Origin of the sequence: Blautia sp. DFI.1.216 (genome assembly GCF_020594215.1) — a bacterium.
Classification (GTDB): domain Bacteria; phylum Bacillota; class Clostridia; order Lachnospirales; family Lachnospiraceae; genus Blautia_A; species Blautia_A wexlerae.
This window is the reverse complement of the sequence record NZ_JAJDML010000030.1, coordinates 1-47,577: the sequence shown is the minus strand read 5'-3', so window position 1 is coordinate 47,577 and position 47,577 is coordinate 1. Positions and strand designations below refer to the sequence as shown.

The window sequence follows — 47,577 nt, the reverse complement described above, 5'->3', positions numbered from 1 at the left end:
AATTCCGGCACCATTCGTAGAACTAGCAGTTACAGAACTACTATTAATGGTAATATCACTGACACTGTCAGCGCCGTAACCGCCGCCACCAATTCCGGCACCATTCGTAGAACTAGCAGTTACAGAACTACTATTAATGGTAATACCACTGACACTGCTAGCGCCGTAACCGCCGCCACCAATTCCGGCACCATCCGTAGAACTAGCAGTTACAGAACTACTATTAATGATAATATCACTGACACTGCCAGCGCGTTGCTTGCTGCCACCAATTCCAGCACCATACTTAGAACTAGCAATTACAGAACAACTATCAATAATAATATTACTGCAAGAGACGGAGCCGTAAAAGCCGCCACCAATTCCGGCGCTATCCCCATCGATACTACGAGCATTTAAGATTCCTGCAGTAGCATCTGAATTATTGGTTTTTATTATAAGCCGAGCTTTGTTATCTTTCTGTAAACCGGCATAATAGTTATTCTTTGTTATAAGACTATTTGTGCCTGTTAAATGGATAGTGACTGTAGCTTCAACATTAAGATTTATTCGCAGTGCCGGACCAGCAGATGTATTGATATTTACTTTATTAAGATAAATGTTGATGCTGTCTTTCGCTGAAATTTTCTTTCCATCAACCACAATTCTATTTCCTGTTTCCCGGCTACATGTGAATTTGTAATCTCCTGCCGAACTTATAGTATAAACTCCGTTCATAACCTTATCGTTATCAGCTAAATCAATTTCTCCAGCTTGTTCATTTTCCGCAGCAGCCATTGCCTCATCGGGGGCATCATTAAATTCAGGAACCTCGTCTGAACTGAATACAGACAGTTCCTCATCTGTCTCTCCTGCCGCTTCCAGCTCCTCATTGGTAAAAATCTCCGGAGTTTCTTCCTCAGACACTACATCCTGATTTCCGGAAGTAAATTCTTCCGCAAATATGGTCTGAAGGGGCATATTTGTAGAACACAGTGCAAGTGCCAGCATCCCGGCTAATAATTTTTTCCTCATACTTTTCACCTTTTCCTTTCTTTATACATGATTTTCTGCATCCTGACTCTTTTGTCCTTTTTTTCTGAATTTGATACATAATGCGGTAATCACGACTGCCACCGTAAAGGAAATGACAGCCACCAACACATAACCGCCTGCGTCCTCATGAAGCAGGATTGTGCCGTACATTCCCGTAACGTTTATTGGCTTGTTTTGCATTATCCCCATTGCTCCCACAAGAGACAGGAATAACAGGGTACACAGAACAGACAGCCGGCAGACTGTGCGCCGCTCCTGGCGGCGGTGATATTCATACATTCGCTTTTTTACCAATTCGATACGCTCTTCTGTATCGTACATGCCTTCCAACCTCCTTCCACAAAAACAGTCTTAAAAGTCTTTCACTTATATAGGTACAAAAAAAGCGAAAAACTCTCACCTGAAAATCAAATTATTTCAAAAAAATTTGAGAGCTGCCGAAACAGCTCCCAAAAGAGGAAAAAACAGGTTATATTATTGTATCGAACTGCGGGAGATCAGTTTTCCCGCTGTCAGGATCAGTACAGGCAGCAGATAAGCAATATACTGTGCTGCACTGCCATAGGCGATCAGAAGATTATAAATTGCGTGAAAAGTGATTGCTGCTCCCAGCAGACCGCAGGTTCCGGCAATCTTCAGCCATGTTCTCTGCCACACATATGCAAGTCCACCGCCGACAATAGCCCCACAGATCACGTGCATGGCTCCTGTCCCAATACCCCGGAAGAAAATAAAAGAAAAATGACCGGCTCCGTTTTGTATCAGATAGCAGACGTTTTCAAATGTGGCAAAGGAAAGAGCTGTGATCACGGCTGCATTTTTGATCTGCTCCGCTTTCGGCTCAAATATCAGCAGATAAAAGAGCAGTGGCAGAAGTTTCATCACTTCCTCCACCACCGGGGCGATCTCTGTGGTAGCTGCAAAGGTGTCCGCTTTATAAAGTGCAACGAAAAAGGTGTTGATGTAAGCGGAAAGCAGACAGGCACCCATCCCGGCAAAGCAGAACAGAAAGAATTTTCTCTGCCGCTTTCCCATGCACAGAGCAGCGATCAGCAGGGGTGAGGCCATGCAAAGAAATACGTTTTCAATATATGTCATACCTGCACCGCCTTTCCTGTGGCTGGCAGCAGTGCAAACAGACAGCCTGTAAGCAGAAGATCAAACCAGCAATAGGGAGCGGAAATGGAATAGCCCGGCCACAGGCAGCCGGAGATCCAAAGGACATACTCCACCGCCACATAGCACAGTACCCCAATGTGGAAATACCGCATCTTACACGCTGTTCCCGTCTGTATCTGCGCATAGGCAAGACCCCGGATGGAATGATAAGAAACAACGATCATCATGCCACACCAGAGCAGATTGGAGAGAACATCCCCAAAGGTACAGTAAAACACACAAAGCGGAACACCGATCAAAGGGGCAATCAGGGCTTTTCCTGTCAAAAATCTTCTTTCCCCATCAGAAGAAAGGGTGTATTGCAGAAGATGAAGGAAAATCACACTGGATACCCAGCCAAACTCTGACACATAAAAGACCTGTGGTGTTTCAGAAAACAAAAGCAGATACAGCGTCCAGTAAAGAGAGCCGAGGGCAAAGCAGCCATAAAAGCAGGTCAGAAGAAAATATGCCTGTTTTCGATCTTTCAGATACCGAATGCCACTCATACAAAAGCCCAGCATGGTAACAGCAATTTGAAAAAAGTTACTGAACAGTTCCATCCCCATTGTCCTCCTTTTTCATCTCTGTCTGCTCCTCTTTATTCAGCTGACGGATGCGGAAGCACAGAACAGTCACGCACACGCCGAGAATAAAAGCCAGCAGTCCGATCACCATATATCCCAGTGCGGTGCTGCCGCCCAAAATCGTTGCCGCAGTTTCAAAGCCTGAAGAAGTACCGGGTTCAATCTGTCCGACAATACCGGGCATGGCAAAGGAAACCCCAACGATCACTGCAAAACATGCCGCTATACAGACAGCAGAGACAATCCGTCTGCGCCGCATTCTCTGCTGTTGTTCTTTTTTTGCAATACGCCGTTTTATCTCTGCAATCCGTTCCTCATTTTTCAGCATTTGCAATACCCTCCCGTTTCAATAATCCGCGTAAACGTTCTTTTCCCCGATACACCATATTTGTGATCTGCTTTACACTTTTCCCCATGACCTTAGCTGCCTGTTGATAGCTCATGCCCTCAAAATAGGTCAGATAAAGAGCCTCCCTATAATCTGGATTTAACTCGTCCATGCAGAGATGCAGGATCTGATTCCGTTCTTTTGTGCGGACGATCTCCTCCACCAGCGTTTGTGCCTCCGGTTCTCTGGCCAGGTCGTCAAGACTGAAGAAAATCCGCCGTCTGCTTTTGTGGCGCAAAGCCATGTGCCGTGCTGCTTTATAGAGGTAAGCCTTAAAACATCCATCCCGGATGCGGGGCTTTTTCGTAAACAACCAGGAAAAGGTTTCCATCATTAAATCCTCCGCTTCATGGACGTCATGCAGATAACCATCGATGTATAAGGTCAGCGGGTCGCCGTATTTTTTTATTAATAGTTCAAGTCCTATCTCATCACCGCACAGATATTGCCCATAAAGTTCTTCATCAGTGACCATATCGTTCTTCCTTTCCAAGTATTACTCCTCTATTGTCAGATGAAAGCTCCAGGTTCGTGAATCATTTTTGTCTGCGAAGACATACAACATGTCAGGAGAAATCCCTGATAAAAAAATAACCAGAGCCTAAGCTCTGGTTAAATTCTCACTATTTTGTAGCAGCCAGTACGGGAATCGAACCCGTGTTTTCGCCGTGAGAGGGCGACGTCTTAACCCCTTGACCAACTGGCCATTTGTTTATCTGTCGTTTGCTCTTCGCTGTCGACTCGTTTAATATACACCATCTTTTTCTAAAATGCAAGTACTTTTTTAAAAAAATTTCAATTTTTTTATTTTTCTCGAATTTTTCGTTCAAAAAGCCCTGTATTTATGCGGTTTTTGCCACAAAAAAATTTTTATTTTTTTGTCCCAGAGAAGAAATGCCATGGCAGCTCCACCGCTTTCCATGGCATTTCCCAGTTATTTATTTCTGTTTCTGACTGTTTCTTATTCCTCTATATCCTCCGCAGGCTCTGCTGGAATGAATACGCGGGATTTCTTTTCTTCGTGTTTATGAAGTGCTGCTTTCTCAGTTGCCTCAATACAGAATTCCATCTGAGAGTTAATCTGGGCTTTGCCTCGTTTATCCGGCTTCACATAAGTTCCATCCGGCTGCAGGATATGAGCTTTTACATTATCCTTAAACTCCAGATCAAGTACATGCTCCAGCTCTTTCTTAATCTTCTCATCTTCCACAGGGAAAACAATCTCTACCCTGCGGTCAAGGTTACGCGGCATCCAATCCGCACTTCCCATATAGATTTCCGGGTTTCCGCCGTTTTCAAAATAGAAAATACGACTATGCTCCAGAAATTCCCCTACAATAGAACGGACATGAATATTCTCACTGATTCCCGGCACTCCTACTTTCAGACAGCAGATACCCCTTACCAGAAGCTCCACCTGAACTCCGCAGGAAGATGCATAATACAATCCAGCAATAATCTTCGGATCACAGAGAGAATTCATCTTTGCGCGGATTAACGCCGGAAGTCCTTTCTTCGCATTCTCTGCCTCACGTTCAATCAGGCTTAAGAACCTGTCCTTCATCCAGATTGGTGCTACGATCAGCTTATTCCAGCTTTTCGGTTCAGAATATCCAGAGAGCATGTTAAATACTGCTGTTGCATCTTCACCAAAACGTTCATCGCAGGTAAAGATACCGCAGTCTGTATAGAGTTTGGCAGTGGAATCATTGTAGTTTCCGGTTGCCAGATGCACATAACGGCGGATTCCTGTCTCTTCCCTGCGCACAACCAGTGTGATCTTGCTGTGTGTCTTAAGGCCTACCAGACCATAAATTACATGACATCCTGCCTTCTCCAGCTTCTTCGCCCATACAATATTATTTTCTTCATCAAAACGTGCTTTCAGCTCTACCAGCACGGAAACCTGTTTGCCGTTTTCTGCTGCCTGCGCAAGGGCAGCAATGATCGGTGAATTGCCGCTGACACGATACAGAGTCTGTTTAATAGCCAGAACATCCGGATCTTTTGCTGCCTGACGTACGAAATTTACAACAGGATCGAAGCTCATATAAGGATGATGCAGGAATACATCGCCCTCACGTATCACCTGGAAAATATCCTTCTCATTCTGAAATTCCGGTACAGGTGCCGGCTGATATCTCGGTGTCTTGTAAGCATCAAAGCCATCCGCGCCATATACTTTCATAAGCATGGTAAGATCCAGAGGTCCGTTTATCTCAAAAATATCTGCCTCTTTGATGTCAAATTCCGTTTTCAGAATCTTCAGCAGGCGTTCATCCATCTTATCCTCTACTTCCAGACGGATAACCTCACCCCACTGACGTTTCTTTAACTGACGCTGGATCTCCACCAGCAGATCCTCTGCCTCATCTTCATCGATGGTAAGATCCGCATTACGCATAATACGGTAAGGATGGGCACATATCACATCATAACTCAGGAAAAGTTTGTCAATATTTCTTTCAATAATCTCTTCCAGCAGGATCACTGTGGTATCTCCATCCTTCTTTGACGGAATCTGCACCACCCTTGGAAGCACAGACGGAACCTGCACTGTAGCAAACAGAAGTTCTCCTGTTTTATCCTTTTTGTTGAGTTTATCACTCTTCTCCTTCTTGGAGATCAGCGCACCGATATTTAATGTCTTGTTTCTGATCAGCGGAAACGGTCTGGAAGAATCCATCGCCATCGGTGTAAGTACCGGATATACATTATCCTCAAAGTATCTGTCTACAAATACACTCTGTGCTTCTGTAAGATTCTCATGGGCTGCCACCAGGTGCATTCCGGCTTTCTCAAGCGCAGGGATCAGAGAACGGTTCAGTGTATTATACTGTACATGAACCAGTTCATGGGTACGGACACTGATTTCTTTCAACTGTTCTTTAGCTGTCATTCCTGCAATGTCTGTTTTATGATATCCTGCATGTACCTGATCCTTAAGAGACGCCACACGCACCATAAAGAATTCATCCAGATTGGATGCGGTAATGCTTAAGAACTTCAGTCTGTCAAACAAAGGAAGATTTTTATCTCTTGCTTCACTCAGAACACGCTCATCAAATTTGAGCCAGCTCAGCTCGCGATTCACGAAATATTCTTTCTTTTCAAATTTTTCAAAGTCCATAAGTTCATCCTCCTTTACGCTCTGCCCTTGCGTCTGAGAACCAGACGAATGCCAAATACTTCTTCAAAAAATGCCTCTTTATCTTTCAGCAGTCCCAGTTCCAGGGAAATGTCCTGTGCAGAATCCACGATCATCTGCAGTTCTCTGTCTTTGAGCACTGCTTTGATTCCTTTTACTTTCTGATAATGACTTCTGTCCATGGCATTCGCCAGACGAAGGATTGCAGTCATCTTTACCACCTTGATATAGCTCTCTCTGTCTATAGCGATTCCCATACTGTAAAGTTCATCGTAATAAACAAACGCAGAATTATTGAATCTGACCGCACATGCGATCATCTGGCGCTCCATAGAGGACAGACCAATAATATCTGTAGACATAATAATCTGATAGGAACACTCGGAAACCTTTTCCATGCTGATATATTTGCCACAATCATGAAGCAGTGCCGCGATCTGCAGTAACAGACGCTCTCTTGTTCCCATACCATGAACCTTCTTCATACTGTCAAAGATATTCAGGCAAAGATTCATAGTTCCCTGGATATGGCTCTTACTGCTGGAATAGCGTTTCGCAATGTTCTTTGATGTAACCAGAATGTCATTCTCAAAATTGTGGACACTTTTGAGAAATTTTTTCTTCTCTGCAAAATCATAGGCAATTCCATCCAGCAGGGAAACACCTGGTGCCCAGAGAGACTCTGCATTGAAAATATCAATAAAATTTCTGCACACTACCATGGTCGGCACAACAAGGGATGCATATTCCGGATCAATCTCCATCTCCTGTGCCAGCAGGTCAACAGATTTTCCAACTGTATCCTCATAGCGTTTCATAAACTCTTCCCTTGTAATGATCCTGTCTTCCATTTCCTCCTGGAAGATCATATCTGTAATAAAATCTCCCATCAGGATCACATTCCTGATATCCTTATCCTTCAGATACAGACGCTGAAAGCTCATCAGGTCATTTCGGATAAATTCCTCAACCAGCTTGTCATAATGAATGGTTGTTTTCTCCAGTTCCTGCAGACGCTGGCGGATTCTTAAACTTCCCATTTTAAGTCCCTGGGTAGTGACCAGAGCATCCTTGTCAAAAAGGGAAACCTGAAGGCTTCCGCCACCCACATCCAGGATTGCGGTGCCTTTCTGGATCATCTTTTTGAATCCCTTTTCTATAGCAGCAATTGATTTGTACCCAAGGAAATGCTGTTCTGCACTGCTTAATATTTCAATTTTCATTCCTGTACGCTGATAGATCTGTTCAATGATCAGCAGCGGATTCACAAGTTCTCTGAATGCACTGGTGCCGCAGGCACGATACTCTTCCACCCCAAAGTCCTGCATCAGCCTCTTAAAGTCGTTCAGCACCTCACATAAAACATTCAGCATTTCTGAATCGATCTTTCCGTCAGAATAGACACCCTTTCCGATTTCCAGACTGTATCTGACATCATTCAGTTCACGAAAACCAATTCTTTTTGACATCTCAAAGATCTTCATGCTGACTTCATAAGATCCGATGTCAATGGCTGCAAATGTCATGACTGCCATATGCGTTCCCCCTTTACCATTCATCTATTTGCTTTTTTATTCCTTCTCCACACCCAGCAGATGGTCGATAAACTGCTGTGCAGTTCGTCCTGTAAGTCCTCCATGGGAAAGCTCCCACTTATTTGCTTCCAGAAGCAGTTCGTCCTCCGGCATGGTAATTCCGTTTCTCTCTGCGAGAGCTTTCACAATTGTCTGGAATTCTTTTTTGCTCGGTGCACCATAATAAATACGGACACCAAAACGATAAACCAGTGAAAGCTTCTCCTGCACTGTATCGGAGGAATGCAGATCGTCATCATCCATGATCTCCAGCTTGTCACTGGATTTCTCTCTTACCAGATGTCTTCTGTTACTTGTTGCATAGATCAGGATATTGTCCGGCTTCTTCTCCAGACCACCCTCGATCACTGCCTTCAGATATTTATATTCGATTTCAAATTCCTCGAATGACAGATCATCCATATAGATAATGAATTTATAGTTTCTGTTCTTGATCTGGGCGATCACATCATTCAGATCCTGAAACTGATGCTTATACACCTCGATAATACGAAGTCCCTCATCATAATAACGGTTCAGGATTCCCTTGATACTTGAGGATTTACCTGTACCCGCATCACCAAAAAGCAGACAGTTGTTTGCCTTTCTACCTCTTACGAAAGCTTCTGTATTCTCGATCAGTTTCTGCTTCGGGATTTCATATCCGACCAGGTCTTCCAGTTTCACATGAGCGATCCTTGTGATCGGCTGGATCTCCACATTATCATTCTCATCATGGCCTACACGAAAAGCCTTATGTAATCCCAGCTTACCCACACCAAAATCCTTATAAAACTGTACCATATCCTTCATGAATTCCTCTGTGGACTCCGCTGCTGCCAGCGTTTTGCTCAGATCACAGATACGGTCTCTGATACGGGAATTAAACATCTTGCTGTTACTTCCGGTGTTGGTATAATCACCGAGAACCTTACAGCAGGAAATTCCAAATGCCTCATCCAGTACAGTCAGGTCAAAATCATACAGTTCTTTAAACACACCGAAATCATTCAGTGCCAGTTCATTAATACTTCCGTTGACAGCCCCTCTGATCTCACAGGCTGTACTGAATGCATTTTCATTATTTACCAGAAGAAATGTCAGATAACAGTGCCATAAATTTCCGGAAAATCCATAAGCGCCGGCAGTTTCCACCAGTCCGTTGGCACACTCAAAGAACAGCCCTTCCTTTTCTTTCAGATCAGGTGCGTTCTGTTCCCAGGCATTCATCAGTTCTGCCATTCTATCAAGGATTTCTCCATGTTCAAAGTTACGGTATAAGATGCATTCATTTAATCTAGCCATTTTTATTACTTCCTTCTTACCTTGTTGTTTTATCTTATTGTTCTGCTGTGAGTGGTATAATTATTTCGAAAACGATGTACCAGAGTGTGTTTGAAAAATGCTTTACGCAAAATATACCGCAAAGTGGGACGTGCAGATTGTGGAAATGATTTTTCAAACACGCTCTGGCATTATGGAAATGATTTTTAATAATTTCCCAAAATTCTCATTCTGTCAGCTTCTGCCTCAATTCCTCTCAGGGCATTCTTCACTGCACTGTCCTTTAAATTTCCCTCGAAATCAACAAAAAAACGGTACTGCCAGTTCTTCCCTGTGATCGGGCGGGATTCAATCTTCGTCATATTCAGTCCATTATAAATAATGTGAGACAACATATTGTAAAGAGTTCCGCTCTCATGATGCAGTTCAAAGAAAATACTGATCTTATGTGCATCCTTCACATAGATCGGTTTCTTACTCACGATCACAAAACGTGTGGCATTCTGTCCGTTATAGCAGATATTCTCAGCCAGGATCTTCAGTCCGTAAAGCTCTCCTGCCTGTCTGCTGGCAATAGCTGCCTGCGTCTTGTCATTGTCTTCTTTTATCTTCTTGGCAGAACCGGCAGTATTTTCCATCTCTTTCTTCTTCCAGTCCGGATGAGATTCCAGATATTTTCCACACTGGGAAAGTGCCTGAGGATGAGAACATACCTGTCTGATATCCTCCAGTTCAGCATCCGGCAGTCCCAGAAGTACATGCTCCGGACGGATGATCTGTTCTCCTACAATGCTAAGCTCATACTCTGTAAGAAGATCATAAATATCAGCAACAATACCGGCAGTTGTATTCTCAATGGGAAGTACCGCATAGTCTGCTCTTCCCTCCACAACTGCTTCCATTGCATCGCGCCAGGTTTTTACATGAAAGCTCTCAATATCGTCCTGGAAATATTCCCTCATTGCAGCATAACTGTATGCACCTTCCACACCCTGAAAGACAACTCTTACATCTTTCAACGGAAGTGCATCTACCATTTCCAGTTTCTCATCATCCTCGATTCCATGCTCTGTGAGAAGCTGATACTGTCTCTTACGGCTGATCGCCATGATCTGCTGAAAAAGCTCCTGCGCACCAAGCTGATTAAATTCTCCATGTGCCTTACCTCTCAGGACCTCCAGCTTCTGTCTCTCTCTTTCCGGATCCAGAACCTTCTTTCCTGTTCGTATCTTATATTCTGCAACATCCTCACACACCTTCATTCTCTGTTCAAAAAGACGTATGATATCGCTGTCGATCTTATCTATTTCATTTCTGCATTCCTGTAAATCTATCATTTATGTTGTACCTTTTTACTTTCACAAATTCTCTACAATGTCAGTCATCTCTCCGATAAAGGAAAGAGAGCCAAAGGCAATGATCACATCCTGTTCCCCGGCAAGTGAAAAAGCCTCCTCCACTGCATCTTTAATCGTATCCATTGCCTGTACATTGGGATTGTATTCACTGACAGTCTTCGCCAGCTCTCCGGCAGGCAGCGCCCTTATATTATCCGGAGTCTGGATCGTAAGTATCCGGTCTGCAAAGTGCGCAGTTTTCTGAATCACACTTCTGTAATCCTTATCTGCAAACACTCCCATAATATAGATGATCCGTTTTCCCTTAAAATAATGCTCTATTGAAGCTGCCATCATATCCGCAGCAGCAGGATTATGAGCCCCGTCTACCACAAACAGCGGTTTTTTACAGATAACTGTAAACCGTCCGTTCCAGTTTACTGTGCGAAGCCCTTCTTTTTTCTGCTCCGCAGCAGTGGGAAAGCCCAGCTCATCCAATACTTTTAAAGCATTCAGCGCAACTACTGCATTTTCCTTCTGATAAACACCTGCCAGCGGAATCTCATACTCTTCACCCCTGTACCGGATTGTCTGTCCAAGGCAGCTTTCCTTTAACATCTCTGCCTCAGAAGCATCTGCTATGGTACATTTTGCACCATGTTCTCTGCTGATTCTCTCGATCACCTGCATTGCTTCCGGCTTCTGTCTGGCAGTCACCACTCTGCAGCCGTCTTTGATGATCCCGGCTTTCTTCTCTGCGATCTGTGCCAGAGTATTTCCAAGAAAAGACATATGATCCATACTGATCGATACCAGCACTGCCAGCAGCGTATTCTTAATAATATTTGTGGCGTCCAGATTTCCGCCCATTCCCACTTCCAGCAAAACGAGATCACAATTCTCTTTTTTAAAGAACAGAAATGCCACCGCAGTCTCTATTTCAAATGCAGTGGGATGGGGATAACCATCCTTTGTCATAGCAGCAATAACATCAGACACCTGTGTAATATAAGCAGCAAAGTCCTCTCTGCTGATCCTGCTTCCCGAAACTTCCATCCTGCCTCTGTAAGAATACAGGGTAGGCGAAACATATCTTCCAATGCGATATCTCGCACCTGATAAAGCAGAATACAAAAAAGCAATGACAGAACCCTTGCCATTGGTACCGGCTACATGCACATATTTCAGATCATCCTGTGGATTTCCAAGACGTTTCATCAGCTCACGCATATGCTCCAGTCCCAGGACACTGGGAATTTCCCGGGTGATTTTGTCTATGTACTCCCGGCTTTCCTGATAATTCATAATAAACTCCTCTTATTTCCATGAGATCCCCTCCACACGTTCCTTTTGCGCATAAGGCACCTCATTGCTATAGTGTAATAACGTGTTCTCATTATATCCTACGTGTATGTTTTTTTCAAGGCAGGCAATACTAGAATCATAGAAATTTATACAGGAGCGTTACCTATGAAAAAAGCTTTCATTCTCTGCGGTCTGACGGGCTGGTGCATGGAAATCCTCTGGACCGGACTGCATTCCATCCTTTCAGGAGAACTTACCATGACAGGAAAAACTTCCCTTTTAATGTTTCCCATTTACGGATGCGGTGCCATCATCCGCCCGCTCTCCGGTAAACTTTCTGCTGTCCCGCTTTTTGTCCGCGGCTGCATTTATACTGTCGGATTTTTCTTCGTGGAATTTATCAGCGGTGCTCTTTTGCGCTGTTTTCATATGTGTCCCTGGGACTACAGCAACACTCCCCTGAATTACCGGGGACTGATAAGACCGGACTACGCTCCCCTCTGGTTCGGAGCCGGACTTTTTTTTGAGAAAATACTTGGAAAACTCTCTTGAAAAAAGCACCTGATTATTATATGATGTTATGAAGGATTAAATAAAAATTCCTGAACCAGTAAAATATGGAGGTATGAAATGAGACACTTAATGAGTCCGCTGGATCTGTCTGTTGATGAGTTAAATACTCTTCTTGACCTGGCCAGCGATATTGAGAAACACCCTGATAAATACGCACATGTCTGTGACGACAAGAGACTTGCAACTTTATTCTATGAGCCAAGCACCCGTACCCGTCTCAGCTTTGAAGCTGCTATGATGAACCTTGGCGGTAAAGTTCTTGGTTTTTCATCAGCTGATTCCAGTTCCGCTTCAAAGGGTGAAAGTGTTGCCGATACAATCCGCGTTGTATCCTGTTACGCTGACATCTGTGCTATGCGTCACCCGAAAGAAGGTGCTCCGTTAGTAGCTTCTATGGCTTCTTCTATTCCTGTTATCAACGCCGGCGACGGTGGTCATCAACATCCTACCCAGACATTAACCGACTTACTTACCATCCGTTCCCTGAAAGGACGTCTGGACAATCTGACCATTGGTCTGTGCGGCGACCTGAAATTCGGACGTACAGTTCACTCCCTGATCGAAGCACTTGTACGTTACACAAATGTAAAATTCATTCTGATCTCACCGGAAGAGCTTCGCATCCCAAGCTATATCCGCGAGGATGTTCTGAAAAAGAACAATATCGAATTTCAGGAAGTAGAGAGACTGGAAGATGCCTTACCGGATCTTGATATCCTCTACATGACACGTGTACAGAAAGAACGTTTCTTCAACGAAGAAGACTATGTCCGCATGAAGGATTTCTACATTCTGGACAAACAGAAAATGGAACTTGCAAAAAAAGACATGTACATTCTTCATCCGCTTCCACGTGTAAATGAAATCTCAACAGAGGTGGATGCAGACCCGAGAGCAGCTTATTTCAAACAGGCACAGTACGGTGTATATGTACGTATGGCCCTGATTCTCACATTACTGGAGGTAAAATTACCATGTTAAATGTTGGAGCACTTCGCGAAGGTTATGTATTAGACCATATCAAAGCAGGCAAGGCCATGACTATCTATCATGATCTGAAGCTTGATAAACTTGACTGCACCGTTGCCATCATCAAGAACGCGCGCAGCAACAAAATGGGTAAGAAAGATATCATCAAGGTTGAATGCCCGGTTGAGAATCTTGATCTTGACATTCTCGGCTTTATCGATCATAACATTACTGTAAACGTAATCAAGGACGAGAAGATCGTTGCCAAAAAAGAACTGAAACTTCCGAATCAGGTTGTCAACGTGATCAAATGCAAGAATCCACGCTGCATCACTTCCATTGAACAGGGACTCGACCAGATCTTTGTTCTTGCAGATAAAGAGAAAGAAGTTTACAGATGTAAATACTGCGAAGAGAAATATACAGGTAAACGCAATAAATAATAAAACAAATATCAAAAAAACAGAACGGAAGAAATCCGTTCTGTTTTTTTGTACGCAATCAGACCGATAAGCCGGGTTATGTCATTGGGTAATCATCTGTCTAGGCCTTACGTTGCCATAAGGCTCAAGCGACCCACCTGAAAGCACGACGGGCAGCCGTATCGCTTTCTATTCGGTCTTGCTTCGAATGGAGTTTACATGTGCCCGGCCTGTTACCAGGACGGCGGTAGTCTCTTACACTGCCTTTCCACCCTTACCTCAGCAAGTGAGGCGGTTTATTTCTGTTGCACTGGTCTGGGAGTCACCTCCACCGGACGTTATCCGGCATCCTGCCCTGCGAAGCCCGGACTTTCCTCGTCTGAACCCTTTCGTCTGTTCAGCCGCGATTACCTGGCCTGGTTGCGCAAGTGCTATTCTAGCACGTTTTTTTGCACTTGTAAAGAAATTTCATTCATTACTGTTCACTCCGTTCTCAGTAACGTTGCCAAAATTCATTTCAAATTGTCTGCGGCAATGGAATTTTGGCTTGTATGTCTCGGGATAGTGGCGTGTGAACAGTAACTTTCATTCTACTATTTTACACATTAAAGCAGCTTCCACCGATAAATTCTCTTAAAATCGAATTATTCGGCACTGCTTCGCTTGGCACCGGAACAAAATATTCAAAGAACTTCAGCAGCCTCTTCGCCTCTGTATACTCTGGTTCGTCCTTGGCAATCCCAAACAAAAGCGGTTCCGCATATACTTTCAGACATGCCAGTTCATAGATCAGCGCAGAATTAAACATTACATCTGCATCCTCCTGGAACGGAAAGATATTCTGTTCTTCACCTCTGCGCACAGACGGCCATCTTGCAATTGTCTCTTTTGCGGAAGTCCCTCTGGTGCGGGCATCTCTTACAATTCTGCGAATCAGACGGCCATCCGTAGTAGGAATCCTGTTATGTTCATCAATATTCAGCTGAGTCAGAGCGCTGAGATAAATCTTAAATTTGCTCTCCTTTGGCAGCGCATAGCTGAGCCTGTCATTCAATCCATGAATTCCCTCGATCACCAGAATATCGTCTTTATCCAGCTGCAGAAAATCACCTTTATATTCTCTGGTTCCTGTTTTGAAATTGAAAACCGGCATCTCTACCCTTTTTCCTTCCAAAAGCTCAAGCATATCTTTATTAAACTGCTCCACATCAATCGCTTCCAGACACTCAAAATTCTTTTCCCCAAACTCATCTACAGGAGTCAGGTGCCTGTCAATGAAATAATTATCCACTGCGATCGGATGCGGTTTCATTCCATGGGCAGCCAGCTGAATAGACAGCCTGTGTGAAAACGTAGTCTTTCCGGAAGAAGACGGACCTGCGATCATAACAAACTTCTTGTTTCCGGCTGCGGCAATCTCAGATGCGATTTCCGAAATCTTTGCCTCCTGCATAGCTTCCTGGATCAGCAAAATATCCTGGATACCGCCTCTGGTAACCTTTTCATTCAGATCACCAACTGTCGCAATATCCAGTTTATCTCCCCATTCCTGAGATTCCTTCTGCACACGAAAAATCTTCTCCCTCGGTTTAAATTCAGGTATCCGGTCCGGTTCATTCTGAGTCGGAAGCTGCAGTACGAAACCACCCTCATACAAAAACAGATCAAACGTCTTAATATATCCCGTATGGTTCGCCATAAAACCGTAGAAATAATCCTCAAAACTTCCAATACTGTAAAGATTCACCGCAGAGCTTCTGCGGTAATTAAACAGCTTCTCTTTGTCATACATATGATGCTTATGAAAAAGTGCAACTGCCTCACTAGTGCTTACGCTTCGCTTTACAATGGGAAGATTCTCGTCCACGATCCTGTGCATCTGCGCCTTTACCTTATCAATAAATTCCTGATCCAGCGCCATAGGTCCTTTCATTGTAAAATAATAGCCGCTGCCTACAGAATAATGGATCATTACACTGTCTATATTTTCCTGCCCTGCCACATCATAAATTGCTTTCAGAAGAATCAGACTTGCACTTCTGCAATAAGTTTTGTGTCCGATCGGATCTTTGGATGTCACAAATTCAATCTCACAGTCTGCCTTGAGATGCTTATGCAGTTCTCTCAGCCTGCCATTTACGATCACCAGCATTACAGGTGCATCCGTACTTCCTTCGTATTCCTTTACAATCTCACTGTAAGGAATCTTCTCAGGATATTGTTTTGTTATTCCCTGTATCGTAACGTTATACATTTTCTGTCCCATAAATCCTGCCTCCATTTCTGCTATACCGACAAGTAAATACAGTTATCAGCTCCGCCGCCAACAGGCAGATCAGCCAATTTTCATTTATAATTTCATTATTATATGGTAAGAACCCGTATCACAGAATCGTGTACGGGCTCTTTACCTCTGCACAGGAGATTTTCAGTTCCGGAAATGCCTGTGTCAGTTCTTTTTTCATTGCATCCATAAAAATATATTCTGTTCCATAGTGTCCGGCGTCGATCAGCGCCAGTCCCTGCGCAACCGTATCAATTCCTGTATGGTGGTCGATATCACCGGTCACATACACATCCGCACCGGCCTTAATGACATCCTTGATCATGCTCTTGCCTGATCCTGTACATACAGCAGCACATTTTACCATGCTGTCCAGATTCCCATAAACCTTTACATCATTTAACTTCAGAGACTCTTTGACAAGCTGTGCATACTCTCTCAGCGTCATTTCCCGGGGAAGTTTCCCAACTCTGCCAAAACCCTGTACTTCTCCCTCTCTCTCTTCAGTTACGGAAAGGACTGTGGTATCATGCATCTTCGTATAGTCTGCACTCAGATCTGCCATACCCAGCACATCATAATTGGTATGCATCGCATAATAAACAATTCCTTTCTGTATCAGCGTAAGGATCTTTCTTCCTGTAAAGCTGTGATTATTGATCTTCTTAATTCCGGAAAAGATCATGGGATGATGGGTAATGATCATATCTGCCCCATCCTCTATGGCCTCAGCCAGTGTTTCCTCTGTCAGATCCAGAGCCAGAAACACGTGGCTGATCTCATTTGTATCATCTCCTGCGAGAAGTCCTACGTTATCCCAGTCCTCTGCTGCATCTGACGGGTACTTCTTCTCCAGCCAGGAGGTCAGTTCATATGCCTTCATATTCCTCTAAAGCAGCAATAACTGCCTGCTTTTCCTCCTCTATCTCGCCTGCACGCTTCTCTGCATTGGGCGCATTCTTTAATCTGTTAAGAATCTCATTGCGGATGCGAAGCTCTCTTTCCAGATACTCCCGCAGAACAGGATGCTTTCTTTCCAGAAGCATTCCTCCAAACCACTCATCTAAAGTATAAGGAGTATCTTCTGAAATATGCATCTTTTCTCCATGAATTACCTTCATCATAGGATAAAACTTGCCATCCTCCAGAACCATCTCCTCCTCTGTGATCTGCCAGCCGATTTTTCTGACAAATCTGCGAAAATGGGGGATATCTGACTGAGGCTGCAGGATCATTTCCCGAAAGCTCTCCCTGACCTCTGCCCCGTCAGTAAGAATCCTCTCCATGAGAGGGCCGCCCATTCCTGCGATCACAAGAGTGTCGCCCTCTCCCGGTTTCAAAGCCTCAAGTCCGTCTGAAAGCCGGGTTTCTATGTATGCGTCCAGTCCATACTGAGAAATATGTTCCTGCGCTCTGGACAACGGGCCTTTTCTTACATCCATGGCAATCGCACCCGGAATCTTTCCATCCAGATAAAGCGAAACCGGCAGGTATCCATGATCGCATCCCACATCCACAAGTCTGTTTCCCCTGGTCACCAGGCCTGCTATTGCAGACAAACGTAATGAAAGCTGCATAACAGGCTCCTTAGTCCAGATAATCCTTCAGTTTACGGCTGCGGCTCGGATGACGAAGCTTACGGAGCGCCTTTGCCTCAATCTGACGGATACGTTCTCTTGTTACATTAAATTCCTTACCAACTTCCTCCAGAGTTCTGGCACGTCCATCGTCCAGGCCAAAACGCAGGCGCAATACTTTCTGCTCTCTGTCTGTCAGTGTGCTCAGAACCTCTACCAGCTGCTCTTTCAGCAAAGTAAATGCTGCTGCATCTGCAGGTACAGGTACATTGTCATCCTGGATAAAGTCTCCAAGGTGGCTGTCCTCTTCCTCACCGATAGGTGTCTCCAGAGATACAGGCTCCTGGGATATCTTAAGGATCTCACGTACACGCTCTACAGACATATCCATCTCTTTTGCAATTTCTTCCGGCGTAGGTTCACGTCCAAGCTCCTGCAGTAACTGACGGGAAACGCGGATCAGTTTGTTAATAGTCTCAACCATATGCACCGGAATACGGATGGTACGTGCCTGGTCTGCGATTGCTCTGGTGATCGCCTGACGGATCCACCATGTAGCATAGGTACTGAATTTATAACCCTTGCGGTAATCAAATTTCTCAACCGCTTTGATCAGACCTAAGTTACCTTCCTGGATCAGGTCAAGGAAAAGCATTCCACGTCCCACATATCTCTTTGCAATGCTGACAACAAGACGAAGGTTTGCTTCTGCCAGACGTTTCTTGGCAGCCTCATCCCCATTCTCCATTCTCTTTGCAAGTTCGATTTCCTCTTCTGCTGAAAGAAGCGGAACCTTACCAATTTCCTTCAGATACATACGTACCGGATCCTCGATGCTTACACCTTCAGGAACAGAAAGATCGATCTTGTCAAGCTCAATCTCTTCTTCATCCAGCTTATCAATGTCTGCATCGTCATCATCCAGGATCATATCATCTGCATTACTGTCTGTAATCCTAAGCACATCCACTCCACTGGCTTCCAGAAAGTCAAATACTTTCTCCATCTGTTCAACTCCCAGTGGCTGATCCTTAAAGAAGTCATTGATTTCCTGGTATTCCAGTACATTCTTTTTCTTCTTGGCAAGCTCCAGAAGTTCTACCAGTTTTTCACTGAATTTACCCATATTCATTTCCATATGTGCTCTATACCTCCATATAGTGTTTATATTTTATCCTTATTCGAAAGAAATATGCAGCTGCTGCCGCTTTCTTCCAAGCTCTTCCAGTTCTTTCTTTGCTTTTACAAGTTCCTGCAGTCCCTGTATATCTGTGGGATCCCAGGTTCTGTTTCTCTCTTTCAGACTCTCATCCTTAATCCTGATCACAGCATCCGAGAAAGCCCGGTTCTGTTCCTCCGGAGTCTCCAGATGGATCGTTGCATTAAAAAGGGATGAAACCTCTCTCTGCTCTTCACTGTCAATGAAAGCATTCATCAGCCTTGCAGGATTCACATCGCCATCCCTGTGCTGCTGGTAAAGCATCTCTGCCACCTGCCTGTACAGAGGAACCACGAAATCTGAAGGCTGGATATATTTTTCCACTGTGTCAAATATACCCGGATAAGTTACCAGCCAGGTAAGCATCAGCTTCTGTGCTTTCTCTGCTGCACTCTCCTTCTTCTTTTGCTGACCTGCTCCCACAGGTTTAGGCTGAATTCTCTGCTCTGCCGGAGTTCCCTTCATTGCAAGAGCTCCGACTCTCTTTTTCAGATTCTCCACACTGATCCCACTGCTTCTGTAATCCTTTACGATTGCTTCTATATAAAGATTTCTCTCCAGTTCATCGGAAAGCTCCAGAAGCATCTGCGCACACCGCTCAAAGAAACGGTTCTGTCCCTGGGGTTCCTCCATTGGAAATTCCCGCTCTGCCATATGTACGCGGAACATAAAGCTGTCCATAGCCTGCTCCAGACGTTTCTCAAACTCTTCCGCTCCAAGTGCCTTGATAAATTCATCCGGATCTTTATGCGGCTTAAGATTTACCACCCTCGAAGAAACACCTGCTTCCCTCAGGATCGGAATGGCACGAAGGGCAGCCCTCACGCCTGCATCATCACTGTCATACAGAAGCAATACCTCCTGAGTGTAACGCTTCAGCAGACTTGCATGTCCGGAAGTAAGTGCCGTTCCCAGCGATGCCACCGCATTGGTAAACCCTGCCTGATGCATGGATATCACATCCATATATCCTTCACACAGGATCAGATAATTTTTTCTCGTGGTTCTTGCAACATTCAGCCCGTACAGATTCCGGCTTTTATCAAAGATTGTAGTCTCCGGCGAGTTCAGGTACTTCGGCTTTCCGTCACCCATCACTCTGCCTCCAAATCCGATCACGCGGTTATTCACATCCATGATCGGGAAAATAACCCTGTTCCAGAACTTGTCATACATTCCCCTGCGTTCATCCACATTGAACAGGCCGGAATCCCGCAGCAGTTCGTCACTGTAATTCTTTGACTTCAGATATTTGTACAAATCGTCACTGTACTTATCCGAATATCCCAGGCCAAACTTCCTGATCGTCTCCTCACTGAGTCCTCTGCCTGTCAGATATTCATGTGCCTGTCTGCCATTCTCACGACGCAGCTGATAATAGAAATATCCTGCTGCAAGCTTATTGATCTCCAGAAGGGCAGCCCGACGTTCTGCTTTCTTCTTTGCTTCTCCGGAATATTCAATCTTCGGAAGCTGCACCCCTGCCCTGTCTGCCAGATGCTTCAGTGCCTCCCCAAAGGTATAATTCTCATATTCCATCACAAAATTAAATACATTCCCGCCTGCTCCGCATCCGAAGCAGTAATACATCTGCTTCGCCGGTGTTACCGAAAAAGAGGGCGTTTTCTCATTATGGAACGGACACAGCCCGAAATAGGTACTTCCTCTTTTGTTCAGCTTCACATACTGGGATACAACATCTACAATATCATTCTTCATCCTGACTTCTTCAATGATATCGTCTGAATAACGCATGCTTCGTCCTCCTTCTTGATCGATTAATAGACTTCCCATGCTTTTGGTATGTAAATCTCCCGGAATTTCCTTATAGAATACTGGTCTGTCATTCCTGAGAGATAGTCACATACTGCCTGTTCCTTCTTCTCTCCACGCACGATCAGCTCCCTGTATTCTGTTGACATTGCTTCCGGGTGTTCGACATAATATTCATATAACTCCGTCAGCATCTTCACTACCTTTTCCTCTTCCTTATGGGCTGCCGGATTCTCATATACATTCTGAAACATGAGAGCCCGCAGATCCATCATTGCCTCGTAGATCTCTGCTGACATCTTTATGGTATCCTGCTCAAGACTGTTCTCTATCACATCATGAACAAATGTATTGAGCCGCTCTCTGGTTGTATAACCGAGCAGCATCCGAAGCGTGACCGGAATATCATCCTCAGAAATAATCCCCGCCCGCTGTGCATCATCCATATCATGATGAATATAGGCGATCTTGTCCGAAAGTCTTACTACCTGTCCTTCGAGAGTAGACGGATTCCCACTGGTTCTGTGATTCAGGATACCATCCCGGACCTCCCATGTGAGATTCAACCCTTCGCCGTTCTTCTCCAGTATCTGTGCAACCCTGACGCTCTGTTTATAGTGGGCAAAGCCATCCGGATTCACTGCATCAAGAGCCCTCTCACCTGCATGTCCAAAGGGAGTATGTCCCAGGTCATGTCCAAGTGCGATCGCTTCTACAAGATCTTCATTCAGTCTCAGTGCCTTCGCTATTGTTCTGGCAATCTGTGATACCTCAAGAGTATGTGTCAGTCTGGTCCTGTAATGATCACCCTGGGGTGCCACAAAAACCTGTGTCTTATCCTTCATCCTGCGAAAAGCTTTACTATGAAGGATCCTGTCCCTGTCTCTCTGATAGACAGTCCGTACATCGCATTCTTCCTCCTGCCGCTCTCTGCCTCTGGAACAAAGACTCAAAGCAGCATAAGGACTGAGCATCTTTTGTTCACGCTGTTCCATGCTTTCTCTGATATTCATAAGCGATACCTCCACAAGCTGACAAAATACCTCTTATTAATTATATTCTACATAAAATTTCAAATTCCTCTTTTTTTCAAAAAAAAATTGAAATTTTTTTATATTTTTTTCAAAAAGGTGTTGACATTAGCTTTTACATTTGATATAGTATCACTTGTCGCGAGGGAGAGCAAAAGAATCCCATGAAAATGCGATATGCGGAAGTGTCGGAACTGGCAGACGAGCAAGACTAAGGATCTTGTGAGCATTGCGCTCGTGTGGGTTCAAGTCCCATCTTCCGCATTTAAAGAATGAGGAACTATGAGAAGTCATGGTGCCTTATTTTTTTATTCTTTTTTCTACAATAATTCTTTTCTCAGGTAACCATTTTCCGATCCCCTGCATAATTTATCAGGAAAGCATTATCTACAGGAGCTTGTATGGCTTTTTATCATATGCAGATGCAGCAGGAAAATATAGATACAGGACAATATCAGGTTACCGTATCAGACCGGCTGAACAATCGTCCCATAGAAAACGCACGCGTCAGAATCTCCTACACAGGAGCACCCGACAGTACCATTGAAGAAGTGGCAACAGATTCCTCCGGACGCACTCCTGTCATTGAACTTAAGACTCCACCTCTGGAATATAGTATGGAACCGGTTGAACAGCAGCCATACTCAGAATATACCATTCAGATCGAAGCAGAAGGCTTTGAACCCAAAGAAATCGCAGGAAGCCAGGTATTAGCAGATACTTTATCCAGACAGCCAACAACGCTGAATGTCATGGAATCCAGCGAAACTTTCCAGAGAATTGTAATTCCTCCGCATACGTTGTTCTATGAATATCCTCCCAAAATCGAAGAAGCCGAGATAAAACCAATAAACGAAAACGGCGAAATCGTATTAAGCAAGGTCGTTGTCCCTGAATATATAGTGGTACACGATGGGCCTGTCAACGATTCCGCTGCAGGCAATTATTATGTACGCTACAAAGATTACATCAAAAATGTAGCCAGCAGCGAAATCTATGCCACCTGGCCCGACGACACCATCCGGGCAAATATTCTGGCTATCATGTCTTTTACTCTGAACAGGGTTTATACGGAATGGTACCGGAACAAAGGTTATGACTTTACGATCACTTCCTCCACTGCCTATGATCACAAATGGATCTATGGCAGGAATATCTTTGCCAGCATTGACCGCATTGTAGATGAATTATTCGAGAATTATCTTTCCAGGCCAAATGTACGTCAGCCAATCCTTACCCAGTACTGTGACGGCAAACAGGTACAATGTCGAAACAGAGGATGGATGACACAATGGGGAAGCAAAGCACTGGGCGATCAGGGATACTCTGCCATTGAAATCCTCCGGGCTTTTTACGGAAATGATATGTATATCAATGTGGCGGAAGCAATCTCCGGGATTCCCTCCTCCTGGCCGGGATATGATCTGGATATCGGTGCATCCGGAAATAAGGTAAGACAGATTCAGGAACAGTTAAACACAATCGCAGAAGCTTATCCAGCTGTCCCTGTTGTCACCGCAGATGGAATTTACGGACCTGAGACCCAAAATTCCGTCAGGATTTTCCAGAGCATTTTCGGTCTGGACCAGACAGGGATCGTAGACTATCCAACCTGGTATAAAATCCAAGAGATCTATGTGGCAGTCAGCAGGATTGCTGAGTTGCGTTAGGGTTGTAGCAAAAATATACGTAAAATGGCTGCCTCACCTACTGATATGTTATCTCACATATTTACCGGATTGGCAGCCGTTTTATTACCCTTACAACAGATATCACCTAAAAAAAGAAGCAAATTCATCTATCGATTCAGCAATATAATAATAGCTATCTTCGCTTGAACTCCAATAATATACTTTTCCATTCTCATTATTTACACAATAATAATTATCTCCCGAAGTCAGTACCACCAGCTCTGCTGGGGGTTTGAGATTGTTTCAATCATGTACCTCGTCCGCAAGAGCATATAGCTGTTCCAATGTATAATCTGTCTCCTGTTCCAGCGTCATTTCCGCACCTTTTGTCACGATCAGATGTGTCTCTATTATTTCTTTATACTGCTGCAGTTGTTTCAGCAATTCTATTGTAAGAGGCGCTCCGGAAGCCCCACTCATACCGATGATAAGTCTCTTTCTCATTTTTCTTCCTTTCCTGACTTTTCCGTTCATATTAAAGTATGTTTAAAAAATTTTCCAACAATTTGCACAAATTATACCCGTTCGTTTCCTATTTCTTTCGCAATTCTTCTTTTCACATGGATTATTCCAACAAGGAATACGTAAGAAAGAATCCTGTCCAAAAGACTGTTACATCACAGAAACATTGCAGAATAATCTTCTATGATATAAAAAGCTCCCCTCAGTATCACAAATAATAATCACTGAGAGGAGCTGTAATTTCAGAACAGCAGAGCTGTTTTCTTATTAAGATATCTTCTTAGATTAAGAATTTTCTTTCCCAATCTTAACTTTACAATGTTTCCGATAACAGGCAATGCCATAATTTACAATATTCTTCATCCCGTCACTCTTTAACCTTGCAGCATATTGACGTTGTTCAATCTGTTCCAGAGCTTCTGTACAAGCTGCCTCCATTCTGTCTTCCTGAGCATATTTCATCTCGATCACCACTCCGACACGATTCTCCGGAACTTCCAGTAAAATATCACAATAACCTTCACCAGATTCTATATTCGACCAGACAGCCCAGTTCTCCATATGACTTAGCAGCCCCAGCAAAACTCCATGATAAAAATTTTCTTTTCTTCCCTTAACTGCCGTATCCCGAATACTGATTGTATTCCATAAATAGTCGTTAAACAAATCTTCTATCGTTTCTGCATCTCCATCTGGAAAAGCCATGCATAATTTATCAAGCTTCTTTATATCCTCAGATGACTTTTCCTGAAACCATTCCCTGATCTGAAGTTCAAACAATTCTTTAATTTCTCTGTTAGGAATTGCCAGACGTAACTTTCTGCTGTCTATTCTTTCACGTTGTGTTAAATACCCTGTTGTAAAAAGTATACTCCAAAGATTCTCAATGGATTTATCCAGTTCATTATATGTCAGTTCCTGTTTTATTTCTTTTATAACCGTTTCTCCCGAAATCAGGTTTTCGATTTCATCTCTCGTCTGTTTATTCGCTTTATCTATAAAACGACTCACAATGCTGTTGCTGCTGGTATTAGACCAGAAATCTTCTGGTATCGCATCAGGATCTGCACATAAATTTCTGCAATAACTGATCACGTCCCAGGGACAATACACTGCTTTCTTTCCAAACTGATAACCATCATACCATTCCCTGATTGTTTCATGGTAGTCAGAAAGCCCAAAATATTTCAGCATTTCTGCGACCTCATCATCTGTAAATCCAAAGAACTCATCAAACTGTACACTCGTAATCGAAAAAACATTAAAATTGTTTAATCCTGTAAAAATGCTTTCCTTCGCAATTCTCAGGCATCCCGTAAGTACTGCAAAAAACAGGCTCGAATTTGTCTTCAAAACATTTCCAAACATGTTTCTGATCAAAGATACCATCTCGTCATAATATCCATACTGGAACGCTTTATCTAATGGCACATCATACTCATCAATCAAAAGAACCGCTTTTTTTCCATAATGTTTCTCCAGTAATACAGTTAATATAAGCAGCGCCTTCTCCATTGTGGCATCAGACATTTTGAAATCGCCATGATCATCAACGACAGTCAATGCTTTATAAGAGTTTTTTTCTTCCTCTGTAAGGCGGCTGCTCTCTGCCAGAGCACTAAGTCTCCACGCCTCCATTCCCAGAGTATTCTTCAGCGCTTTCCGGGCTGACTCAAAATTTAATCCCTCCACATTCTTCAATGTAAGCGAAATTACCGGAAACTTTCCCATATATTCTTCACACAGTTCTTTTTCACGGGATACCTTCAGTCCATTAAACAGCGATTTATCACATCCGATTTCCAGAAATGACTGCAGCATATTCATATTCAGAGATTTTCCAAAACGGCGAGGACGTGTAAACAGATTCACTTCTCCCCAGTTATGAAGAAGTTCTGTTATCATTTCTGTTTTATCCACATAGTAAAAATTATGCCGGATTATTTTTTCAAAACTATCTATTCCAATTGGCAGTTTCTTTCTGTTCCGCATATTTTTCATCCTCCTTCATTACCAGATTTTGCAAGTTAAACGGATATTCGCAATCCGCATTCGGTTAAAAAATTCCCCGAAAAACAGCTTCCCTGATTTTAGATAATGATAACATGAAACATTTGTAACGTAAAGCAGGAGTTACTGCCACTTCGAGCCCGACTAAGCCAGAAATAATAACAGCAATTTTTATTTCAGACAGGAATTATTTATGCTAAAATATACCTAATTATAACAATTCCGACGTAATTTCCTAAGCATAACAAAACAGCAGCCATTGCGGTACTGTTTAGAGTATCTCACAATGGCTGCCTGTCTGATATCACAATTTCATTTGTTATTTCTTATACCAGAATTTCTTACATTTCACCAGTACCTTTCCATCCGGAGCATCTGTCATCATTCCAATTTTGAACCTGTAATTTTTTGTCTTTCCAGCCGGAATATTTACATTGTAGGTTTTGGTCGGTGTTGCAGTTTCATCCAGTGGTATCTCAAAATACATCGTTACCTTTGTAATCGTATAACTGGAAGTATTCTGCATACGGGCAGTTATATACAGCTCTCCTGTGTTCGGATTGTACTCATATCCCTTGTAGCTGACTTTGAGCTGGTTTAGCTTAGGTGTCGCTGACTTATACCAGAACGATAAGCATTTTACCTTCGGCGCTTTATATGGCTGCTGAGTCATTTTTCCAATATAAACCGTCTTATTCACTGTCTTTCCGGGATTGATCGTTACACTGAAGGTCTGGGTTATGGTTCCATCCTCCATAATAGGTATCTCATATCCCATCTTCACTTTTGTAATCGTGTAACTCGAAGTATTTTTCAGACTCAGCTTCAGATATAACTTTGCTGTATCATTGTCATATTCGAATCCTCTGTAAGTTACTTTAAGCTGTTTGGCAGTTGGCTTGGAAGCAGCTGATGCTACCCTTGGAAAAAATAAAAGTACTGCAACTGCCGCCAGAAGAAAAAATACCAGATAACTTCTACATTTTCCTGCAAATCGATTTTTCATACTCATAAAAATCTCCTCCTCTCTTGATGTGCCATTATAGTTTCAGGCAAATATCAGGAAATACTTTTGATACACCTGATATTTTTTTCAGATTTATTATATATTTACAATACAATATCAGGAAGAAATTTTCTATTAACTATTGGTTAGTTTTTTATAAGCGCCATTACAGTCATCTATAATTTTGATTGTAATTGACCTAAAAAGAAGCAGATCTCCGTTTCTGAACTCAGAAATGAAAATCTGCCAACTTAACTTATGATACTAACGGCAATATATAATTCACCCAAAAGCATGACATAGGCATGATCAGCACCATCGCCGGTATCATGTCCGCAGTTGGGAAGTTCTTCAGCTTCACCATACGAAAACCGGTTGCAAGCATCAGAAACCCGCCACAGGCTTTAAAGTCATTGATCATGCCCGGCGTAGTCAGCGGAAAAATCGCCGTTGCTGCAAAGAACAGGATCAGGAAAATAATCACCTGCGGAATGGCGATCATACACACTACCATTCCCAGGCTGCAGGCAAAAATAGCTGCTGTAAATAAATCCAGAATAGATTTGGAGATCAGCACTGAATGATCCCCGCTCATTCCGGATACGATAGAGCCATAGATTCCTGTTCCGCTTGCACAGAATAATACGATGATCGTCACCAGTGTATTCATAAACTCATCCTCAGAAAGCTCTGAATTTGAATTCTTGATAAATTTGCCGATCACACGCTGCATAACACCGGCACCGGCATTGATCCTTTCTCCAAGATGAATCGCAAGTCCGATTCCCGTACCGATCACAACAGAAAAAATAACCGCCGGCATATTTTCCATCAGACCGATGGTGCTGATTCCCATTCCCATAGAACATACCCCGAATACAAGGGTAATATCCTCTTTGAATTTCGGACTTAATTTGTGCCCCACAAAAGCACCCAGGATTCCGCCTATAACTATGGATAATGCATTGATAATTATTCCAATAGGCATAACTTTTTTCTCTCCTCCAGACAAACTCAGACAGATGTCACATTCTCAATACTGCCAAAAAATCAGTATATAACAAACTATAATTTTTCGCAATGTCAAAAATTCTTTACCTTTATTATAAAAGAATCCGACGTTACTGTTCACACACTACTATCCCGAGACATACAAGCCAAAATTCCATTGCCGCAGGCAATCTGGAATGAATTTTGGCTACGTTCATCCGTCAACTATAACAATTCTACAAAAAAGACAGATTTCTCTTTTTTTAAAAATCTGTCTTTTTTGCAAATATTTTTACATTATTCACTTTTTTCACGCTCTGCCCGAGCTAACTATCTATAAAAATATTCTGTCTATCATTTATCTCAGATCAGTTTGACAATATCATTGTACATAACAAATACCATCAGCGCCATCAACAGCATCAGCCCTGCGAAATGGATGCCGCCCTCCACCTGTCTGTTAATCGGTTTTCTGCGGATTGCCTCTATGACAAGGAATACCAGCCGTCCACCGTCCAGTGCCGGAAACGGAAGGAGGTTCATAACTCCAAGGTTTGCAGAGAGCAGAACTGCCAGATTAAGCATATTCATCCACAGGATCATGGTTCCTTCGCTTTTGCTTTCCTCATACGTAGTTCCGATTGCATCCACAATTCCGACCGGACCACTCAGATCTTTCATTCCAAGCTTTCCGCTGACCAGCTCTTTCAGGCTGAGAATCGTTGTACGTACCATATATTTTACTTCTACGGCACCATATTTGACTACATTCAGCCCTTTTGCTTTTTCAGAATACATATTGTAGGTAAATCCTGATTCTGCCGTACGGTATTCTTTTGGTGTAACCGTAATATCATATTCCTGTCCGTCCCTGGAATAGGTAATCTTTACAGACTTTTCTGTCAGCGGATTCTCCTGAATATATTTCTGGTAATCTGCTGCATTTGTAATCTTCACTCCATTAATGGATGTGATCACATCTCCCTGCTGAATCCCTGCTTCCTGCAACGGCATTCCATCCATTACAGATTCCACTGTCATGGCAGAAGTATCATCCCCGTTGAAATTGCAGCCCAGAAGGTATCTCACATTTGTATCCGACTTATAGGAAATGTCCATCTTCTTTCCATCACGCTTAACAGTCAGGTTAATGGTATCTCCCTCTTTCAGCTGGTTCAGATAGGAATATACATAGAGATCTTTTCCCAGATCAATGTGATATCCCTGATAACCGGTAATAATATCTCCCTCTTTCAGTCCTGCCGCCTCAGCCGCAGAACCTTCCTTTACGGAAAGAACTCTGGATGGTTCATATCCTACAGCACCTACAATGATCACAGACAATACAAATGCCATGATAAAGTTAAATACCGGTCCTGCGGCAACTACAGAAATCCTGCCCCACACAGACGCACTGTTAAAAGTTCCCGGTTCATTCTCTATGTCCGTATCCTCCCCCAGCATGGCACAGGAGCCACCGATAGGAAGAAGTTTCAGTGAATATCTGGTATCTCCTTTCTCAAAACTGTAAAGTCTTGGTCCCATTCCCAAAGAGAATTCTGTGACCACGATCTTATTCAGCTTTGCAAAAAGAAAATGTCCCAGCTCATGAAAGAGAATGATTGCACTGAATATGACAATTGCAATAATAATTTTCAATCTACCACCTGCTTTCAATCCAACGATAAGTTTCTTTCTCAATCTCCAGAATCTGATCCAGGTCCGGATCCTTTACTGCTGTATGTCTGCTCATAGACTGCCCGATAATCTCGTAAATATCCAGAAAGCTGATTTTTTTCTGAAGGAATTTGCGGACTGCCAGCTCATTTGCAGCATTAAAAACGGTTGGCATACTGCCGCCTGCCCTTGCCGCTTCCACCGCCATTGGAAGACCTTTAAAAGTTTTCCTGTCCGGCTCCTCAAAAGTGATCTGCTTCAACATATGAAAATCCAGTCTGTCGCCTTTTAAAAATCTTCTGTCCGGGTAGCATAATGCATACTGTATCGGAAGTCTCATATCCGGTGTTCCAAGCTGTGCCATCACTGCACCGTCCTCGAATTCCACCATAGAGTGGATAATACTCTGCGGCTGAACCACAACCTGAATATGATCCAGATCTACATCAAAAAGCCATCTGGCTTCCATAACTTCCAGACCTTTATTTACCAGAGTTGCAGAATCCACTGTAATCTTCTGTCCCATTACCCAGTTCGGATGCTTCAGCGTATCCTCCAGAGTCACCTTCTCCAGATCTGCTGTTTTCTTTCCGCGGAAAGGACCGCCGGATGCAGTGATGAGCAGTTTATGTATCTGCTCTCTTTTCTCTCCATGAAGTGCCTGGAAAATAGCACTGTGCTCGCTGTCTACAGGCAGGATCTGCACACCGAACTGCTTTGCCAACGGCATGATCAGATGTCCGGCTGTTACCAGTGTTTCCTTATTTGCCAGAGCAATATCCTTACCTGCAAGGATTGCTTCCATAGTTGGTCTGATTCCTATCATTCCTACGATAGCGGTCACCAGAATGTCTGATTCTTCCATTCTGGCAAGTTCGATAAGACCACCCATCTGGCTTACGATTTTTACATCCAGATCCTGCACACGTACTGCCAGATCTCTGGCTGCCTCTTCTTTCCAGACTGCAACAAGTCTGGGATGAAATTCACGTATCTGCTTCTCCAGCATTTCTACATTGCTGCCTGCTGCAAGACCAACTACTTCCAGGTCATCATTTGCACGTACCACATCCAGTGTCTGTGTTCCGATCGAACCTGTAGAACCTAAGACTGCTACTTTTTTCATCTTGTACCTCATTTCAATACTTATACAACAATTTTATAAAATTACTTCTGACCTGACAGTTCTCATATCAGAAAATACTGTAAACATGTATATCAGAAGAATATATGCTCCGTTAGAGCGCGTCTGAAAAAGGCTTTCTGCAAGATGTGCGTCACAATTTGTGGGATATTTTGCCCGGATGAGGGCGCCGTAGCGGGCTACGGCAACTGAATTCGGGTGAAATATCCCGCAAAGTGGGGCGTGCAGATTGCGGGAATGATTTTTCAGACACGCTCTAGATCTCAATCATCACAAGAGAAAGGAAATAAATAACCGGTGCTGTGAAGATCACACTGTCGAATCTGTCAAGGATTCCTCCATGTCCCGGAATTAATTTTCCATAATCTTTAATCCCCTGATTTCTCTTGATCGCAGATGCAGCCAGATCGCCTACCATGGAGATCAGCGCTCCGATTGCACAGATCACAGCATATTCCAGCATCGGTCCCTGAGTGGCTGCTGCATAGATCACACCAAGAAGTGCAGCTCCTGCCACACCACCCACAGCTCCCTCCACAGATTTCTTAGGGCTGAGGACAGGTGCCATTTTATGTTTACCGATCAGCATTCCCACACAATATGCGCAGGTATCACATCCCCATGAGCACAGAAAGATCAGCCATACGTGGAACTTTCCACCGGGAAGCTCTCTGGTAAGATAAATAAACGACAGCATAACTGCCACATACACAATACCAAACAGTGCAGGCATTACCTGCCCTGCCTCATAGGTTGGATAAGTGAACACGTATACAAACATGAGCAGCACAAGTCCGAAAATGATTGCCAGCACTCCATACCTCTCAAAATCAAGCAGTACTGCCAGATAATATAATACTGCGCCTAAATAGCCTGCTGCTGCCAGCAGATTTATCTTCTCATCCTGCACCTTCATTGCTCTGTACAATTCTCTCATTCCAATGAGAGAAACCGCAAGAAGTGTGAAAAACAGCACATAATCACCGCTGATGATAGTAGCAAGCGCAATAATCACAAGCAGGATTCCGCTTAAGAGTCTTGTCTTAAACATTCTTTACTCCTCCTTAACTCCGCCGTATCTTCTGTCTCTCTGATTATATTTCTCAATAGCCTTAATCAACTCTGCTTTATTAAAATCCGGCCATGCCACATCTGTGAAATAAAATTCTGTATAAGCCATCTGCCATAACAGAAAATTGGAAAGTCTCAATTCACCGCTTGTGCGGATCATCAGATCCGGATCAGGGATTCCTGCCGTATCCAGGTAATTGTCAAAAACATGCTCATCAATTTCTTCCGGCTTTACTTTTCCATCTGCAGCATCCTGAGCAAGTTTGCGGATACCTCTTATGATCTCATCTCTGCTGCCGTAGTTTAATGCAATCTGGAAATAGATTTCATCATATTTCTGAGAATATTGTTCCAGACGTGCAATACTTTCCTGAATATCCTGATCAAATGCCGAAACCTCTCCGATCACCCGGACACGCATTTTGTTCTTATCTGCCAGTTTAATACATTTTTTCAGATAACTTCGGAACAGTTTCATCAGACCGTCCACCTCATCTTTGGAACGTTTCCAGTTCTCTGTGGAAAAAGCATATACAGTCACATATTTAACTCCCAGCTCCTTCATATAGTCACAGACTGTTTCCAGATTTGCACAGCCCTTCACATGTCCGTAGCTTCTGGGCATTCCCTTTGCCTTCGCCCAGCGTCCATTACCATCCAGAATAATGGCAATATGATTTGGTACATTCATACTCTTGTTTCCTTTTCTTATCCTGTTATTCCTTTAACCTTACTGTCTCATCATAATGAACCGCAGTTTCCGGTCCATTATCTCATTCAGATAAAAAGAGAGCCCGCATTCATGGAGCTCTCCTTTTCGTTTCCCTTATACGGTCATGATTTCTTTGCTCTTTGCATCCACTGCCGCATCAACTTCTTTGATATATTTATCTGTGCTCTTCTGGATTTTCTCCTCAAGTTCTTTAATCTCATCCTCAGATACATCCTGTTTTGCAAGTTTCTTAAATGCATCATTTGCATCACGACGAATGTTGCGGACTGCTACTTTGGCTGCTTCGCCTTTTTTCTTGACATCTTTAACCAGTTCCTTACGGCGTTCCTCTGTAAGTTCCGGGAATACAAGGCGGATTACTTTACCATCGTTGCTTGGATTTAATCCAAGGTCAGAGGTAAGGATTGCTTTCTCAATTCCTTTGATCAGGCTGCTTTCCCATGGCTGGATCTGGATCATACGAGCTTCCGGGACAGTGATATTTGCCACCTGCTGAAGAGGTGTCGGAGCTCCGTAATAATCTACGGCGAGTTTGTCAAGGATATGCGGGTTCGCACGTCCTGCACGAATTGTAACCAGTTCGCTCTCAAGGCTTGCCAATGTCTTTTTCATCTTCTCTTCATATTTCTGAATTCTCTCATCCATTAGGTTCGTCTCCCTCTTTTTATAGTTTTTATATTACACTTTCTCTGTAAACTGACTTATAAGCCTTACTTATACAGTAACCTTAGTTCCGACAAATTTGCCATGTACTGCATTGATGATGCTGTCTTTTTCATCCAGTGCAAATACCAGCATCGGCATCTTCTGTTCCATACACATGATCGATGCTGTCAGATCCATAGCTGCCAGTTTCTTTGCAACTACTTCTTCAATGGAAATTTCATCATATTTTACTGCATTCGGGTTTGTCTTCGGATCACTGTCATAAATTCCGTCAACAGCTTTTGCAAGAAGGATTGCTTCTGCTTCGATTTCTACTGCGCGAAGTACAGTGGCTGTATCTGTGGAGAAGTAAGGATGTCCTGTACCGCCTGCAAAGAATACGATCTTGCCCTGTGCAAAGCTTGCTTCCACTGCATCCTTAGAGTAAAGGCTTGTAAATGCACCGCATACAAATGGTGTAAAGATTTCTGTCTTTAATCCAAGGTATCTGCAGATATCAGATACATAAATACAGTTCATAACTGTTGCAAGCATACCAATCTGATCAGCCTTATTCCTGTCGATAGTCTCACTGGTGCGTCCTCTCCAGAAATTACCTCCGCCGATCACGATGCCGATTTCCAGTCCTTCCTCAGCAATTGTCCTGATCTGCTTTGCAACTTCAATAACAGTCGCCTCGTCAAATCCGGTCTTCTTCTCACCGGCAAGGGCTTCACCGCTTAATTTTAATAATACACGTTTCATAGTAACTGTCTCCTGAAATTAATTTTATCGCAGGTAACAGAGGATCGGAATACCTCCTCTGTTACATTCGTAGTTCTATTCTACCATATTCCGGCAACAATTTCATTACCATTTTCATCAACTGTTGTAGAAACTGTGAAATTGCTGTAATAATGGAATCCTGTTTTACCTGTCTCAGGATCATCCTCATAGCTGCTGCCCTGTGGAGAACCGCATGCGCCTTCCAGTGCATCCAGAGACTGACCGATATACTGTTCTGCTGTGGAAATCATATCGCCGCCATTTCCCGGATCATCGTTACTGCCCGGATCATCATTAGTACCCGGATCGTCTGAGTTTCCCCCATTGCCCGGATCATCTGAACTATCCCCGGTTCCATTGCCACTGTTATTATTCTGATCAGAACTGTTGTTACTATCTGTGGAATCAGAATCATCTGCAGAATTCTTATCACTGTCGTCTGTGGAATCTGATTCAGACTCACTGTCATCTGTAATTCCAAGACGTTCCTTTACCGCATCAAGCGTGGATACTTCTTTTGTTGATGTACCTGTCAGATATTTTGCATATGGGATCGCATCATCATCTGTGCCATCCATACATAACGTAATCTGCGAAATTGTTCCAAGCGGAATATCGCGGAAAAAGCATTCATTCGTGTCCTCATCAGTATATGCAATACGGATATCATAGGAAGCTGTACTCTTGTTGGATGTTGTCTGCGTATCTGATGTCTGTGTATCTGATGTCTGTGTACCTGATGTCTGTGTATCTGATGTCTGTGTACCTGATGTCTGTGTACCTGATGTCTGTGTATTTGCAGTCTGCATATAATATAGTGCCTTGTCCTTATCTGTCAGGGTAAACATTCCATTGATGAGATCATCTCCCCATCCTCCATCCTCGTCTGCATCATAATCCTCACTGTCTTCATCCACATGAGTCCGGATATAGAGTGACTGGATGTCATCCCCTGTATTATTTACAAACACAATCTTAGATGCTGTGGAAGTTTTCTCCCCCATTACATTCTTTATGTCTTCATCTGCTGTCTGCTGCATATCCACCATATCGACTGCCTTGGTTACTTCAGGAGTCGGGGTAGCTGTTACCTCTACAGGTGCTGTCTCTGTTGTCTTTTTCTTACCACATCCGGCAGCTGCCACTGTCATTACCAACAGACCTGCCAGTATTAAATAACGTTTCTTCATAATATATTCCCTCCTGCTATATGGAATATCTTTTTTCTTTTTAACAATGTCATTTTTTCAATTCCCTATTATTGCAGAGTATCGAAAACTTGTCAACTAAGCCTCTGCCGATTTCATACAATTTTAAGACTTTCAGATTTTTAAAATCTCTGCCTGCGGACGCATTCTTATGAAAAAATCACATTTTTCCTACTTCATATTATTGCACAAAAGGAAACGCTCACTGTAATCAGCGGATACTCACCAGAAAGGATGTTACTGTGACTTTCACTCGCAAAAAACACCTCGCGGAATATTACCAGTGAACAGTAACGAAAGGACTACCATGTTGCTCTGGCAGTCCTTTCTCATCTCTTTGTGGTCATATTTAATATATTTCTATTCTGCCAGCTTCATCAGAAGTTCCACGCATTCTTCCTCTGATAAAACCGAAGTATTCAGGCAGATATCATAATTTTCCATTTTTCCCCATTCATGTCCTGTATAAAAGTTATAATAATCTCTTCTCTGACGGTCTTTATATGCAATCCTGTCAAGTGCTTCCTCCTGAGAAATATGCTTATTTTTCTTAATCCGTTTAATACGGTCTTCCATATCAGATGCATAAATATACACGCGAAGCAGCTGATTATCATCCTTCAGAATCTGGTCTGCACATCTTCCCACAAAAATGCATGGACCTTCCTGTGCCAGGCGCTTCACTGTCTCTTTCTGCGCATGAAACATCTTCTCCGGAATCGTCAGGCGTTTTTTATCCTGCGATTCTTCTGACATCATTACTCCGATTGCATAAAGAAGACTGGTCTTGCCTTTAAATTCATTGATGATTTCCTGACTGATTCCATGCCTCTCTGCTTCCTTCGGCAAAAATTTACTGTCGTAACAGGGAACTCCCATTTTTTCTGAAAGCAAAGCTGCAATATATCTTCCACCGCTTCCATACTGTCTGCTGATCGTGATTGTTTTCATAGGGCACCACTCCTTTCAGCTCATCTGCCTGAAAATGAATTGTTATTTTTTTATCTATATGATAGATTATAAGAATTTTCGAATATTTTTGCAATATCCATTAATTTTTTCATAACATTTCACAATTTTGAGCCAAAGGATTTAGTAATATTATCAATATAGATTCTTAACCTTAAATTCACGCTCTGCTTCTCTTCTCTGGTCTTTCTTTGCGATATCCTGTCTCTTGTCATAAAGTTTCTTGCCTCGAGCCATTCCAATTTCCACTTTTACCAGACTGTCTTTGAAATAAACTTTCAGAGGTACTAAAGTTAACCCTTTTTCTTTGAGCTTTGCTTCAATCTTATTGATCTCATATCTGTGAAGCAGAAGCTTACGGATTCTCAACGGGTCTTTGTTGAAAATATTGCCTTTTTCATAAGGGCTGATATGCATTCCGTAGATGTAAACCTCTCCGTTCTCTACACGGATAAAGGATTCCTTGATGCTGCATTTGCCCATACGCAGGGATTTTACTTCTGTTCCTGCAAGGGCAATACCGGCTTCATAAGTATCTTCTATAAAATAATCATGAAATGCCTTTTTATTATTGGCAATCAGCTTCATTCCTTTTTTCTTTGCCATAATATCCTCCAAGCCATTTTTATTTAATTCTCTTCTTCATCATTCCAGATATCAGCAACCAGCTCAAAATCTACTGTTTTGAGCATTTTATCTGCATCTGCCACACGGACACAGACTTTATCTCCCAATTTGTAGACTTTCTTTGTCATCTCTCCGCGGAGTTCGTAGGTTTCCTGGTCGAAGATATAGTAGTCATCCCGCAGAGTGTTGACATGTACCAGACCTTCTACTGTATTTGGGAGTTCTACGTAAAGCCCCCATCCGGTAACGCCTGAGATAATTCCCTCGAATTCCTCTCCCAGATGGTAGGACATATATTCTGCTTTCTTCAGCTTGTCTGATTCACGTTCTGCCTCATCTGCACGGCGTTCACATACACTGGACTGTCTCGCAACTTCATCAAGGATTTCAGCATAGTGTTCGGTTCTGCCTTCACGCATCAGTCTGCCTCGTAAGTTATCCTTAATGATCCTGTGGATCTGCAGATCAGGGTATCTTCTGATCGGAGATGTAAAATGGCAGTAATATTTTGCTGCCAGTCCAAAGTGACCGCTGCATTCTGTTGTATATTTCGCCTGTTTCATGGAACGCAGCACCAGACGGCTGATCATTGCTTCATTCGGAAGCCCTTCGATACTTTCGATGATTTGCTGAATTTCTTTTGGAGTGATCTCTTCTTTTGCTTTCTGAATCTTCACACCCTGATTGTGAAGTAATGTCAGAAGACTCTCCACTTTCTCCGGATCCGGATTATCATGGGTTCTGTATACAAACGGAATCTCTTCTGTGCAGTATTCCTGTGCCACAGTCTCATTTGCCATCAGCATGAAATCTTCAATGATTTTGGTTGCCACATTTGCTTCATATGGCTTAACATCGATTGCTTTTCCTGCTGCATTAAGAATAATCTTGCTCTCCGGAAAATCAAAGTCAATGGAACCCCTGTGATGACGGCTGTTTCGTAAGATTCCGGACAGTTCTTTCATCATAAAGAACATCGGGATAAGTGCCTCATACCGTTTCTTTGCTTCTTCGTCTGTGTCCTCAAGAATATTCTTTACATCAGTATAGCACATTCTCTCATTTACGTTAATCACTGTTTCCGCGATCTGATGGGAAACTACCTTACCCTTTTCGTTAATGTCCATCAGGCAGCTCAACGCCAGTCTGTCCTCTCCCTGATTCAGAGAACAGATTCCATTGGAAAGACGTTCCGGCAACATTGGCACAACGCGGTCTGCCAGATAAACACTGGTTCCACGTTTCAGTGCTTCCCTGTCCAGAGCACTGTTGTACTGTACATAGTTGCTTACATCTGCGATATGGACTCCCAGATGGTAAATGTCCCCCTCTTTTGTCAGGGAAATCGCATCATCCAGGTCTTTGGCATCTTCGCCATCAATAGTGACTGTCTGCAGATGTCTCAGATCCAGTCTTCCATCTCTGTCTGCATCCAGCACATGATCCGGAACACGCTGAGCCTGCTTCATTACTTTCTCAGGAAATTCACTTGGGATTCCGAAGCTCTTGACGATTGCCAGGATATCTGTACCCGGTGTTCGGATATTTCCCAGATTCTCCTTAATTTTTCCTTCAGGATTCTTATTTCCGGAGCCATAATCTGTAATCACCACGATTACTTTATCACCATTTTTTATTCCTGCCGCTTCTTTTCTCGGAATGAAGATATCTTTGGAAAATTTCGGATTATCACTGATCACAAAACCGAAATCCCGATTTAACTGATAAGTTCCTACAATTTCAGGCATACCACGCTCCAGAACCTTCACAACTACGCCTTCCTGGCGTTTTCCCTCTTTTTTGTCATTTCTGATGATGATCCTTACTTTATCCTGATGCATAGCTGTTCCTGTATCACTTTCAGGAATAAAGATATCCTCATCCTGCCCTTCAATTTCTACGAAGCCGAAACCTTTGGGATGTCCGATGAAGGTTCCCTCAGCCTGGATTCCCTCCGGCTGCTCTTTTTTATTTTTATCTTTTTTATTTTTATCTTTCTTCTTTCTGCCATACTCTGATCCGTATTCTTCTCTTCGGTCATCGTAATAACGGTCATCTTTTTTCTTTTTCCATTTTCCTTTGACCTTTTCATATCTGCCCTTGCGGTCTACAGATACCTTTCCTTCCTCGCAAAGTTCGTCCAGAACATCATACAGCTCTCTTTTCTCTTCTTTTGAAAGTCTCAGAAGAGAAGAAATCTCGCGGAGTCTCATTGGCTGATAAATAGGATCTCCCATCAGTTCCAGGATAAACTTTTTTCTTCTGTCCATATCTTTTTTACTCATATTACTCCTCACAGCCTCCGCAGAGGACTTTTATCTGATTCAGCTCTTTATGACACAAAAAACACTCTTGCACATAACAAGAGTGTTTCAAATTTCTTTTCTGATTAACCAAGCATATTTAATGCTACAGAAATTACAAAAAATAAAATTCCCATAATAGTGGTTGCCTTAACAAGTCCGCCCTCCATGGAACGACCTTTGTTCTTACCCCAGTATGTTTCTGCTGCTCCGGCGATAGCACCAAGTCCCTGCTGCTTACCTTCCTGCATAAGAACTACTACTGTAAGAGCGATGCAATCTATTATGAAAATGACACTCAGAATGATCTTAATAATCTGCACTTCGTTACACCTCCTAATCAACTGAGTTTCATTGTAACATAGCCGGATGGGGATTTCAACCACAATTCAGAGTTTTTGTCAGGTTTCTTAACAATTTTTTTCATTTTCTTTAAAAGGATTTTCATACACTGCCAGTTCTCCCAATGCCTCATGGATACGAAGAAGCTGATTATATTTGGCATTTCGGTCCGAACGGCAGGGTGCACCTGTCTTAATCTGGCCGGCACCTGTGGCAACTGCCAGATCTGCGATAAATGAATCTTCCGATTCTCCTGATCTGTGAGAAATTACTGTCCTGTATCCCGCTTTCTGTGCCATTTCCACTGCATCCAATGCTTCTGAAAGTGTTCCTATCTGGTTTAATTTTATCAGAATGGCATTTGCCGCTCCCAGTTTGATACCACATGCAAGACGTTTGATATTCGTGACAAACAGATCATCACCTACGAGCTGTATTTTGTCTCCCAGTCTTTTTGTCATCTGTTTCCAGCCTTCCCAGTCATCTTCCTCAAGTCCATCTTCAATGGAAACAATCGGGAACTTCTCTGCAAGTTTTTCATAATATTCTATCATCTCGCCGGAATCCCTGAGAACTTCTTCCCCTTTCATTTTTCCTTCTCCGGGGAAAACATAAACGCCTCTTTCTTCATCGTACAGTTCACTTGCCGCAGCATCAATTGCAATGCTGATATCCTTTCCGGGTTCATACCCTGCCTTTTTTACTGCTTCCAGAATCACTTCCAGGACGCTTTCTGAATCGGAAAGATCCGGTGCGAAACCTCCCTCATCTCCGACTGCTGTTGACAGACCTTTTTGTTTCAGGATAATTCTGAGAAACTGGTATACTTCCGCACACATTCGAATCGCCTGCTCCATATTTTCCGCTCCCGTCGGCATAATCATGAATTCCTGTAAATCCACCGTATTGTCAGCGTGACGTCCCCCTTGTGTCAAGCTAATGACACAAAATTTTTGTAATTTGTCCATCATCACTTCAACTGCAGATTTTCTGCACCTGCTCTACATACTTCACCAGCTCATCAGCAAAATTCCATTCAATTTCTATTCGCTTATCATTATATACCTTGATACCACGAATAAAAGTTACTGCTATCTCTCTGGTTAATTGCTTATTTCCTTCGATCAGGTCTGTCAGGCACTGTCTGCCATCGGGCGGAAGTTCAAATAAACGTTCAGCCGCTTCACTCTGTTCTGTCTCCATTTGCGCTATCGCTAAGGTTTCTTTCTCAATTTGTTTATCCAGCTTGTCATTTTTTCTGGTGAACTCTTCTTCTGAGATTTCTTCCATTGCATATCGCATATATAGTTCAGTCTTCTGGTGCTTGTATCTGCTAATACTGTCTTTGGCATCCCGAATCTTTTTTGCAGCTCCATTCACTTTTGATTTTAATTCTGCTTTCTGTAATTCGAGTACCGGTTCAGCATCATCACTGATCTTTGCAAACAGCTTTATTGCCCTGAAAATCATCTCATTGAACTCGTCATCATATAAATTGTCTGTTACACAATCTTGATTTGCCACATTAAATTTCCTTGGGCACTTAAAGTGCGGATTGCATCTGGTTACATGCTGTAGATTCTGACCGCATCCCCCACATTTTACCAATCCTTTCAGCGGATAATTATTATTGTGGGTTTTGCTCCTCTTTCTGGAATTTAATTCCAACTTTTCCTGTACAGCATCAAACACCTCTTTAGAAACAATCGCTTCATGCGTACCCTCAACCACAATCCAGTCTTCTTCTTTTGTTTTCAAATGCTTATTACTTCCTACCGAAGCAACTTTCCACTTGCCGCCAATCGTAGTTCCCGTATACGTTTCTGTCATCAGTATCAGTCTTACAGTTACCGGATACCAGATATATTTTTCTGTTGTTTTCTTCACACCAGTTTTCAGAACTTCTCTTTTATATTGACCTGGACTCATAATTTTCTGCTCATTCAGGTAACGTGCCAGCTGAGTAATATTCATTCCATCAAGATATTTCTGAAATATCATCTTCACAACAGGCGCTGTCTCCGGATTAATCACGAGGCTGGTCACATCTTCATCAGGCTTCAAATATCCATACGGTGCTCTCGCTCCCATATATTTTCCAGCTTTCTGACGCTGTATCAAAGTTCTTTTTACTTTAACGGAAGTATCAATGCTATGATGTTCGTTAATAATATTTCTGAAACCAACATCAATTCCCGGCATACCAGATTCATATTTCATACTATCAACATTATCATTGATCGCTATGAATCTCACATTCATAAATGGAAAAATTTGTTCCAGATATGTGTCAACCTCTATATGATTCCTGCCGAATCGAGAAAGGTCTTTCACTATAATTGTGCTGACTTTTCCATCTCTTACTAATTCCATCATACTTTGAAATCCTGGGCGATCGAAATTCGTTCCACTATAGCCATCATCTTTGAATTCTAACACTTCCGTATTTTTGAACTCATTTTTACTGGCTATGTATTGCCCAATCACAATTCTCTGATTGGTAATACTATTGGATTCATCCAGCATATCCTCATCTTCCAGCGACAATCTTAAATACTTTACTATGCACTTACCATCTGACATCTGATCACCCCCTCCTCTAAAATTTCTGATAACGCCTGTATTTCATCTTGAAATTTAAATTCGATCTCTATACGTTTGTCTTCATATAAAGAGATTTTCTTTATATAAGAACGGACAACATCTTTTGTAAGGAATTCCAAATTCTTTCCTTTACTGAATTCAGCAAGCCACGAGAAGTTCTTTTTACACAATTTTTCTGTAATTTTTCTACTCTTCTCAATTTCTTTCTGTCTTGTAACCAGGTCTTTTTCGACCATAGTTATTCTTTCTGTCATACGATTATATGCATCCGTATCAATCTCGCCCGAAACATATTGCTCATATAATTCAAATCGTCTTGCTTCGTTCCTTTTATTGAGCTGAACAATCTTACTCTGTTCCCTGTTCAAATATTTTTGGAATGTTTCAAAATATTCATCATTAAAGCGTTTCAGTTGCGTTTTTAATTCACATACTGTTTTTAGCTGCATGATAAGTGCCCGATACACCAGTTCATCAATTACTTCTTCTTTCCAGCGATTACAGTTATATTTTTCCTTGGAAATTTTTGCGTAATTACCACAAATGAAATAGTAATTGTAATACAAAACACCATTCTTTTCGCTGTAATAGTATCTCCGAACCATATTAGCGCCACAGTCACCACAGTATATCAATCCAACATACTTATTATCCTGTTTTCCATGAGTCTGCATATTCGATAAATCTTTTTTGGGCAATGCTTTCTCCTGCTTTAATTTGATTACATTTTGTACTTTTTCAAATAATTCAGCACTCACTATAGCCTTATGGGTATTCACATGTTCAATCCATTCTTCTTTATCCAACATTACATTTTTTTCTTTTGTAAGAAGTGAGGTTCTTGTTTTATGTGAATAAGTATTTCCCAAATAGTGCCTATTTTCCGCAATCTGTTTAATTACAGATGATTGCCAATGCATATCCGTTTCGTCAATTCTATCCAAGAATAACTTCCCAGTTCTTGCGTATACCCTTGGCGAAGCCAGCAGCATGGTATTAAACTCTCTCGAAATTTTCAAATATGACTGCCCTGCAGCAAGTTTTTCAAATATTTCTACTACATACGGTGCAGTTAGAGGATCGGGAACCGTAGTAGATTTTCCTTTTTCATCTCTAGCTCTCTTATACCCATAAGGAGCATCTCCACCACAATATTCACCTGACTCCATCTTAATTTTCATAGCACTTGCCATCTTTACTGATGCATCTTTTGCATACATATCATTTGCAAGATTCGATATCATGATTCCCAGCATCTGATTGTCACATTCAGGACTGATACTGTCATAGTTATCATTCACTGATATAAAGCGTACTTGCATAAACGGAAATATTTTTTCCAGATATTTCGATACTTCTTCCAAATCTCGACCAAATCGTGATAAATCTTTTACTATGACCGTATTTATTTCTTTTGTTTTGATGTCACCTAGCATTCTCACAAAATCATCGCGATCAAATTTCGTACCTGATATACCGTCATCCTTATAAAACTTTACAACTTCAATATCCGGATGAGATTCTGCATATGAAAGAGCAATCAATTTCTGTGTTTCCAACGACTCTCTTTTTTCTCCGTTGTTATCTACAGATATTCTGGTATAAATACCGGCTTTCCAAACCTTCTGTGGTGATGCCTGTACGAATGTTTCAGCCTGTTTCATCTGGCGATTTCTTGTTCTTGCCATTATACAGCCACCTCCTGTTTTGTTTTTCCAATCTGTTCCGCCAGTCTTGCAGCTGTTACCAGCTCATCCTGGAATCTGTAAACAATCTCTATTTTTTTCCCTTCAAATACATTTATTTTTTCCACATATTGAAGAAGCATATCTCTGTCAAGATCTCCCAGAGATGGTTTCTCAAGAAATGTATTCACCCATTCTTCGCACAACAGCTTATTTTCCAGCAGATCTTCCATATATTCTTCCTGCTTTTCAATATTGCTTTCCAGACTTTTAATTTCTGTCTGATACCGCTCTCTAAGTAAAGTATAATCATCCTTGGAAATAACTCCTGATGCAAGATTTCCTGATAATGAATGTAACAACTTATAATATTTATTGACTTTGTTTCGTAATTCAAGTATCAGGTCATCATGCTGTATCAACGTCTGTGTATCCAAAGAGTTCTCTTTTAAATACTCTACTGCACTTCGTATGGCATCCGTCATCTTGCTGTACATTTTCAAAGAATCCATCACCAGTTGAATCAGCACATCTTCTCTAATGCTATGCCTGGAGCATTGATCCTTCTTTTTATTGTAAGAAGAACAGATATAAAAAACTGTCTTTTCTCCCTTGTAACTATTGGTTCGCCGAATCAGATTACTTCCACAGTCTCCACAGGATAATAACCCACCAAATAAATAAAGTCTGTTTTCTCCGGGAGCTATCCTTGTATCCTTCGCAAGTAACATCTGAACTGTTTCATATTCTTCTTTTGTAACGATACCTTCATGATGATTTTCAAAAATTACCCATTCTTCTTTTGGCAATGCCCTCTGCACTTTAACTTTATAGTTAATTCTTTGGGACTTTCCCTGCTGAAGCACTCCGTAGTAGATTGGATTTTTTAAGATACGGATAATTGCTACTGCTGACCACCTGGATGTCAAATGTGTCTGAAATGACGATTTGAAATTTACTCCGGTCGCACGTTTGTAATCAGCCGGTGCAAGAACTCCCAGTTCATTCAGTTTATCTGCAATCAGCTGATTGCTCATGCCCTCCATCTTCCAGGTAAAAATATCTCTTACATGCTTTGCAGCAACCGGATCAATTTCTATCTGACTTTTATCAGTATCACACTTTTTATACCCATATGACACGTAATTTCCCACATATTCTCCAATATTTCTTTTTGCACTCAAGTGGCTTCTTACTTTTTGAGAATTCTGTCTGCAATACGTGTCATTGACAAAGGATTTTACCGGTAATACAAGATGTGTATCGGTAATGTTTGCTGTTTCAGAATCATAATTATCATTGATTGCTATAAATCGTACTCCCAGTTGTGGAAATACTTTTTGAATATACCGATCAACATCTATATGCTCCCTACCAAATCGGGATAAATCTTTTACAATGATACAGTTGATTTCCTTATTTTCAATTGCTTTGAGCATTGCCTGAAAACCAGGTCGATTAAAATCTGTACCTGAAAAACCATCATCTTTAAATGTCTCAACAATAGTAATATCAGACGTCGATTTCATATAGTTATCAATCAAAATTGACTGATTTACAATAGATTCACTTTCAGCCTTATCTCCGTCCTCAATACTGAGACGAAGGTACTTGGCTGCTATCCAGATATTTTTTTTCATAAAAAACACTCCTATCCAAAGATTCTGCCAAAACAGAACCCTTAAATAGAAGTGCTCTATTCAAATTTAGTCCTGTTAGCATTATAGCACACTTCGTCTTCTGTGTGAATATGAAATTTTGTTGTTCCAGTTATTTCCTTACGCCAATCCAGCTTTCTTTGCTACAAGCTGTTTTGTACAATCTATATAGGAAAGGGAAGCTGCTGCATTAAAAACACTTTTTACGACATAGCCCATATCTTCATATACATACGGATTATCAGAGTGGTTAAGCAGCACCTCCATCTTATTATTTTTCCTGCTATCCAGCTCTGAAATCAAATCCTTGTACTTTGGCAAACTATCTCGGTCAATCTCTTTGATATCAACCGTTTTCAACGCTTCTAATCTTTCAACTGCTGTCATGGACATCGCCTCCTTTTCCTATAGTTACCATTATCGAAAATAAATATTCGTAACAGCTATGTAGTCTTCTCTTCCATTCCCATCTGAATCTGTACTGCTTTCAGTACCCGATCCAGGCTCCACTTGTTCACTCTTCCGCATTTCTCAATAATACATTTCGTAGAAATGCTCATAACCTGTTCAGCCAGTGCCAAACTTCCTTTTCGGATTCCCGTCATATCATATTTGCTGATAAATACATGTGTTGGCAAATACCGTTTCTTATATATTCTTGATGTCAGCGGAACTACCGTTATGACTGAACTGTATGTATTGGCTTTATTATTACTCACTACGATTACCGGTCTCACTCCACCCTGAACCGAAGTTGTCGGGAACATACCGAGATCCGCCCATAAGATATCGCCTCTTCGAATCGTCACTTGTCATCTCTCCAATCTTTTTTTATTTGTAAAGCATTCATAGCGCTATATTGGCTCCACAGGAATACGGCAGAGTTTCTTTCCCATAAGGAAAGCTCTGCCGCATAACCTCTATAGCCAATTTGATTATTAAACAGTGCTCGCTCGATTCTATTTATCCTCGATACCCCGAATCGTTACTCCCGCATATGCAGGAAGGGAATAATAACCTGCCCGGATGCATACTCCGGACCACAACCCGGAAACTCTCGTTTCCAGGCTCCAGCAGTTCATAGGTTTACCAGTTACAGACTTCTCAGGGTCTGCAAGTGTATCGCATCTCATATATGTCATCGCATCACCAGCCTGCCAGCTAGCTTCGGTCAGTGCTTTTTCGCAGCATTACGGACTGAACTAAAATCTTTGTTTTGTCTTATAATCCTATAGCGGCATCTTCCTCGTGCTCACTGTATGAAATGTCACATCAGTTATTATTGAATATTCAGTTATCATGGTTCATTTTAGGAAGTCCTTTAACTTCCTCTAATTACTAAAGTCAAATGACTTTGGCAGATGCAAAAGATTTTGAAAAATTTTTAAAAAAATTTATTCATATACATTTCACGCATCTTATTAAGAGTGGATTTCAGCTTGTATGACAGCATCTGTCTGGAAATCCCCATAATCTCCGCCATCTGTGTCTGTGTCTTGTTTTCAAAGAAAATGCCATAAATAATCATGCGTTCCTCTGAGTTCAGCTGATTGATCACTTTGTGAATATCCTGCTGTTCCATTTTTGTCAGTACACAGTGCTCCACATCACAGTTCAGATCTGGAAAATCCTCAATCATGAAGACTTCTCCATCAATGGACTGACCGCTGTAAGGTACCTCCCGCAGCATCTTATCCACGACCTCACCCAGTTCGTTCTTGATCTCAACTTTTTTTGCCTTGCTGCTTCTGTAAAAATTGTTCATCGCATACGCAACTTCTTTTGTAACTTCGATCATTTCTCCATCAATATTTGCGTAATACTTTCCTTCATAAAAATATGGGTGTTCAATATACATGTCCGTTCCTCCTGAATTTGAAATCTTGTTGCTCGTTTCAAATCCAGAAGGCGGACCTCTGTTTAGAATCATGCCTGCTCCGCCTTTATCCTGCCGGGATACGCCCGCAGTTATTGGCTGAAAAATTCAGGCACGAAAAAAAGCCCCAGTAGTTTTTTCTTAACTACTGAGGCTTTCGTCTCTTTCTTGTATTCAGTTATCTATGCCTTCTTTCATCAGCATAATCATTGTATCAGGATAAAGTTCACAAAGTATCCGCAATACGTTCCCATAAGTTCATGTCATTATTAGAATCGTACATATTTCAGTGTAAAAAGTTCACTATTCAAATTCTGATTATTTATAGTTAATATGTTCTATCAAAATGACTATTTTCTTTTTCATTATTTAATTTAACCTATTGTGCTACTTCAAATAGATTATGTGAAAACCTGTAAAACCGCA

At 42.2% G+C, this 47,577-nt stretch carries 43 protein-coding genes, 2 tRNA genes, 1 other RNA gene and 5 pseudogenes; 7 read left to right on the top strand and 44 right to left on the bottom strand.

The genetic code is table 11. The features are described from left to right. The 10 genes and pseudogenes from LJE11_RS12290 to LJE11_RS12245 form a co-directional block, all read right to left on the bottom strand. Positions 1-1,014, bottom strand: a pseudogene (locus tag LJE11_RS12290) (hypothetical protein); the annotation flags it as partial. Between the two features lie 21 nt (positions 1,015-1,035). Further along, the gene (locus LJE11_RS12285; RefSeq protein WP_055058709.1) at positions 1,036-1,356 is read right to left on the bottom strand and encodes a hypothetical protein; all 321 of its coding nucleotides are present in this window, start codon (positions 1,354-1,356) and stop codon (positions 1,036-1,038) included. Between the two features lie 153 nt (positions 1,357-1,509). Further along, positions 1,510-2,133, bottom strand: coding sequence for a PrsW family glutamic-type intramembrane protease (locus tag LJE11_RS12280; RefSeq protein ID WP_173704421.1), 624 nt, complete (start codon positions 2,131-2,133; stop codon positions 1,510-1,512). Further along, positions 2,130-2,756, bottom strand: coding sequence for a histidine kinase (locus LJE11_RS12275; RefSeq protein WP_173704422.1), 627 nt, complete (start codon positions 2,754-2,756; stop codon positions 2,130-2,132). The genes LJE11_RS12280 and LJE11_RS12275 overlap by 4 nt, the downstream gene beginning before the upstream one ends. Continuing rightward, the gene (locus tag LJE11_RS12270) at positions 2,740-3,108 is read right to left on the bottom strand and encodes a DUF4179 domain-containing protein (RefSeq protein ID WP_227296046.1); all 369 of its coding nucleotides are present in this window, start codon (positions 3,106-3,108) and stop codon (positions 2,740-2,742) included. The genes LJE11_RS12275 and LJE11_RS12270 overlap by 17 nt, the downstream gene beginning before the upstream one ends. Next, positions 3,095-3,661 (bottom strand): RNA polymerase sigma factor, encoded by a 567-nt coding sequence (locus tag LJE11_RS12265; protein ID WP_227296044.1) that lies wholly within the window; start codon positions 3,659-3,661, stop codon positions 3,095-3,097. The genes LJE11_RS12270 and LJE11_RS12265 overlap by 14 nt, the downstream gene beginning before the upstream one ends. 141 nt (positions 3,662-3,802) lie before the next feature. Continuing rightward, positions 3,803-3,874 (bottom strand) — tRNA-Glu (locus LJE11_RS12260). A 255-nt stretch (positions 3,875-4,129) separates the two neighbouring features. Further along, the gene (locus tag LJE11_RS12255; RefSeq protein ID WP_227296042.1) at positions 4,130-6,298 is read right to left on the bottom strand and encodes an RNA degradosome polyphosphate kinase; all 2,169 of its coding nucleotides are present in this window, start codon (positions 6,296-6,298) and stop codon (positions 4,130-4,132) included. A gap of 14 nt (positions 6,299-6,312) precedes the next feature. Then, positions 6,313-7,851 carry a Ppx/GppA phosphatase family protein gene (locus LJE11_RS12250; RefSeq protein WP_025577169.1) on the bottom strand — a complete coding sequence of 513 codons (1,539 nt, stop codon included), beginning with the start codon at positions 7,849-7,851 and terminating at the stop codon, positions 6,313-6,315. Between the two features lie 36 nt (positions 7,852-7,887). After that, complete coding sequence (locus LJE11_RS12245) at positions 7,888-9,195, bottom strand: ATP-binding protein (RefSeq protein WP_227296040.1); 1,308 nt, start codon at positions 9,193-9,195, stop codon at positions 7,888-7,890. A 97-nt stretch (positions 9,196-9,292) separates the two neighbouring features. Here LJE11_RS12245 and LJE11_RS20820 point away from each other — a divergent pair. Continuing rightward, positions 9,293-9,361 (top strand): annotated as a pseudogene (locus LJE11_RS20820) (DUF6783 domain-containing protein); the annotation flags it as partial. Between the two features lie 19 nt (positions 9,362-9,380). Here LJE11_RS20820 and pheA read toward each other — a convergent pair. Further along, the gene (pheA, locus tag LJE11_RS12240) at positions 9,381-10,511 is read right to left on the bottom strand and encodes a prephenate dehydratase (RefSeq protein WP_008707620.1); all 1,131 of its coding nucleotides are present in this window, start codon (positions 10,509-10,511) and stop codon (positions 9,381-9,383) included. Between the two features lie 21 nt (positions 10,512-10,532). Further along, positions 10,533-11,816, bottom strand: coding sequence for a bifunctional folylpolyglutamate synthase/dihydrofolate synthase (locus LJE11_RS12235; protein ID WP_227296039.1), 1,284 nt, complete (start codon positions 11,814-11,816; stop codon positions 10,533-10,535). Positions 11,817-11,981: 165 nt separating this feature from the next. On the opposite strand from LJE11_RS12235, the gene LJE11_RS12230 reads away from it, so the two are divergent. The 3 genes from LJE11_RS12230 (at position 11,982) to LJE11_RS12220 (ending at position 13,801) form a co-directional block, all read left to right on the top strand. Further along, positions 11,982-12,368 (top strand): putative ABC transporter permease, encoded by a 387-nt coding sequence (locus LJE11_RS12230; protein WP_008707623.1) that lies wholly within the window; start codon positions 11,982-11,984, stop codon positions 12,366-12,368. 78 nt (positions 12,369-12,446) lie between these two features. Beyond that, the gene (pyrB, locus tag LJE11_RS12225) at positions 12,447-13,370 is read left to right on the top strand and encodes an aspartate carbamoyltransferase (RefSeq protein WP_020993668.1); all 924 of its coding nucleotides are present in this window, start codon (positions 12,447-12,449) and stop codon (positions 13,368-13,370) included. Next, positions 13,364-13,801: an aspartate carbamoyltransferase regulatory subunit gene (locus LJE11_RS12220; protein ID WP_008707627.1), complete on the top strand. Its 438-nt coding sequence runs from the start codon at positions 13,364-13,366 to the stop codon at positions 13,799-13,801. The genes pyrB and LJE11_RS12220 overlap by 7 nt, the downstream gene beginning before the upstream one ends. A gap of 51 nt (positions 13,802-13,852) precedes the next feature. Here the strand turns inward: LJE11_RS12220 and rnpB are convergent. The 7 genes from rnpB to LJE11_RS12185 form a co-directional block, all read right to left on the bottom strand. Further along, positions 13,853-14,203, bottom strand: an RNA gene (gene rnpB / locus LJE11_RS12215) — RNase P RNA component class A. 175 nt (positions 14,204-14,378) lie between these two features. After that, positions 14,379-16,046: a nucleoside kinase gene (locus tag LJE11_RS12210; protein ID WP_008707628.1), complete on the bottom strand. Its 1,668-nt coding sequence runs from the start codon at positions 16,044-16,046 to the stop codon at positions 14,379-14,381. 118 nt (positions 16,047-16,164) lie between these two features. Then, positions 16,165-16,947: a Nif3-like dinuclear metal center hexameric protein gene (locus LJE11_RS12205; protein WP_008707629.1), complete on the bottom strand. Its 783-nt coding sequence runs from the start codon at positions 16,945-16,947 to the stop codon at positions 16,165-16,167. Further along, positions 16,934-17,641: a tRNA (adenine(22)-N(1))-methyltransferase gene (locus LJE11_RS12200; protein ID WP_227296037.1), complete on the bottom strand. Its 708-nt coding sequence runs from the start codon at positions 17,639-17,641 to the stop codon at positions 16,934-16,936. Before LJE11_RS12200 ends, LJE11_RS12205 begins: the two co-directional genes overlap by 14 nt. Before the next feature lie 10 nt (positions 17,642-17,651). Continuing rightward, on the bottom strand, positions 17,652-18,779 hold the full coding sequence (rpoD, locus tag LJE11_RS12195; protein ID WP_008707631.1) for an RNA polymerase sigma factor RpoD: 1,128 nt from the start codon (positions 18,777-18,779) through the stop codon (positions 17,652-17,654). 39 nt (positions 18,780-18,818) lie between these two features. Then, the gene (dnaG, locus tag LJE11_RS12190) at positions 18,819-20,615 is read right to left on the bottom strand and encodes a DNA primase (RefSeq protein WP_008707632.1); all 1,797 of its coding nucleotides are present in this window, start codon (positions 20,613-20,615) and stop codon (positions 18,819-18,821) included. A 23-nt stretch (positions 20,616-20,638) separates the two neighbouring features. Beyond that, complete coding sequence (locus tag LJE11_RS12185; RefSeq protein WP_008707633.1) at positions 20,639-21,646, bottom strand: deoxyguanosinetriphosphate triphosphohydrolase; 1,008 nt, start codon at positions 21,644-21,646, stop codon at positions 20,639-20,641. Positions 21,647-21,843: 197 nt separating this feature from the next. Here LJE11_RS12185 and LJE11_RS12180 point away from each other — a divergent pair. Both LJE11_RS12180 and LJE11_RS12175 read left to right on the top strand, forming a co-directional pair. After that, positions 21,844-21,928, top strand: a tRNA-Leu gene (locus LJE11_RS12180). Positions 21,929-22,065: 137 nt separating this feature from the next. After that, positions 22,066-23,334: a peptidoglycan-binding protein gene (locus LJE11_RS12175; RefSeq protein WP_008707634.1), complete on the top strand. Its 1,269-nt coding sequence runs from the start codon at positions 22,066-22,068 to the stop codon at positions 23,332-23,334. 102 nt (positions 23,335-23,436) lie between these two features. On the opposite strand, the gene LJE11_RS20425 is transcribed toward LJE11_RS12175, so the two are convergent. The 8 genes and pseudogenes from LJE11_RS20425 to LJE11_RS20420 all read right to left on the bottom strand — a co-directional run. Next, positions 23,437-23,574: an SMI1/KNR4 family protein gene (locus tag LJE11_RS20425; protein WP_081703293.1), complete on the bottom strand. Its 138-nt coding sequence runs from the start codon at positions 23,572-23,574 to the stop codon at positions 23,437-23,439. A 24-nt stretch (positions 23,575-23,598) separates the two neighbouring features. Beyond that, positions 23,599-23,799 (bottom strand): flavoprotein, encoded by a 201-nt coding sequence (locus tag LJE11_RS12165; RefSeq protein WP_020993666.1) that lies wholly within the window; start codon positions 23,797-23,799, stop codon positions 23,599-23,601. 303 nt (positions 23,800-24,102) lie between these two features. Further along, positions 24,103-25,809 (bottom strand): AAA family ATPase, encoded by a 1,707-nt coding sequence (locus tag LJE11_RS12160; RefSeq protein WP_020993665.1) that lies wholly within the window; start codon positions 25,807-25,809, stop codon positions 24,103-24,105. Positions 25,810-26,146: 337 nt separating this feature from the next. Then, positions 26,147-26,839 carry a hypothetical protein gene (locus LJE11_RS12155; protein WP_008707645.1) on the bottom strand — a complete coding sequence of 231 codons (693 nt, stop codon included), beginning with the start codon at positions 26,837-26,839 and terminating at the stop codon, positions 26,147-26,149. 250 nt (positions 26,840-27,089) lie between these two features. Next, entirely contained in the window at positions 27,090-27,821 is a 732-nt protein-coding gene (locus tag LJE11_RS12150; protein ID WP_008707651.1) for a DUF554 domain-containing protein, read from the bottom strand. Positions 27,822-28,186: 365 nt separating this feature from the next. Then, positions 28,187-29,482, bottom strand: coding sequence for an RIP metalloprotease RseP (rseP, locus tag LJE11_RS12145; protein WP_008707652.1), 1,296 nt, complete (start codon positions 29,480-29,482; stop codon positions 28,187-28,189). A gap of 1 nt (position 29,483) precedes the next feature. Continuing rightward, positions 29,484-30,626: a 1-deoxy-D-xylulose-5-phosphate reductoisomerase gene (dxr, locus tag LJE11_RS12140; RefSeq protein ID WP_008707653.1), complete on the bottom strand. Its 1,143-nt coding sequence runs from the start codon at positions 30,624-30,626 to the stop codon at positions 29,484-29,486. 33 nt (positions 30,627-30,659) lie between these two features. Then, positions 30,660-30,833: pseudogene (locus tag LJE11_RS20420) on the bottom strand (DUF6783 domain-containing protein); the annotation flags it as partial. On the opposite strand from LJE11_RS20420, the pseudogene LJE11_RS20415 reads away from it, so the two are divergent. Then, positions 30,771-30,938, top strand: a pseudogene (locus LJE11_RS20415) (DUF6783 domain-containing protein). The pseudogenes LJE11_RS20420 and LJE11_RS20415 sit on opposite strands and share 63 nt — an antisense overlap. On the opposite strand, the gene LJE11_RS12135 reads toward LJE11_RS20415, so the two are convergent. The 17 genes and pseudogenes from LJE11_RS12135 to LJE11_RS12055 form a co-directional block, all read right to left on the bottom strand. Beyond that, positions 30,901-31,695: a phosphatidate cytidylyltransferase gene (locus LJE11_RS12135; protein ID WP_008707654.1), complete on the bottom strand. Its 795-nt coding sequence runs from the start codon at positions 31,693-31,695 to the stop codon at positions 30,901-30,903. The pseudogene LJE11_RS20415 and the gene LJE11_RS12135 overlap by 38 nt on opposite strands. Positions 31,696-31,698: 3 nt before the next feature. After that, positions 31,699-32,427: an isoprenyl transferase gene (locus LJE11_RS12130; protein WP_287638547.1), complete on the bottom strand. Its 729-nt coding sequence runs from the start codon at positions 32,425-32,427 to the stop codon at positions 31,699-31,701. Between the two features lie 114 nt (positions 32,428-32,541). After that, a complete protein-coding gene (frr, locus tag LJE11_RS12125) occupies positions 32,542-33,093 on the bottom strand; it encodes a ribosome recycling factor (protein WP_008707656.1) in 552 nt (183 codons plus the stop codon). Positions 33,094-33,162: 69 nt separating this feature from the next. After that, positions 33,163-33,858, bottom strand: a complete 696-nt coding sequence (gene pyrH / locus LJE11_RS12120; RefSeq protein ID WP_008707658.1) for a UMP kinase — start codon at positions 33,856-33,858, stop codon at positions 33,163-33,165. Positions 33,859-33,938: 80 nt separating this feature from the next. Beyond that, positions 33,939-35,069, bottom strand: a complete 1,131-nt coding sequence (locus LJE11_RS12115) for a hypothetical protein (RefSeq protein WP_008707661.1) — start codon at positions 35,067-35,069, stop codon at positions 33,939-33,941. Positions 35,070-35,447: 378 nt separating this feature from the next. Next, positions 35,448-36,038 (bottom strand): cytidylate kinase-like family protein, encoded by a 591-nt coding sequence (locus LJE11_RS12110; protein ID WP_008707663.1) that lies wholly within the window; start codon positions 36,036-36,038, stop codon positions 35,448-35,450. Positions 36,039-36,191: 153 nt separating this feature from the next. Then, positions 36,192-36,662, bottom strand: a complete 471-nt coding sequence (smpB, locus tag LJE11_RS12105; RefSeq protein WP_020993664.1) for an SsrA-binding protein SmpB — start codon at positions 36,660-36,662, stop codon at positions 36,192-36,194. Between the two features lie 23 nt (positions 36,663-36,685). After that, entirely contained in the window at positions 36,686-38,968 is a 2,283-nt protein-coding gene (gene rnr / locus LJE11_RS12100) for a ribonuclease R (RefSeq protein WP_020993663.1), read from the bottom strand. 104 nt (positions 38,969-39,072) lie between these two features. After that, a complete protein-coding gene (secG, locus tag LJE11_RS12095; protein ID WP_008707669.1) occupies positions 39,073-39,309 on the bottom strand; it encodes a preprotein translocase subunit SecG in 237 nt (78 codons plus the stop codon). Between the two features lie 87 nt (positions 39,310-39,396). Continuing rightward, positions 39,397-40,257, bottom strand: a pseudogene (eno, locus tag LJE11_RS12090) (phosphopyruvate hydratase); the annotation flags it as partial. Positions 40,258-40,303: 46 nt separating this feature from the next. Then, the gene (locus LJE11_RS12085) at positions 40,304-41,911 is read right to left on the bottom strand and encodes a recombinase family protein (protein ID WP_008707674.1); all 1,608 of its coding nucleotides are present in this window, start codon (positions 41,909-41,911) and stop codon (positions 40,304-40,306) included. Continuing rightward, positions 41,890-43,596: a recombinase family protein gene (locus tag LJE11_RS12080; protein ID WP_227296035.1), complete on the bottom strand. Its 1,707-nt coding sequence runs from the start codon at positions 43,594-43,596 to the stop codon at positions 41,890-41,892. The genes LJE11_RS12085 and LJE11_RS12080 overlap by 22 nt, the downstream gene beginning before the upstream one ends. 23 nt (positions 43,597-43,619) lie before the next feature. Next, complete coding sequence (locus tag LJE11_RS12075; protein WP_020993661.1) at positions 43,620-45,257, bottom strand: recombinase family protein; 1,638 nt, start codon at positions 45,255-45,257, stop codon at positions 43,620-43,622. A gap of 138 nt (positions 45,258-45,395) precedes the next feature. Further along, positions 45,396-45,662 (bottom strand): DUF6870 family protein, encoded by a 267-nt coding sequence (locus LJE11_RS12070; protein ID WP_020993660.1) that lies wholly within the window; start codon positions 45,660-45,662, stop codon positions 45,396-45,398. A 56-nt stretch (positions 45,663-45,718) separates the two neighbouring features. Next, positions 45,719-46,084, bottom strand: a complete 366-nt coding sequence (locus LJE11_RS12065; RefSeq protein WP_008707680.1) for a type II toxin-antitoxin system PemK/MazF family toxin — start codon at positions 46,082-46,084, stop codon at positions 45,719-45,721. A 150-nt stretch (positions 46,085-46,234) separates the two neighbouring features. Next, positions 46,235-46,417, bottom strand: a complete 183-nt coding sequence (locus tag LJE11_RS12060) for a hypothetical protein (protein WP_008707681.1) — start codon at positions 46,415-46,417, stop codon at positions 46,235-46,237. A gap of 242 nt (positions 46,418-46,659) precedes the next feature. Beyond that, the gene (locus tag LJE11_RS12055) at positions 46,660-47,133 is read right to left on the bottom strand and encodes a sigma factor-like helix-turn-helix DNA-binding protein (RefSeq protein ID WP_008707683.1); all 474 of its coding nucleotides are present in this window, start codon (positions 47,131-47,133) and stop codon (positions 46,660-46,662) included. Positions 47,134-47,577 lie beyond the last annotated feature (444 nt).

Excerpts from the sequence above, each read along its gene's own strand:
- LJE11_RS12285 (WP_055058709.1), bottom strand. The coding sequence starts at position 1,356 with ATGTACGATACAGAAGAGCGTATCGAATTGGTAAAAAAGCGAATGTAT.
- LJE11_RS12280 (WP_173704421.1), bottom strand. The coding sequence starts at position 2,133 with ATGACATATATTGAAAACGTATTTCTTTGCATGGCCTCACCCCTGCTG.
- LJE11_RS12275 (WP_173704422.1), bottom strand. The coding sequence starts at position 2,756 with ATGGAACTGTTCAGTAACTTTTTTCAAATTGCTGTTACCATGCTGGGC.
- LJE11_RS12270 (WP_227296046.1), bottom strand. The coding sequence starts at position 3,108 with ATGCTGAAAAATGAGGAACGGATTGCAGAGATAAAACGGCGTATTGCA.
- LJE11_RS12255 (WP_227296042.1), bottom strand. The coding sequence starts at position 6,298 with ATGGACTTTGAAAAATTTGAAAAGAAAGAATATTTCGTGAATCGCGAG.
- LJE11_RS12250 (WP_025577169.1), bottom strand. The coding sequence starts at position 7,851 with ATGGCAGTCATGACATTTGCAGCCATTGACATCGGATCTTATGAAGTC.
- LJE11_RS12245 (WP_227296040.1), bottom strand. The coding sequence starts at position 9,195 with ATGGCTAGATTAAATGAATGCATCTTATACCGTAACTTTGAACATGGA.
- pheA (WP_008707620.1), bottom strand. The coding sequence starts at position 10,511 with ATGATAGATTTACAGGAATGCAGAAATGAAATAGATAAGATCGACAGC.
- LJE11_RS12235 (WP_227296039.1), bottom strand. The coding sequence starts at position 11,816 with ATGAATTATCAGGAAAGCCGGGAGTACATAGACAAAATCACCCGGGAA.
- LJE11_RS12230 (WP_008707623.1), top strand. The coding sequence starts at position 11,982 with ATGAAAAAAGCTTTCATTCTCTGCGGTCTGACGGGCTGGTGCATGGAA.
- pyrB (WP_020993668.1), top strand. The coding sequence starts at position 12,447 with ATGAGACACTTAATGAGTCCGCTGGATCTGTCTGTTGATGAGTTAAAT.
- LJE11_RS12220 (WP_008707627.1), top strand. The coding sequence starts at position 13,364 with ATGTTAAATGTTGGAGCACTTCGCGAAGGTTATGTATTAGACCATATC.
- LJE11_RS12210 (WP_008707628.1), bottom strand. The coding sequence starts at position 16,046 with ATGGGACAGAAAATGTATAACGTTACGATACAGGGAATAACAAAACAA.
- LJE11_RS12205 (WP_008707629.1), bottom strand. The coding sequence starts at position 16,947 with ATGAAGGCATATGAACTGACCTCCTGGCTGGAGAAGAAGTACCCGTCA.
- LJE11_RS12200 (WP_227296037.1), bottom strand. The coding sequence starts at position 17,641 with ATGCAGCTTTCATTACGTTTGTCTGCAATAGCAGGCCTGGTGACCAGG.
- rpoD (WP_008707631.1), bottom strand. The coding sequence starts at position 18,779 with ATGGAAATGAATATGGGTAAATTCAGTGAAAAACTGGTAGAACTTCTG.
- dnaG (WP_008707632.1), bottom strand. The coding sequence starts at position 20,615 with ATGCGTTATTCAGACGATATCATTGAAGAAGTCAGGATGAAGAATGAT.
- LJE11_RS12185 (WP_008707633.1), bottom strand. The coding sequence starts at position 21,646 with ATGAATATCAGAGAAAGCATGGAACAGCGTGAACAAAAGATGCTCAGT.
- LJE11_RS12175 (WP_008707634.1), top strand. The coding sequence starts at position 22,066 with ATGGCTTTTTATCATATGCAGATGCAGCAGGAAAATATAGATACAGGA.
- LJE11_RS12165 (WP_020993666.1), bottom strand. The coding sequence starts at position 23,799 with ATGAGAAAGAGACTTATCATCGGTATGAGTGGGGCTTCCGGAGCGCCT.
- LJE11_RS12160 (WP_020993665.1), bottom strand. The coding sequence starts at position 25,809 with ATGCGGAACAGAAAGAAACTGCCAATTGGAATAGATAGTTTTGAAAAA.
- LJE11_RS12155 (WP_008707645.1), bottom strand. The coding sequence starts at position 26,839 with ATGAGTATGAAAAATCGATTTGCAGGAAAATGTAGAAGTTATCTGGTA.
- LJE11_RS12150 (WP_008707651.1), bottom strand. The coding sequence starts at position 27,821 with ATGCCTATTGGAATAATTATCAATGCATTATCCATAGTTATAGGCGGA.
- dxr (WP_008707653.1), bottom strand. The coding sequence starts at position 30,626 with ATGAAAAAAGTAGCAGTCTTAGGTTCTACAGGTTCGATCGGAACACAG.
- LJE11_RS12135 (WP_008707654.1), bottom strand. The coding sequence starts at position 31,695 with ATGTTTAAGACAAGACTCTTAAGCGGAATCCTGCTTGTGATTATTGCG.
- frr (WP_008707656.1), bottom strand. The coding sequence starts at position 33,093 with ATGGATGAGAGAATTCAGAAATATGAAGAGAAGATGAAAAAGACATTG.
- pyrH (WP_008707658.1), bottom strand. The coding sequence starts at position 33,858 with ATGAAACGTGTATTATTAAAATTAAGCGGTGAAGCCCTTGCCGGTGAG.
- LJE11_RS12115 (WP_008707661.1), bottom strand. The coding sequence starts at position 35,069 with ATGAAGAAACGTTATTTAATACTGGCAGGTCTGTTGGTAATGACAGTG.
- LJE11_RS12110 (WP_008707663.1), bottom strand. The coding sequence starts at position 36,038 with ATGAAAACAATCACGATCAGCAGACAGTATGGAAGCGGTGGAAGATAT.
- smpB (WP_020993664.1), bottom strand. The coding sequence starts at position 36,662 with ATGGCAAAGAAAAAAGGAATGAAGCTGATTGCCAATAATAAAAAGGCA.
- rnr (WP_020993663.1), bottom strand. The coding sequence starts at position 38,968 with ATGAGTAAAAAAGATATGGACAGAAGAAAAAAGTTTATCCTGGAACTG.
- LJE11_RS12085 (WP_008707674.1), bottom strand. The coding sequence starts at position 41,911 with ATGTCAGATGGTAAGTGCATAGTAAAGTATTTAAGATTGTCGCTGGAA.
- LJE11_RS12080 (WP_227296035.1), bottom strand. The coding sequence starts at position 43,596 with ATGAAACAGGCTGAAACATTCGTACAGGCATCACCACAGAAGGTTTGG.
- LJE11_RS12075 (WP_020993661.1), bottom strand. The coding sequence starts at position 45,257 with ATGAAAAAAAATATCTGGATAGCAGCCAAGTACCTTCGTCTCAGTATT.
- LJE11_RS12070 (WP_020993660.1), bottom strand. The coding sequence starts at position 45,662 with ATGACAGCAGTTGAAAGATTAGAAGCGTTGAAAACGGTTGATATCAAA.
- LJE11_RS12060 (WP_008707681.1), bottom strand. The coding sequence starts at position 46,417 with ATGACATATATGAGATGCGATACACTTGCAGACCCTGAGAAGTCTGTA.
- LJE11_RS12055 (WP_008707683.1), bottom strand. The coding sequence starts at position 47,133 with ATGTATATTGAACACCCATATTTTTATGAAGGAAAGTATTACGCAAAT.